Source organism: Cohnella pontilimi, assembly GCF_005049045.1.
In the GTDB taxonomy this organism is placed as follows: domain Bacteria; phylum Bacillota; class Bacilli; order Paenibacillales; family Paenibacillaceae; genus Cohnella; species Cohnella pontilimi.
This window is the reverse complement of sequence record NZ_SUPK01000007.1, coordinates 115,107-172,777: the sequence shown is the minus strand read 5'-3', so window position 1 is coordinate 172,777 and position 57,671 is coordinate 115,107. Positions and strand designations below refer to the sequence as shown.

The window sequence follows — 57,671 nt, the reverse complement described above, 5'->3', positions numbered from 1 at the left end:
CCACCACTTGCAATCCTTAGTCACTCTGGCTGACTAACACGTGCCTCACCCGCCACCACTCGCAATCCTTAGTCACTCTGACTGACTAATACGCGCAGCACCCGCCACCAGTCGCTATCCTTAGTCACTCTAACTGACTTACACGCGCCGCAGTCGCCACCACTCACAATCCTTAGTCACTCTTGCTGACTAACACGCGCCACACCCGCCACCACTCGCAATCCTTAGTCACTCTGGCTGACTAACACGTGCAGCACAGGACATCTCCCACAGGCAGCAACAAAAAACGCCCGGCACTCGGCGGCATGACCGAATGTCGGGCGATTTTTTTCATATCGGTTTGATGATTACAGACCCTGCATTTCCTTCAAACAAGCTGCGCATACATAGCGCTCCTTGAATTCTCCGACGCTTTCCATCGAAGTACAAAATACGCAGCGGGGGCGATATCTTTCCAGTATGATATGGTCGCCTTGGACCAAAATTTCTACAGGATCCCCTTCATTCATCTGATAACGTTTACGAAGCGATTTTGGCAGAACGATGCGCCCCAATTGATCGACTTTCCGTACTACACCTGCAGGTTTCAACTTGCAGTTCCTCCCATTCCTCGCGTATCTAGCTGGTCAACCGTGTACCTTAGCCACTCTATAGCGTTCGATAGAGCGGCTTCATATTCCTTTTTTCGAGCTTTTTTGCTTAATATCGTACAATGATTTCGACAAAATCAGCGCTCCAAGGCCGGGTCCAGTCCCTGAAACCCGGTTTGTCGAAGCGCTTCGTACACCACGATCGCAGCCGTATTCGCCAGATTAAGCGAGCGGACCTTGTCCGTCATCGGCAGCCTCATGCAAGTGTCCAAGTTTGCGTCCAACAGCTCCTGCGGAAGCCCCTTCGTTTCTTTGCCGAATACGAAGAAGTCTCCGTCCCGGAACTGAAAGTCGGAATACGGCTTTCGGCTTCTCGTGCTCGTAAAGAAGAACCGGCCTCCCGGATGCGCGGCCTGCACTTCTTCGAACGAATCGTAATAGGTGATGTTGACGGCATACCAGTAATCCAGTCCGGCCCGCTTGAGATAACGGTCGTCGGTTGAGAAACCGAGCGGCCGAACCAGATGCAGATGGGTGCCCGTCGCCGCACAGGTGCGGGCAATGTTGCCCGTGTTGGCTGGAATTTCCGGATGAACGAGCACGATGTGAAAAGGCATGTTGCTCCACCGCCATTTTTAGCCGTTACGTTGTTTAAAATCTTTCATGAATGCAACAAGTGCGCGAACGCTGTCGACCGGTACCGCGTTGTAAATCGAAGCCCGCAAGCCGCCAACATCGCGATGGCCTTTCAAACCGACGAAGCCGGCCTCCTCTGACTGTTGCACGAACCGCTTCTCCAGCTCCTCATCCGCCAACCGGAACGTCACGTTCATAATCGAACGGCTTCCCGGCTGCGCGCAGCCCCGGTAATACCCGCCGCTGCCGTCGATCGCCTCGTACAACAACTCCGCTTTTTCCCGGTTCACCCGTTCCATCGCCGCGGCCCCGCCGCTTTTCTTGATCCATTTGAGCGTCAGGTTCACCATGTAAATGGCAAATGTAGGCGGCGTGTTGTACAGCGAGTCGCTCTTGGCGTGCGTTGCATATTGCAGCATGGTCGGCACCGGCATGGAAGGCTTCCCGATCAGTTCCTCTTTGAGGATCACAATAGTGACGCCCGAAGGACCGAGGTTTTTTTGGGCGCCGGCATAGATCAAGCCGAATTGGGAAACGTTCAGAGGACGGCACAGAATGTCGCTCGACATATCCACCACAAGCGGTACGGAGTCGAGCTTCGGATACTCTGCCCACTGCGTGCCCCCGATCGTCTCATTGCTGGTCAAATGCAAATAAGCGGCGTTCTCCGGAATGTTCAGTTCCGCCACGGACGGAACACGCATGAACGCATCCGCTTCCGAGGAAGCGGCGATCGCCGTTTCTCCGAACATTTTCGCTTCCTTGATCGCTTTCGATGCCCAGTTCCCGGTGTGAACGTAAGCGCCGACCTTGCCCGGAGACAGCAGGTTCATCGGAACCATCGCAAACTGCGTGCTCGCTCCGCCCTGAAGGAATAGCACCTTGTACCCGTCCGGAATGTTGAGCAGCTCACGAAGGAGCGCTTCCGTCTCGAAATGGACGCTTTCATAGGATTTACCGCGGTGCGACATTTCCATAATGGACATGCCCGTCCCGTCAAACTCCACGAATTGCTCCTGCGCTTGCTGCAGTACTTCCAGCGGTAGCGCGGCGGGTCCGGCGTTAAAATTGTAAGCGCGGTTGGCCATCACATTCCCACCTTGTTTAAAATCAGGATAGGCCTATCATAACAAAGGGGAATGGGCGGGGCAACAGAAAAAGGCGTATCTGTCGAAAAAAGGCCCCTAGTTCCGAACGAAAGGTGAATATTGGATGGAAAATTTTCGTCTTTTCATCGGATTGTCGCTTTCTGATGAGGTCACGAGCCGGTTGGCGGCGATTATGGAGCAAATGTCGGGGCGGCTTCCTTTTCGGCGTTGGACCCATCCCGCGGATCTGCATGTGACGCTGCATTTCCTCGGCGACACGCCGATCGAGCGGCTCGATGCGATTCGCGAAGCAACCGCCGTAACGGCGGCCGAGACGCCGCCGATTACGCTTGCGCTGACCGAGCCGGGCACCTTCGGCCCTGCCGGCGCGCCGCGCATTTTGTGGTGCGGCCTTGCAGAGCAAGGCGCACCGGGTGCACTCGCCGCGCTGCATGCGGCGCTGGCCCCAAGGCTCGCCGCCGCCGGTTGCGCACTGGAAGCGCGGCCGTACCGCGCGCACGTGACGCTTGCGCGGCAAGGCGGTGCCGGCTGCGGCCGCGAAGCGATCGCGTCGGCGTGGCATGAGGCGTCGGCCGACGCCGGTTCCCTTGCGTGGACAGCCCTCCGCGTCACGCTGTTCCGCTCGCACCTCGGCCGCAGGCCCAGCTACGAGCGGCTCGATCAGTTCCTGCTGGCCGGCCCTGCCGGACCATGAGATCGGCAGCTAGAATGTACAGCATCGGGAGTCAATTGCTGCAATTGGATTTCGCCCAATTCGAATGGTCTGTCGTAGTTGGTGTGGCTTCTAAGTGGAAAATGCCCAATTGCAGGGCGCCTTCTCACTGAGCTTACTGAAAACATGCAGTTGGGTGAAATCCAATTAGAAAGCACCACGCGGCACGCATGAGAGATTTAGTAAGGCAGAATCAGACTGCAGCGTCGGAAGTTCATGCTTCCGAATAATCTAAGCCCAAATTATCCATATTGAACAAGGTGAACCCGTTCCATAAGGAGGCCTCGATTAGCGATGTCCGAACAAAACAAAACGACGCAAGCCGAAAACGCGATTGGAGCCCTGCAGCACGCGGTGGACCAAGCCGAATCCCATCCGTCCGACAATAAAATCGAAGAAGCGGAGCAAGCTTTCCGCCATGCCGAGATCGCCGTCCGACAGGCGAAATCGAGCGACAGCAACGAAGCCGACGAGCTCGATCACGAGCTGCATAAGCAGAGTGCTCAGCTCAACGACTCGAACCAGTAAATCGGAAAAAGGGAGCCCCGGCTCCCTTTTCCTTATCCTTTCAAAAGAAACTCGTTGCCGTCCTCGTCCTCGAACCGAGCGTACGTCCCCCAAGGCATGGGGTTCGGCTCCTCCAGAAACTTCACGCCCGCATCCTTCATACGTCGGAATGTGCCGTCGATATCGTCGCATAGAAACACGATGGACGGTTTCATCTCCTCCGCTCCGGCCATCATCGCTTTCGGGTAGATCACGAGACAAGACTGCGCTCCCGGAGGCGCCACCTCGAGCCAGCTCGCTTCCGGCGTCATCGGCGTTTCCCTTCTTAGCTCAAAGCCGGCTTTCTCCGTCCAAAAAGTTTTCGCTTTTTGCTGGTCGTCCACATACACCGCTACCGTGCCAATTTGCGTAATCACGATTCATCTCTCCTCGTCATAGGACAGTGTGCGTTTGTCGAATCCTATCTTACCATTTTGATATAAGGAAAAAAACGAAGCGCCCTGCCGAACCATACGGCGGAGCGCTTCCTCTTTGAGGTGTACACATGCTGTTGAACAAAGGAGAATGTGATTGAAATCACAATAAAAGAAAACGATCTGTGACAAATCGAAAAGGACCCGCCGACGAGGCGAGTCCGATGATGTTGCGATGAGTCCAATTAGCAGTCGAAATACAGGCTGTATTCGTGCGGGTGAACGCGGATGGCGACGGCTTTCGCTTCGCTGCGCTTCAGCGCCACATAATTGTCGATGAAGTCTTTGCTGAACACACCGCTTTCGGTCAAGAAGTCGCAGTCCGCTTCCAGGGCGTCGAGCGCCTCGTCCAATGTGCCCGGAACGCTGCGGATTTCTTTCTTCTCTTCGTCAGACAGCTCATAAATGTTCTTATCGAACGGTCCGTAGCCGAGTGCGGTCGGATCGATTTTGCGCTTGATGCCGTCCAGACCGGCGAGCAGCATCGCGGCGAATGCCAGGTACGGGTTGGCCGTCGAGTCCGGCGTACGGAACTCGATGCGGCAGCCTTTCGGCGTAACTGCTGCGACCGGAATGCGCACCGCTGCGGAACGGTTGCCTTTGGAGAACACCAGATTAACCGGTGCCTCGTAACCCGGCACAAGACGTTTGAACGAGTTCGTGGAAGGGTTCGTAATCGCGAGCAAAGCCGGCGCATGGTGCAAAATGCCCCCGATATAATACAGCGCCATTTGGCTGAGGTTCCCGTATCCGCCTTTCTCGTAGAACAGCGGCTCGCCTTCGTTGAAGATCGATTGGTGAACGTGCATCCCGCTGCCGTTGTCGCCGAAGAGCGGCTTCGGCATGAAGGTGGCGACTTTGCCGTATTGACGGGCCACATTGTGAATGATGTATTTGTACTTCATCAGGTTGTCCGCGGTTTTCGTCAGCGTATCGAAACGAAAGTTGATTTCCGCTTGGCCGGCCGTCGCCACTTCGTGGTGATGGCGCTCGACGCGCAGGCCGGATTCTTGCATCAAGCGAACCATTTCGCTGCGAATATCCTGCTGGGTGTCGGTCGGAGCTACCGGTACGTAGCCGCCTTTGACGCGGACTTTGAAGCCGAGGTTGCCGCCTTCTTCTTTGCGGTTCGAGTTCCATGCCGCTTCTTCGGAGTCGACGGAGAACGAGGAGGAGTTCATCGTGCTCTCGTAGCGGACGTCGTCGAAAATGAAAAATTCCGATTCCGGAGCGAAGAAAGCAGCCGTACCCACACCGGATTTTTGCATGTATTCTTCCGCCTTCTGGGCGATCGAACGCGGGTCGCGTTCGTAACGTTGTCCATCCGGCGTATAAATGTCGGACATGACGATCAGTGTCGGGTGGGCGGTGAAAGGATCCATATAGGCGGATTCCGGATCGGGCATCATGACCATGTCGGATTCTTCAATGCCGCGGAATCCCGGAAGGGAAGAACCGTCGAACGCCACCCCGTTTACGAAAGTCTCTTCATCCACTTCGGTCGCCGGCAGTGTAATATGGTGAGCTTGGCCGAGCAGGCTGATAAAGCGGAAATCGACGAACTCAACGTTCTTTTCTTTGATCAATTTCATTACATTTTCGACTGCCATTTGTGCATTTCCTCCTCTAAATCCGAACATTAGGTGCGATATATCATGTGAATGTTCCAATTTCGCACCAACTTATTGTTGTTATTATAGAACCGGGGTCAAGGAGCGTCAATAGCTATGTCAGGTATTTTTTTCGCTCATGTAAGCAATTCTCACATTAACACAAACAATGTGTCGGAAAATGCAAAAACGGCGGGCTGGAAGCCTGCCGTCCTGCGTATATGACACCCTGTTATTTCTGCCAGGTCACGAACGCTTCCGCCGGCTGTTTGCCTGTGGAGAACTGCTTGCCGCACAGCGGTGCAAGCTGTTCCAGCTCCTTCAGCAGCCGGGCGAACTGGTCGGGGAACAGCGATTGCACGCCGTCGCCGGTAGCTGAATTGTCCGGATCGGTGTGCATCTCGATAATCAGGCCGTTGGCACCTGCCGCTACCGAGGCTTTGGCCATGCTCTCCACCAGCTCGCGGCGGCCTGTCGCATGACTCGGATCCGCGATTACGGGCAAATGGGACAACTGTTGAACCGCGGGGACGGCGGCCAGGTCGAACGTGTTGCGCGTGTAGGTTTCGAACGTGCGGATGCCGCGTTCGCACAGCATGACGTTCGGGTTGCCTCCGGCCAGAATGTATTCCGCCGCATTCAGCCATTCGTCGTACGTGGCGCTCATGCCTCGTTTCAAGAGCACCGGCGTCCGGATGGTGCCGAGCTTGCGCAGCAAATCAAAGTTTTGCATGTTTCGGGTTCCGATCTGCAATATATCCGCATACTCCGCACACACGTCGACGTACTCCGGCGTCATCACTTCTGTGATCGTCAGAAGCCCGTATTTTTCCCCGGCATCTTTCATCCATTTCAGACCTTCCACACCGATCCCTTGGAAGCTGTACGGACCTGTCCGCGGCTTAAACGCCCCTCCGCGCAGCACCTGACCCCCGGCCGCCTTCACCAAACGCGCGATCTCGTCGATCTGCTCCGGCGTCTCGACCGCACAAGGCCCCCCCATCACGACAAGATTATCGCCGCCGATGCGCACCCCTTTGATGTCGATAATCGTGTCGTCCGGGTGAAAATCCCGGCTCGCCAGCTTGTAAGATTTCGAGATTCTAACGACATTCTCGACGCCCTGCATGGACCGCAAATGTTCCGCCAAATGAGGGTCCGCTTTGCCGATAATGCCGATGACCGTGCGATCTACGCCTCGTGACAGATGCGCCTGAACGCCTTGTTTTTCAATGTGCCCCACGATTTCCCGTATCCGCTCTTCGGATAAGTGGGGGGATGTAATGACGATCATGAGTTCACGCTCCTGAAGTCTATAATTACTTTTACACTTGTACGCTTTGACGCTTATACGCTTTTAAGCATTAAAGCAAATATAACGAAAGGAAGGTCTTGTGTCAAGCCGAATTCTCACCGATTACACCGGTTTAAATCCGCTTTCGCACAAGACCTTCGCCTCATTCGGCTCTGCCCTCTTCCAAACGGCCGCGTCTGAGTCTCCGTTTCTCGCGGCGTTTCTCTTGGTATTTCTCCAAAGAAATTTTGATCGGAAAATAGAGCAAAGCTCCGAGAATCGTGCCGTTTATCATGCCGCCGACGATCAGCTTAAGCGAAGCGGACAACACGCGATTGACCCAATCGTACAGGAAGGGGATGTGCAGCGTGAAGTGGTGCGGCAAGATCCAGCCGCCTACCATCGCGTTGAGAAACGCCATGGGGATATAAATGATTTTGCCGAACACAAATCCGATCAACGCTGCCGGCAAGTTCCCTTTAAGCACATAAACCAAGGGGAAAATGAGCAGAAAAGCGAATCCGAACGTCGGCAGCGTGAACATCTCCACGGCGATACCGATCGCGAACCCCATTGCCACCCGGGATGCTCCGCCTTTGGTGCGCATCAGCAGCGTATATTTATATCGAATCCAGCGCCGTATTCCGGCCAGACGTTGCTTCATTCGGACTCCTTTCGCGGCATGGTGACGCATCGCTGCCGGTTCTATGTCGTTTTCTCTCGAACGGTAGGCAGCAGCTTGTTAAAATTGACGGTGCGGCGGACCGGCCAAGTTTCCGGATTTTGCGGATCGTACTGCTCCAGGTAATGAATGACCTCTTTGGTAATCGGCGTCGGCGTGGAAGCGCCGGAAGTAACGGCGACCTTGCGGACGCCCTGCAGCCATTCCTGTTTGATTTCGGATACATCGGATACCCGGTAAGCGGGCACGTCAGCGATTTCCTCCGACACTTGCGCCAGCCGGTTCGAATTGTTGCTGCGCGGATCGCCGACCACGATGCACAGATCGGCCTCCTTAGCTTGCTCCGCCACCGCTTCCTGCCGCACTTGCGTCGCCAGGCAAATTTCGTTATGAATCTCGGCTCTCGGGAAAGCCTCGAGCAACTTCGCCATCAAATGCTTAATGTCCCATTGGGACATCGTCGTTTGGTTCGTGATAATGATCCTGTCCGCCGAAAGAGACAGCTTCGGGATATCTTCCTCGCGTTCGATCAGATGCACGTGCCCCGGCGCAATGCCGATGGCGCCTTCCGGCTCGGGATGTCCTTTTTTCCCGATATAGATGACCTCGTACCCGTCGGCGACCTTCTCCCGAATCAGATCGTGGGTCTTGGTCACGTCCGGACATGTCGCGTCGACCAGCGTCAGGCCTTTATCGCGCGCGCGCTTTCGAACTTCGGGAGATACGCCGTGAGCGGTAAAAATGACCGTGCCCTTATCGATCTGATCCAGAATTTCCAGCCGGTCATGCCCGTCCAGCGTAATGATGCCTTCCTTCTCGAAAGCATCAGTTACGTGGCTGTTATGAACGATCATGCCCAAAATATAGATCGGGCGCGGAAGATCCAGGTTGCGGGCCGTCTGAAGCGCCAGCACCATCGCATCCACCACGCCGTAGCAGTAACCCCGGGGGGAGATTTTCAAAACTTCCATGGCAAACGCCTGCTTTCTGTTGGTTACAAATTAATTTTATTATAGCCTATTCCCTCTGAAGCGAAAAGTCGACAAGCATAGGCGCGTTAGAGCAGTACCTTGTTACAATACGTAAAAACCGCACCAAGGTTTCATTTATGAAACCTCAGGTGCGGCAACAGGCTGCGAACGTACGGGTAGCCAAAACGTAAACTTGCTTCCCCGGCCCGGCATCGATTCTACTTCCAGCCGGCCTTTATGCATATCCGATATCCATTTGGCGATCGACAGCCCCAGCCCCGTTCCGGAGGTCTGCCCCCGCGAGCGGTCCGCTCTGTAAAAACGTTCGAAAATATGCGGCACGTCTTCGGGATTCATGCCGATGCCCGTATCTTCCACCGTGAGTCCGACCATATCCCCCAGACGGGAAGCATACAGTCGCACCTCGCCGGCCGGCGTATACTTGAAGCCGTTCTCGATGAGGATGAACAGAAGCTGAAGCAAATAATCGCGGCTGCCGAGCACCCAAACCTTGTCTAGCGCTTCGAGCGGCCCGATGATCCATTCCGCCTTGCGGGGCAGGAATTGCGCACGTCGGGCGGCTTCTTCCGCCACTTGCCGCAGCGGCAGCGGCTCCATGTCCATACGGTATCCGGTATCCGCACGGGCCAGAGACAACAAGTCGTTCACCAAGGCGCTCATCCTGCGCGCCTCGTCGGAAATATCGCGAACAGCCTCCACCGACATCTGATGACAGTCATCCGGCGACACGGCGGATTCGCGACGGCCCTCCGCTTCCCCATCGGGCAGCCAAATTTTTTGCAGCAGATCTACATTGCCCCGTATGGTAGTGAGCGGAGTGCGCAGCTCATGCGAAGCGTCGGACACGAACCGGCGTTGTGCGGCATTGGACTCTTCCAGTTCTTTATAAGCCTTTTCGATTCGGGCGAGCATACCGTTCAGCGTGTCCGTCAAGCGGCCGATCTCGTCGTTCGGTTTTTCCCGAGGAATACGGAGCCCGAGCTCCATGCCGCTTTGGATTTGCTCGGCCGCTGCCGTCACTCGTCCGATCGGACGAAGCGCCTTCCGGGACAGGAACATGCCGAGCAGAAACGCTGTTAGCAAGCCGAGCAGACCGGTCATCCATAAAATCGTTTGCAGCTGCAATAGCAGTTGCTGCTCCCTACCGGTATACATGGCCACCTGCAACAGGCCTAGCAGCGTATGATTCGCAATGAGAGGCCTTTCGATCACCAAAAAAGAGGCTCCTCCCGCTTTGTACGAGAAATATCGATCCTGCGGCTCTACCTGATTGTACTTAGGCACGGGGAAAGTAATGTCCAGCCGATAGAGATTAGGTGTTTTTTCGATAGATCTGCCGTTCCGATCTTGAGCGAAGTTCACCAATTGGATACCGTAAATGCTCGCGTCGAAACCTTGAGGAAGATTCGCGTTTAAATTAATTCCGTTCGACGACATCAAGGCGTTCACATCCACCCGGTAGGCCACCTGGTTCAAATCATTGCGTAAAGATGACATCGTAATCTTATAAACAACGCCGTAAATCGCGACTCCGAACGCGACGAGCGCGGCTGCGAGCAAGCCCGAGTACCATAACGTGAGCCGAAGCCGGATGGACATTTCAGCTGTCCCCTTTCAGCACGTAACCGGCTCCCCGAACCGTTTGAATGATTCTTCTCTCGCCGTGCTCCTCCAGCTTTTGCCGAAGCATCGCGACGTAAACCTCCAGTACGTTGGATTCCCCGCTGAAATCGAATCCCCAGATGCGCTCCATGATCTGGTCCCTCGACAGCACCCTTTTCGGGTTCTCCATAAAGAGACGAAGCAGATCGAATTCTTTGGCCGTAAGCTCGATTCGCCGCTCTCCCCGGCTCGTTTCCCGCGAATCCACGTCCATGACGAGATCCTCGAACCGCAGCCTGCCGCTTTCCTCCGGCTTCTCCGGCCTGCGCCTCAGAAGCGCGCGAACCCGGGCCATCAGTTCTTCCAGCGCAAAGGGCTTCACCAAATAATCGTCGGCGCCCATGTCCAGCCCTCTCACCCGGTCCTGCACATCATCGCGGGCCGTCAGCATCAAGACCGGCGATACGATGCCGGCTTCCCGCAGCCTGCGGCAAACTTCCCAGCCGTCCACATGCGGCATCATGACGTCCAGAATGACCAGATCGGCCTGCCGCGCCATGAGCTGTTTCAACCCTTCGGCACCATCGTGCGCCGTCGTCACTTCATATCCTTCGAACGCCAGGCTTCTCCGCAATAAGGAAATGATTTTCTCATCGTCGTCGATGACCATGATATGGGGTCTCACTGAAGAGCCGCCCTCCCGTTGTACGCTTTCTTTCATTTTAACGGATTTACAAAAAGAGCGGGAGAAGCCCGTTACCGGGCAACCCCGCTTCCCTGCAAATGTGTGTCCGTTCCTTACGGCTGTTCGCCGGTCTGGAATTTGTTCTTGTCGCCGATTTCTACGCCGACTTTGATTTTCTCTCCGTTGCGGACGACGTCCAGCGTCACCTTGTCGCCTACATTTTTCTTTTGAATGGCGGTGACCAGCTCTTCGTTGTTTTTGTAGTCCGTGCCGTCCATGGCGGTGATGATGTCGTAGGCTCTCAAGTCCGCTTTATAAGCGGGAGATCCGTAAATGACGTCTCGCACGATCGAACCGCTGGTCACATCAACACCCAATTTTTTCGCCAGATCCGGGGTCATGGAATACAGGCTTGCACCAATGAACGGAACCGGTTTTTTCGGAATTTGCGTGTTGTTCTTCAAATTGTTCAGCACTTCCGAGATCGTGCTCGTCGGAATGGCGAAGCCGATGCCCTGCGCCTGCGCGCTTACGGCGGTGTTGATGCCGATCACTTGGCCTTGCAGATTCAGCAGCGGACCGCCGGAGTTACCCGGGTTGATGGAAGCGTCGGTCTGCAAAAGATGCTGATAATTACGCGTTCCCTGCTGATCCGGGATGCTGATTTCACGTTCGTTGGAGCTCAGAATGCCGACGGTGACCGTATGGTCGAAGCCGTACGGGTTGCCGATCGCCACGACCCAATCCCCCATATTCACGGAATTCGAATCTCCGAGCTTCAGTGTCGGGAAATTGGTGCCTTCAATTTTCAGCACCGCCAAATCGAGATCGTAGCTGGAGCCGAGCAGCTTCGCTTTGAACGGCTTGCTGTGACCGACGACGGTGACCTCGATTTCGGAAGCATTGCCGACAACGTGCTGGTTCGTCAAAATATAACCGGTCGAGTCGAAGATGAAGCCGGAGCCCATACCGCTTGGCTGCAGAGTATCGCCGCCGCCTCCGTTGCCGCCTTCTTCGCCGTAAGTTCCGTCGCCGAAAAATTGCCGGAATAAATCGTCCATCGTGCCGCCCTGGTTGCTGCTGGAGTTCGTGTAAGTCTCGATCTTCACGACTGCCGGAGATGCTTGTTCGAAAATTTTGGCGATATTGTTCGGCCGAACGACATCCGCCGAATTGCTGACCGGCTTAGACGACGTTTCTACCGCTTGCGGTGCAGATGTACCGCCCAATGCCGGAACGGAAAACCAGTTATTGCGATCGGCCGCGAACATCAAGCCGCCGACAGCGACAACGCCAACCATAAACGCCGCAAACAGCGAGCGAAAACTGCGTCGAGGCGGCGTTTGCCAAGAACCTCCGCGGCCGCTGCCGGACACGGTGAACGGCCGGTATTCCCGAGCTGTCGGTACGACCTCCGCTTGCGTGTCTTTCATAGATTCCGGATTCGTCTCCGTGCGATAGGGCATGTTTCCTCCGAAGGGTCCGAACGTGTAGGGCTCGGATTCTCTGCGCACTCCCGCGTAAGGATCGTCTCTTTCGGTCCGCTGCGAGTGTTCGTCTTCCCGCTCTTCCGGACGGTTCTGGCCGCCGTATGTGAAACCGTGCCAATCGTCCGGTCTCTTGTTTTGATCGTCCATGTTTGGTTCCTCCTTGGTGTATATTTGGTCTACACCGTTTATCTTTCTGTCTCTATCTTGGACTTCGTTCCTTAAAACTATCTTAAACGGAAATAAATGCGAAGTAAAAAAAAGGCGATAAAACCCTTCCCGCATCATTATCCTTTTTCAGCCCCGGAAAAACGCCGGCAAACAAAAAATCGTCAGAGTTTATGATCCGACGATTAACTCTCATCCCCCAAAAGTGACGTAAAGCTTCGAAGCTTATTCCGATTACTTTTGGGGGAGCCCCCGAAAAAATTAAAATATTTATTTAGGATATATCTGTTCGATTTCATGTAATCGTTGCTTGGCTTTGTCGATCCACTCCGGCTCGATGTCGGCGTCAGCATTGACCGGGTCGGTGAACTGATCGAGCATGGCGCCGAACGTTCGGGGCTGCGCTTCCCGGTCCAACCCTTCATTGTACACGTGCTTCAATACGAACGGCCGGCCGAATCGAATTTTCGCATCCGTCTCGTCGGCTTCGCTGTCCACGTGGCCAGTCGTCACGTCAAAAGGCAGCCGGAGCCATACTTTCTGCGCTTCGTCCAATGCGCTGTCGAAGGACCCGCTGTCGTAATCCCAATTGCCCGACAGCGTAAAGCCGAGACTCGCAATGGCGCTGCGAACTTTATCGAATTCTTGTTCCTGCGACGTAAGAGAAGAAGAGATCGGGTACATGGGCAGTTCTCCCTTTTTACCCTATAGCCTAACCGGTTTGGCTTCCGGTTATGCCTGCTTGGCCCATCCCTTGCGGTGAGCGTAAATGGCCAGCTGCGTGCGGTCCTCCATTTCGCATTTCATGAGCAGATTGCTCACGTGGGTTTTCACTGTTTTGACGCTGATATGAAGCTCATCCCCGATTTCCTTGTTCGACTTGCCTTCCGCGATCAGCAGCAGCACTTCCCGTTCCCGCTCCGTCAAGCCTTCGTCCTCGTGCTGCACGGAACGTTTGCGCAGGCCGCGGGTGAGCGCTTGGGAGACGTCGCTGCTCATAACCGGCATGTTCTTCAAAGCTCCCTGCATCGCATAAAGGAGTTCATCGGCCGAGACGGTCTTCAGCACATAGCTGACCGCTCCCGCTTCGATCGCTTCGACGATTTTATCGTCCTCCAGAAAGCTGGTCAGGATAATAATCCGAAGCTCGGGAAAACGCTCCAGCAGCATTTTCGTCGTTTCGACCCCGTTCATGTCCGGCATCATGAGGTCCATCAGCACAAGATGGGGCATTTTGCCGTTATAACCGCCCTCCGTAAGCTTCCGGACCGCATCTTGCCCGCCGGAGGCTTCGCCGATCACATCAAATCGGGAATCCAGCATCAAATACGTTTTCAAGCCCATCCGTACCATTTCGTGATCATCGACAATCAATACGTTCCAAACGTTCGATTCCCCACTCGACACCGTCATTCGCTCCTCTATTTTTCGGATCCCGAATTCTGCTCTTCAAATTTGGGAAACCAGACCCGTACCCGGGTTCCCGCTCCTTGCTTCGTCACGATTTCCACGTCTCCGCCGAGCTTCAGCGCGCGTTCTCTCATCGTGGACAAGCCGTATGCGCCTTCCCGCACTTGATCCGCCTGGAATCCCGTTCCATTATCCTCGATCTGCAGCGTCACTTGCCGGTCGGTTTCTCCCAGCAGCAGCCGGACGGCGCTGGCTTCCGAATGTTTGACCACATTGGCCATCGCCTCTTGAATGACGAGGAACAGCTGATGCTCCTTCGCTTCGGATAGCCGGCCGAGCAGCTGAATATCCAGCGTTCCCTGCAGCCCGTTATGCCGGCAGTAGTCCGGGAACCAGCGCTCCAACGCTTCCGCGAGTGTGCGGCCTTGAAGCTCCAGCGGGCGAAGCTGCGCGATCAAGCCCCGCATTTGACGCTGCGCCGAAGAAGACATGGCGATCAATTGCTCCATCACCTTATGCGCATGTATTTCGTCTTTCTCCAGCAGCTTGGGCAAAGAAGAGGCCGACATATGAAGCGCGAACAGCTGCTGACTGACGGTATCGTGCAGGTCGCGGGCCAGTCTGCGCCGTTCCTCCAGCACCGCCGCCTCTTTGGAGGACGCTTCCTCCATGACGTCGCGTTCTCCTATCTGCTGCAGCAATTTCAATCGATTCTCCAGTTGGGACAGCATCTCGTTAAATTCGTTGTATACCCCCGTGAAAGCATCCGGTCCGAGACCCGGCAGCCGGGCTTTCCAATTGCCGGCTTTGGCTTGTTTCAGCGCGAGCTGCAGCTGATCCAGCCGGCGCTGTGTCCGATGACCGAAAATGTACGCAACCGCCATTTGTACGATCACGAACACGACGGTCCAACCGATCCACGATTCCGGAAGCGGCGGAGCCTCGGACAAGGCGACCCAGCCGAAATACAGAACAAGCATCATGACCAAGGCGGACACGCCGGCGTATATGGCATTTTCCCATTTGCTGTTGCGGACGAATCGCATCATTCGCTTCTCTACCCTACTTTCGTCACCCGGACATCGCCGATGAACGAGCTGGCGATCAGCACGATGCGTTTGTCCGTATCGGAATAACTCGGCGTTTCCACCGTCATCTGGTTAAAAAATCCGCCGCGCTTGTGATCCAGCACTTTCACGTCGCCGATCAGCGAACTGGATACCACTTGAATGCCCACGCCGAGATCATTAGGCACGAATACTTTAACGTCCCCGATAAAGCCGGATACGTAAATGCGTGTTTCGCCAAGCGGGATTTGCGCCTTCGTCAGGTCCAGCGTCGTGTCCCCGATGAAATGGGAGATCGACATCGGCCGCAGCTCCCAGTAATCCTGCCCGATATACACATCTCCGATAAAACGGCTGTGAGCCTGACGGTTGGGGTCAAAGGAATGATCCCACCATTGCCCATGTCCATGATGCCGTCTGCGTTCTTCGCGGGCTTGCTGCTTTTGCCGCCAGCGCTCTTCCTTTTCCCGGAGGCGCTCCTGCCACCGTTCTTCCTTTTCTCGGCGCCGCTCTTCCGACCAATGCGCATGCCCCTGGGAGGTGTCTTGATAGCCGCCCTTAGGCTCGGTGTTCGAGAAAGGAGCATTCGGATCGTCCGACAAGGGCGGAGCGGGAGGCGGCCCTTGACGTTCCAACGGCGGTTCGGGCGGCACCGGCGGCACCGAAGGAGGAGTCACCGGATTCCATCCGTTGGCCGTCCAATCGCCGCGGTGTCTGTGCCGCTTGGATCTGTTCCCGCACGCCATCATGTTGAGGCCGAACAGGATGAGGGCCACGGGACCGATCAACCTGAACATGTCTCCGAGATCCCAGGTGAACCAGCCCAAATTACGGCCCAGAAAAATGACGCCGATCATGATCACGAGCGGGTTCCACCAAAAGCCTCCCGCTCTTTGGATGAGCAGTCCTTGCAGACCGAACAGAATAATGAACACCGGCCAGAAATTCGAAAACAAATCCCCGATATTAAAAGTGGTAACGCCGGTCTGATTAAGCAAAAAAACGACGCCCATCGCGACCAGCACAATCCCCCAAAACAGCCGGTGCAAAATAGACTGATGCATAAGTCTTTTCCTCCGATTTGCCGCAAATTATCGAATCATGACTCTAGTATAAAGCCAACCTTGGGGCGTCCGACAGCGGCGCGGGTTGGAAAAGTTCCTCGGTCTCAGGACTGAGCCGTCAGGAGGCGAGGATTGGACTGCAGCTGATCCGTACTATAGGCCAAGAAGGATTCAGCGTCGATGAGAAAACAGTCCGCATGGCCGATTCGGCCGGCTTTCATGATCCCTTCGGCCAGCAGCGGCGCTTCAAGAACGGAGAAATTGCGAGGCGTCCCCCAGTCGTGCAGCATGGTGCTCCGGACGATCGACCGGCCCTGCTCGTCCGTCATCGTGCAAGTGACCGGCTTGGGCTGCAAATGATAAGGAACGCCGACCACCTCTTCCACCGTGTGGAACGTGGTATTGGATTCGAGCGTGACGCCGAGCAGCAAAATGGCACCCCGCCGGCGGCATAAACGGTAATACGGGCTGCCGAATCCGCAGGTCGTCCAGCAGTCTTCGTGCCCCCGGGTCAAATCGAAGGCGTTACGGCCGATGGCTGCCACTGAATGCGTCGGGGACAACGAGCGAACGGCATCCTCACGCAAACGCATCGTTTCCGGAATGACGCCTGTCCAACATTGTGAAGCTTTCACATCAAAAAAGGGCGGCTGTTCCGCACTGTCGGCGCTCGTTCCGGTGAGCGTAGGAACAAGCAGCGTTCCCTCGGCGGGATCAACGGCTTTGAGCAAGGCGTCGATCACCGTATCCGCTCCGCCTTCGACATAGCCGATGCGGGAAAGAGAACTGTGTACGAGTAATTCCATGCCCGACTGTACGCCCAGCTGCCGCAGATCGTGCAATATCGTTTCCTTGCTGACCCGATTGTTCGCAGACATTGCGATTCCCCCTTGTCTAAACGATATCCTCCTATTTTTTCTTCGGCCGGACTGCAATTCCCTTTTACGCGCAACGACAAAAATAAAACAGAGCAGACGTCCGCTGAGGATGTCTGCCCTGTCCAAAGCATGAAAGTGTTCAAGTCCAGGCTGTGATCATGATGGAGATAATGCCGATCAACATCACAATCAAACCGATATCAAAAAGGATCAGCATGCTCATCAGCCATTTGTTCATCTTGGCCGCACTCCCGTCGTCAGGGATATTTTGCACATCTATCATCATTTATCCTTATGCCGACGGTTTGAAAAATAATAAAAGAGGGACCGTCGGGTCCCTCTTCAGAAGGCGGGTACGTTACCAGTTCCAATTAACGATTGTTGGTGCGATTGGCGTTGTGCTGCGCAGCCCCGGTTCCACAGGCGCCTTGGTTGTTGTTCGTGCCGGCTCCGGAGGCAAATTCCGTTTGGAAAGCACTGTTGTTATTGTTCGTTCCCGCTTTGACCTTACGGTTTTTCGCCATGATAACCTCACCTCCCGCTATATAGCTTGAGCGGGCGGGAGGGCGTTTATGTATGCGGAAACTCTTCCCGGACCTGTTGCTTCGCTCTGGCTTTGCTCCTATGAATCCGGGCTTTCACCGTACCGACGGGCACGGACAAGGCGGCTGCAATTTCATCGTCCCGGAAGCCGTAGTAAAACTTGTACAGCAGCAGCGTACGCGCCTGCGGATCCAAGCGTCCAAGCAAGTCCGACAATTCGGCTAACAGCTCGGGTTCGGAGTTCGACCCCAGGCCGGATAAATCCCGAACGTAATCGTCATCAATCGTTTCTACCTTTTTGCTGCGATTCGCGTTAGAGGCCAGATTGGAGGCGATCGCCTTGGCCCACGGAATCAGCTTGTCCGAATCGCGAAGCGTCGAGCCATGTTCCAAAATACGAACCCATGCTTCCTGCACGACATCTACGGCGTCGTTCTTGTTGTACAACTTGTATCGCGCGACCTTCAGCATTTGTCGGTAAAGCTCCGACAAAAGTTCTTCTTCCGAGCTGAAGGCTTGAGGATCCGCGTTGCCGAGGAATTTCATGACACGGTTCACTCCTCAACCATGGCAAAGATAGGTAAGTTCATTCTAGCACAAGTGCGAGGAAAAGAGAATATTTCCCAATATATCGGTTTTCTCGACATAAAAAAGAGACTGCGCAAAGGCAGTCCCTTTGTCCTTATTTAGTCGACACGTTTCGAGACGATCTCACCTGTTGCTCGGGCAATGAAGTCGGCCAGCGGCTGTGCGCCGAGGTCGCCTTCTCCGCGCCGGCGGACGGATACCGTTCCGTTCTCCGCTTCCTGTTCCCCCACGATGAGCATATAAGGAATTTTCTCCAGCTGCGCTTCACGGATTTTGTAACCCATCTTCTCATTCCGCAGATCGGATTCCACCCGGATACCAGCGGCCTGCAGCTTCTCTTCGACTTCACGCACGTAACCTTCATAGGCGGTGCTGACCGGAATGACTTTCGCCTGAACCGGCGACAGCCACAGCGGCAGCGCGCCGGCGAAGTTCTCGAGGAGGAATGCCGTCATGCGCTCCATCGTGCTGATAATACCGCGGTGAATGACGACCGGGCGGTGCTTCTTGCCGTCGTCTCCCACGTATTCGAGCTCGAAGCGTTCCGGCAGCAGAACGTCCAGCTGCGCGGTGGACAGCGTTTCTTCCTTGCCCAGCGCGGTTTTGATCTGAACGTCAAGCTTCGGTCCGTAAAACGCGGCTTCGCCTTCGGCTTCAAAGAACGGAAGCCCAAGTTCCTCCACAACTTCACGCAGCATGCGCTGGGTCGTTTCCCACATATTGTCGTCCGGCCAGTATTTCTCTTTGTCCTGCGGATCCCGGTAAGACAGCCGGAAGCGATATTCCTTGATCCCGAAGTCTTCATATACTTGCCGGATCAGATTCACGACGCGCGTAAACTCTTCCTTGATCTGGTCCATCCGGCAGAAAATATGCGCGTCGTTCAGCGTCATCGCACGCACACGGTGCAGGCCCGTCAGCGCACCGGACATTTCGTAACGGTGCATCGTGCCCAGCTCAGCGACGCGCAGCGGCAGATCGCGGTAACTGCGCATATCGCTCTTGTACACCATCATGTGGTGAGGACAGTTCATCGGGCGCAGCACCAATTCTTCGTTATCCAGTTCCATCGGCGGGAACATATCGTCTTTGTAATGCTCCCAGTGACCGGAAGTCTTATACAGGTCGACATTCGCCAGCACCGGCGTATAAACGTGCTGGTAGCCGAGGCGCTCTTCCAAATCCACGATATAACGCTCGAGTGTGCGGCGGAGCTTGGCACCGTAGGGCAGCCACAGCGGCAAGCCTTGGCCGACTTCGCGCGAGAACGTGAACATTTTCAGCTCGCGGCCCAATTTGCGGTGATCGCGTTTTTTGGCTTCCTCGAGAAAATGCAAGTGCTCATCCAACTGGGCTTTTTTCGCAAACGCCGTACCATAAATCCGTTGGAGCATTTTGTTTTTGCTGTCTCCGCGCCAGTACGCGCCTGCAACGCTCAGCAGCTTGAACGCCTTGATTTTGCCGGTAGACGGCACGTGCGGTCCGCGGCAAAGGTCGAAAAACTCCCCTTGCTCATAAATGGTGATGACCGACTCCGCGGGTAGATCCCGGATCAGTTCCAGCTTAAGCGGATCCCCGATTTTTTCATAAATGGCGAGCGCTTCTTCGCGGCTGACAACCTTGCGAACGATGGCAAGATCTTCCTTGACGATCTTCTCCATCTCCTGCTCGATCTTGCCCAAATCCTCCGGCGTAATGGATTGCTCCAGGTCGATGTCATAGTAGAAGCCGTCTTCGATGACCGGACCAATCCCCAGTTTGACTTTGTCGCCGCCATACAGCCGTTTGATCGCCTGGGCCATCAGGTGCGCCGTGCTGTGACGCATAACCTCGAGGCCGTCGGCTTGATCGAGTGTCAAAATTTCGAGCGACACATTGTCTTCAATCGGCGTGTTCAGATCCACAGCTTTGCCGTTGATCTTGCCGGCCACCGCATTTTTCTTCAAGCCAGGGCTGATCGAGCCCGCGACGTCTTCCACGGTTACGCCGGCATCATACTCCCGGATTGCCCCATCAGGCAGCTTTACTTGCACCATACCGCATTCCTCCTTGGTATTTCGCGCGTAAACATCCGGAAAACAAAAAGACACCGTCTCATAAGGGACGATGCCTCGTATTGGCCCGTGGTTCCACCCTGATTCGGTCTGCCGGATTTCCGTCCGTGAATGGACGGTCCGCGTAGACCCTCGGTGCATTCGGTAACGGGAATGATCCGTTGCGGCTTACGCTGCGTCCGGCCTGTGGCCGTCCGGTTCAACCGCTCAGCTCCGAAGGGGTAATCCGATCGCCGGTTTCGTGAGGAAATTTCAGCCGGTGTTTCCTCTCTCTGGTCCGTCCGGGAAGAAGGGATCATGTCTTCATCTTCGCTGTTCATGATTCCGATGTTGCGCGATAAAGATACTCTGCATTATAACAACCCCCGTTCGGCTGCGTCAAGGCCGTGTACCGCCGGTTTTACAAAAGATTGTGCGGGTACAATTCCGCCCGGTCTCCGAAAATGCAAATCAACGTCCGGATGACCTGGGATTCGGGTTCCGGCGTGTGAATGTACAGTTGTCCCGGAGAGGCGGCCAAAAGGCGGCTCACCAGCACGCTTTCCTCTTCTTCCGCCGCATCCTGCCCGCCCGGACGGTCTTGTTCCAGCGGACGCATGTCCTCATCCAGCAGGCGAAAGGCATGTCCGCCGCCATGGAGCACATGAACCGCGGGAATCCGGGTTTCCTGCCATTCGACCATCGATTTGAGCAAGGCCATGAAATCCTCGTATTGACGCTCCGCCAACCGTTCCTCCATCGCCGTTTCCGCCGCTTCCAGCACTTCCGCGCGATACTCGCCCAACCGGAAACGGATGAATCCGTCTAAATGAAGGCGGTCATGTTCTTCTAGATAGGCAGCAAAGCGGGCGGTCAGTTTGCGCAGCCTTCTCTCCCGTCCTTTGCCGGGCCAATGATCGCCGATCTGCTGCACACCGTCCAACAAAGCGACCGTTTCCGCGATGAGGGCATCCGATTCCACCGCGTCTTCGATTCCGAATTTCGTCGTGAAAAACCGCCGCAGCAGCTGAGGCTCATGTTCGGTCAGCGTGAAGTCGGCGAGCACCCTGCCCACCTGTTCGCAAGAACGTTTTTTCGCAGCTGGCCCCGGTCCAAGCGGAAAATGACAGCGGATAAACCCGTCGTCTCCCGACAATTCCCACTGCATCGCATCGACCGCTTGTTCCGGTCCCATCACCGCCCGATTCAGCATCGCCGCGAGCCGCTCCAGCGAACCCGGATCGTGTCTGCGCTCCACCAAAAACTCCATCCGTTTCAAGCGCTCACCCCCCGTCTAGACAGCTTGTTACTAACTATATGGTGACCCAAAAGGGGATATACGATGGGCGAGGTCGTATGGTATATTTTATAAAGTGAGCCACCGAAGGGATGTTCTTATGTCCTCACCCATGGAAAATCACCAAAAGCGATGGAATCGCCGTTTGCTTCACACCTTTTGGGTCGTATGGGTTGTTTCCATCGTTATCGAATGCTTATACATGCTGTTCGTCACGGCAGTACCTCCGGACGAATTCGTCGGTCCCTACCTTCTGCGGCCGACGGCACTGCTGCTGCTCGTCGTCCTGCTGGCCGATGCCGGTATCCGTATGCTCCCCAAACACCACGACTACTTGCTCATTACCGCATCGGCACTGTTCACGCTCATCGTGACCGCCGTCCATTCCACCCTGGACTATCTCCTTTTCTTTCTTTTCTTTCCGGTCATGGTCAGCATATTGTATTTTCGTTACTCCATCCTCGTGTACGCCATTTCGACAGCGGCATTCGATTTGTACACCCTTTATTTCATTAACCCAAATATCCATAGCCGCATAAGCACGATCGAAATCGTGACGATGACCGTCATTTTGGGCGTGTACAGCGGGATCGCTTTCTTCGTGCTGGCCCGAGGCCGCGAGCTCTTGCAAAACTTGATTTCCTCATACGAATCCAATCAGGCTTTGCAGCTGCGGAACATGGAAATGTTCAAGCTGGCCAAAACCGACTATTTAACGGAGACCTACAATCACATGGCTTATCACGAGCTGGTGGACAAGCTGGTTGAGGAAGCGGAGAAAGGCCGGCTTCTTTTGCATCTCGCCGTGTTCGACATCGACAATTTCAAATCGATTAACGATACATACGGCCACCGTGCGGGGGACCAGGTGCTGCGCAAAGTGGCGGAAGTCGCGCGGTCCAAGGTCGGATCTCACGATTTCGTGGCACGCTACGGCGGGGAGGAATTCGTGATTTTGTTCACGGACCTCGATTTTCTTGCCGCCTACGACACGATGGAGCAGATCCGCCGCTCCATCGCTTCCACCCCGCATGAATCGCTGAGCGGGCGCTCGGTTACGGTCAGCGCGGGCATTAACCGCTACGTGAACGGGATGGGCAAGGAGAAATTTTTCCAAGGGGCAGATGCCGCCTTGTACGATGCGAAGCACTCCGGCAAAAACAGAACCAGTGTATCCGCGTGACAAAATAAAAAGCCTCCGCTCCCGAGAGTTGGGAACGGAGGCTTTCGTCTTTTAATTTTGCATAACAAAATCTTTTTCCACGGAGTCGGAAGCCCCGAACACTTTCAGGGTCCGGTATTTCGTGTCGCGCTGAGCCGGGATTTTGCCCGCTTCGCGGATGATTTGCAGCGTTGAATTGATGGTTACTTTGTGCGTCGTGCCGGCGGCGGAAACGACATTTTCCTCGATCATCGTGCTTCCGAAATCATTGCATCCGTAAGACAAGGTCAGCTTGCCAATCTCAGGACCCATCGTCACCCAGGATGATTGGAAATTGTCGATGTTGTCGAGGGCAATTCGGCTGATCGCGAGCGTCTTCAAGTATTCTTCCGGCGTCGCTTTCTCGCGTTTCATGTTCGTGTTGTCCGGTTGGAAAGTCCAAGGAATAAACGCAAGGAAACCGGGGGAAGGATATCCGTTATTCAAGCATTCGTCCTGCGCGTCGCGTACCCGCAGCAGATGAAGCGCCCGCTCCTCCATCGATTCGCCGAACCCGATGACCATGGTAGCCGTTGTGTTCATACCGATTTTGTGCGCCGTCGTCATGACGTCCATCCAGTCCCGCCACGAACCTTTCAGCTTGCTGATTTTGCTGCGCGTACGGTCGTCGAGAATTTCGGCTCCTCCGCCCGGAAGCGAGTCCAGGCCCGCTTCGTGCAGCTGCCGGACGACATGCTCAAGCGGAATATTGCCGGCGACCACCTGCATTTTCCGGATCTCGGCCGGAGAGAAAGAGTGCATCGTAATCTCGGGGAAACGCTGCTTGATTTCCCGCAGCAGATTCAAGTAATAGTCGAACGGCAAATCCGGGTTCGTCCCGCCCTGCATCAAAATCTCGGTGCCGCCGACGTCGATCGTTTCCTGAATTTTTTTGAAAATGACTTCATCGGGCAGCACGTAGCCTTCCTTCGACCCCGGCGCACGATAAAATGCGCAAAAACGGCAATATACGTCGCAAATATTCGTATAGTTAATGTTGCGCCCAACTACGAACGTCGTAATCGGCTCGGGATGCTTACGCATCATGATCCGGTTCGCGGTGTCGCCCATTTTCTCGATTTCGTCCGATTCGAACAAGGTGATGATGTCTTCCATGCCCAGTCTTTGGCCGTCAAGCGCACCTTGTAAAATGCGGTCCACTCTATTCATGAGGACCCTCCTTTGTTTGTAGCAACCGTTCGGTTTCGTGTCCTTCTTGCTCATCGTAACATAAATAGGCCGCGGCAGTCATCCATCCGGATGACTCCGCGGCAATCCAGCTCTTACCTGCGGCTGCGAACCGCACGGGTGAAGCGTTCCAAGGCTTCGATCAAAATCGAACGAGGGCAGGCGATGTTGACGCGCAGGTAACCGGCTCCCGGTTTGCCGTACACCGAGCCTTCGTTGAACGCGACGCGCGCTTCGTCGTACATCAGCTTTTTCAGATCTGCCGGATCTTTGGAAATGGCGCTGCAATCCATCCAGACCAAATAGGTGGCCTCCGGCCGGATGACTTTGATTTCCGGCAACTTTTCCGCGAGAAACTGGGTCATGTAGTCGAGATTGCCTTCCAAATAATCCAGCAGCTGCTCCAGCCATTCGTCTCCGTAAGTATAAGCACTGACGATGGCGGTTAGGCCGAAGTAGGATTCCATATGCACGGAAAACGTTTTGAGCGCTTGGTTGTAACGACGGCGAAGCTCCGCGTTCGGGATAATGACGCACGCCGACTGCAAGCCCGCAAGGTTGAACGTTTTGCTGGTCGCGATACAGGTGAGAGAAATCTGTGCGAATTCCTCCTTGATCGAAGCGAACGGGGTATGCTTGTGCCCCCGGAGTACAAGGTCATGATGGATCTCGTCGGCGACCACAAGCACGCCGTGACGAACGCAAATGTCGCCGATGCGCGTTAACTCCTCCCGGGTCCAGACACGTCCGCCGGGATTGTGGGGGGAGCAGAGAAGCAGCAGCTTGGCGCCGTCTGCCGCTTGTTGTTCCAACAGGTCGAAATCGACCTCGTAACGTCCTTCGCGCAGCACCAGCGTATTTTCGACGACCTCACGGCCATGCATTTTAATGACATCGTAGAACGGATAATACACCGGCGCCTGCAAAATCACTTTGTCTCCCGGCTCCGTGAAGGTGTAAATACTCATACTCAACGCCGTCACCACGCCGGGGCTGGATTGGCTGATCCAGTCGTGCTGGATCTCCCAACCATGACGCCGTTTCAGCCAGCCGCTCACCGCCTCCGCATACTCAGGCGTACGGAATGTATAACCGTAAACGCCGAGCTGCGCACGCCGGACGATTTCGTCCACCACTTCCTTGGGCGGGGCGAAATCCATATCCGCTACCCACAACGGGAGAACGTCCTCGTGGCCGAACAGCTTTTCCGACTGGTCCCATTTGTAGGACGCCGTCCCTTTACGGTCCGGAGCATGATCGAAATCGTATTTCATTTGCGGTTACCCTCCGATCTCATTCAGCGCGTTATCTATTGCTTGACTAAGATCCGCAATCAAGTCGTCGATGTGCTCAATCCCCACCGAGAAGCGCAGCAGCCGGTCGTCCACACCCACGGCTTCGCGGATTTCCGGCGGGATGTCGGCATGCGTCTGCACCGCCGGGTACGTCATGAGCGACTCGACGCCGCCCAGGCTCTCCGCGAACGCAATGAGCCGGATATGCCGCAGGATCGGCTCAATCGTGCGGGCGTCCTTCATTTTGAAGGCGAAAATGCCGGTATTCCCCGACGATTGACGGTTCTGGATGTCATGTCCCGGATGGTCGGGAAGGGCCGGGTGGAACACTTCGGCGACCGCCGGATGTTCCTTCAGCCACTTCGCCATACGTACGGAGTTCTCCTGATGGCGTTCCATCCGCAGCGCCAGCGTTTTCATGCCGCGCATGAGCAGCCAGGAGTCCTGGGGGCCGAGTACGGCTCCGATGGAGTTGTGCAGGAAAGCGACTTGCTTCGACAGCTCTTCGCCTTTGGTGACGATGAGTCCCGCGAGCACGTCGTTGTGGCCACCTAAATACTTGGTCGCGCTGTGAACGACAATATCGGCTCCCAGCTCGATCGGCCGTTGAAAATAGGGCGTGAGCAGCGTGTTGTCCACGATCACGAGGCAGCCTTTGCGTTTGGCCCAGGCCGAAACTTTCGCAATGTCGGTAATCATCATGAGCGGATTGGTCGGCGTTTCGATCAGCACCGCTTTCGTATTCGGCTTCCATTGGGATTCCAAGGCGTCCAAATCGTTCGTGTCGATATAAGACGCGGTCACGCCGAATCGAGACATGATCTGCTCCAGCATTCGGTACGTGCCGCCATACAGATCCAAGGAGACGAGCAAATGATCTCCCTGGCTGAACAGGGCAAAGATCGTCTGAAGCGCCGCCATGCCGGAGCTGCAGGCGAAGCCGGCATCGCCGCTTTCCAGGTCTGCCGCCGCTTGTTCGAGCACCGACCGGGTCGGGCTTTTGGTTCGGGAGTAGTCGAAGCCGGTGCTCTGGCCGAGCTTCGGATGGCGGAATGCGGTGGCGTGATGCACGGGGAAGCTGATGCCCCCCGTCTCAGGATCGTGCAGCGATCCGATTTGGGCCAATCGGCTCTCGATGTTCATATCAGCGGAGTCCTCCTATAGCAGCGCATGCTTCTGTGCTTTGCCCAGATCGTATGGTGTCTCTTGGTACACGTAATAGTTCAGCCAGTTCGAAAACAACAGGTTCGCATGCGCACGCCAGGTCGATCTCGGAAAACGGGTCGGGTCATTGTTAGGGTAGTAGTTTTTCGGAACGTCGATCCGTAACCCTTTCGCTTTGTCCCTGTCGTATTCCCATTTCAGCGTCAGCGGGTCGTATTCGGCGTGTCCGGTGACGAAAATTTGCTTTCCTTGCCGCGAAGAAGCGATATAAACGCCGGCCTCCTCCGATTCCGACAACACTTCCAGGCCTTCCGCCTTGTCGATGTCCTCCCGACGCACCTCGGTGTGACGGGACTGGGGCACGTAGAATTCCTCGTCGAAGCCCCTCATAAGCTTCGTATTCGGCTTGGTGACCACATGGGGGAAAACGCCGAATATCTTCTCCTCCAGCGGATATTTCGGAATGCCGAAATGATGGTATAACCCCGCCTGCGCGCCCCAGCAAATGTGCAGCGTGGACGTCACGTTGTCGACGGTCCAGTCCATAATCGTCTTCAATTCGTCCCAATAAGTGACTTCCTCGAACGGAAGCTGCTCGACGGGCGCTCCGGTGATGATCATGCCGTCAAAGCGCTCTTCCTCGACTTCGTCGAATGTCTTATAGAACGCCTCCAAGTGCTCGGAAGACGTATTTTTGGAAGTATGGGTTTTCGGATGCAGCAGCACCGCTTCCACCTGAAGCGGCGTATTGCCGATCAGCCGGAGCAGCTGCGTTTCCGTCGTTTCTTTGGTCGGCATCAGATTCAGGATCGCAATGCGGAGCGGGCGAATATCCTGATGATAAGCGACGCTTTCATCCATCACGAAAATGTTTTCTTCCGCCAACACTTCTTTGGCGGGCAGATTGTCGGGTACCTTGATCGGCATTCCGTCATCTCCTTCGCGTTATTCCAAATGAAAAACGACCCTGACGAGGCAGGGTCGTTGAAAATAAATATTCAGCGCGCCCCTCTCATCTGTCCGAGACGCTCGCGCGTCCCTGCAAGAATTAGCACCGTACGTGTAACGTTCCACGCCGGTTGCCGGGCTTCATCGGGCTAGTCCCTCCGCCTGCTCTTGATAAGATGGCAAAACTCATTCAGTTATCGTTTGAACTTAATGTACCCGAAATCAAAATGTCCGTCAAGAGGCGGGCTGCGGGGTGCAAGTCCTTGTGATCGTACATAAATGAAGCGCATTTCGGGCTTGATAAAAAGAACAGGCCGGGCTTATACTTATCACGTTAACCGGGTGTTTCGACACCGAAATACGGAGTTCGAGGGGGGAGCCGGACATGGAAGGAGATCATCCGAGGCCTAGTTGTCGCCGCATGATCGCCATAGAGGAAAGAGTTTCCGATCGGGGCAAAGACGCCATCGTCCGGCTTCGCCGGGCTGGCTGATCCTTTGCACGAGCCGATTGGTGCCTTTCTGTAAGTAAGAAACCGGTACCTGTTGCGGTAACGGCTTATGAAGGAGGGACAGCCATGAAAATCCGTTTGGTTCACAACGGCGTATTTGAGCCGGTGGAGGACGTCAGCCAAGCGTTGACACCGCCGCCCGAAGGCTTTTATTGGATTGACGCGGACGTCGACGACCTGGAAGTGCTGCAGCCGCTGTTCAACCTGCACGATCTGGCGGTCGAAGACTGCCTGACCGAAGAGGAACAGCGTCCGAAGCTCGAAATCTATGAAAACCAATATTTTCTTGTGATCAACAGCATTCGTTTCGACGACGAGGAGATTTTCCTTCGCGCATTGAATCTCTTTCTGGGACGCCATTATCTCATTACGGTTACGCGTCAAAAAATCAACGAACTGCGCAGCATCAAACCGATTTTGCTGGAGCAGGAAGTGAACCGGGCGGACCGGTTCCTATACCATCTGGTCGACATCGTGGTCGACAACTATTTCGACGTCGGCGACCGGATCGAGGCGAGGATCGAAGGCCTCGAAGAAGACATTATCATGCACACGAACAAATCGCACTTGTCCCAAATTGTCAGCCTGCGAAGCGAGATTTTGTGGCTGAAGAAAGTGCTCGGCCCGCAGCGCGACGTCATTGCCACATTGAATAAGAAGGATCTCCGGCTCATCGACGACCAGCTGCAAAAATATTTTGGCGACATTCACGAAAACGCCGTAAAAATTTCTGAGACGTTCGAAACATACCGAGATCTCATGGGCAACTTGCGGGAGGCTTACCAATCCAGCGTCGCCAACCGGGCGAACGAAATCATGCGCGTGTTCACCGCGTTGACCACGATTTTCATGCCGCTCACCTTCATTACCGGCGTGTACGGAATGAATTTCTCCTATATCCCGGGATTGGATTTCCGATACGGCGCAGAGGTTCTTTTGCTGATCATGGTTCTGCTCGGTTTCGGCATGTTCTACTACTTCCGCAAGAAGGATTGGCTATGAAATTTACGGGGGCTCCCCCAAAAGTAATCGGAATAAGCTGCAAAGCGTCACGTCACTTTTGGGGGAAAAATCAGGGCTGTCTTAAACGGTCGATAACCGTTGAAGGCAGCCCTTTTTGGCTTAAATCGCGGTTTGACGCTCTCTGCGGAATCGAATGCGCATCATCCGCAGCTTCTCGTAGTGGCGTTCTACTTCCTTGTCTCCTGCGGCTGTTTCGCCGTAAAGCTTGTGCAGAAGCGGCTTCAAATAGCGGTCGCCCAGCTGCGCCATTGCCTCGGAAGCCTGCGTCCACTCCTCGTTCGAAACCGTCGTCAACTCCCGGTCGATGATCGGCAAGACGTCGTAACCTTCGTCATCCAACCGCTCGATCCGCTCCACCAGCTGCCGGCGAGTGCATTGCAGCAAGCTCTCCATTTCAGCCAGAGATTGGCCATCCCGAATCGCGCTCAGCAGCGCTCTCTTGTCGCGCACCGAAGCCAGCGTTTTGCCGTATTTCTCCTGCTTCTGACGGAACGTCCACTCCGTAAACCGTTCAGGATCAACCGCTTGCGCGACCCAATCCAGCGGAAAGGCGTGATCTCTCGGCACCTCGTGGAAGATCTCGGACAAATCCTTGCCGTATTTCTCGGTTTTCATTTTCGCAAAGCCCGGAATGTGCCCAAGCTCCGCCGCGGTTGCCGGGCGGTACACCGCCAGCATCTGAAGCTCACGGTTGGTCGCCACCAAATACGCGGACCGGCCTTCCTCCGAAGCCTTGGCCCGGCGCCATAAGCGAAGGCGGTTCAGCAGTTCCGGATCCGCTTCCTGCAAATCGGCATAACACTGCAGGATGACGGCGTGCTGCGGCTTGCGCTCCCAAGCCGGCTCATCCAGCATGCCGTCGATCAGCGGCCGGAACCCTTCCCGCATCTTGCCCGCGGCTCCATGCCGGAACGCGGCGAGCAGCTCTTCCCAGCTAATGCCCTCATACCAAATTTCGTCTTCGCCTGCCGCCTCGGCTTCGTGGTTCCGCCACCCCGCCGTCCACGTTCCCTGATGCTCTCCGATGAACACCTGTCCGCGGGCCTCCCCGCGTGCATCCACCCGATCCAGCCGGTTCAAAAACACGATTTGCATGCCGCTTCCTCCTCCGCCCGCTCTTTGCGGGCTTCCAAAATGAGTCCGGCCGCCCCCGCCGCTGGGAAATGCAAAAAAGCACCTTCCGCGCGTACGGCGGAGAGGTGCTTCCTCAATCCAACAGCCTTGAACGATTCCAGATTAACAAATATTCCGTATTTTGACAAGGGGAACGGCGGTGCATAGCGGCAAACCGAAAGGTTTCCTTGGGCAAGCAGGCTCTTTCACGTATAATGGAATACATTAGCGCGTTTAGGAGGATCCGTTCCATGAATATGAAAGATTTCGATTATTTGTCCGACAGCACCGAGCAAACCTCGACCCGCTTCGTGACCTTTGTAACGCCCAAACTTTACCGGTTTGACCTCGCCATCTTAACGACCAACCGGTTTTACGGCAAAAAGCTCGTGATCGACATGCAGTCCGGAAGAAGCGGCGTTCTCGGACCCGACGATCTGGAGGAGGAAGGCGTGCTGGAGTCGGTATTCCGCATCGGCGAAGAGGAAGCCGCCGAACTGGCGCAATTTCTCGTCTTGGTGCTGGGCGCCGTGCATTTCACCGACTAAGGTAGAGCAAATCAGGATAACCTATTCCCATTCCTTTTGGAGGGAGGTTGTCCAAGCATGAACGAGTATGACCGCGACCCGCCAACCGACGATTTGTCGACCGTCGAGTCCCAGAGAAACGACCTGACCGCAGAGGAGTTCCCCGACGGTCCTTACGGGTCGCCTATAAATGCGGAAAAACTGGGCAAAAGCACGCCGTGGCGCGAGGAACAGCATCCGCCGAACACGTATACTTACGAAAATCGCGAGCTGCATGCCGGCATGGATCGGGGCTATCCCGGAGATCACAACACTCATGACGCCGGAAGAGGCGACGATATACTCGATGATGAAGGCTGATGAGCGCCGCGCGCTCATCGGCTTTCTTTTATCCGATCCAACGCAGCGCGTCTTTAAACTCCACTTTCTCGCAAATCGCGGTCACGCGATCGCGGTCCACGATCCAGGTGCAATGAGACAATTCCACGTTAAGCGGAGCTTCGCAGTTGATAGTGGCGAGACTCCTCGATAAATGAAGCATGTCCAGATCGGCTTCGATTTTTTTGCGAACGGCTGCCGGGAGATTTTCCATGTTGGACAGAATACCATCGATCGACGCGAACTCCTGGATCAGCTTTAGAGCCGTCTTCTCGCCGATCCCCCGCACGCCCGGATAATTGTCGCTCGTATCGCCCATGAGTCCTTTCAGGTCGATGATTTGCGCCGCCGTCAAATTCCTCTCCTCCAGCAGAAATGCCGGCGTGTATACGGCATAGTTGCCCGCGCCTTTCTTCATAATCATGACGGAAATCCGCTCGTCCACGAGCTGAAGCAAGTCATGATCGCCCGTCAGGATGAACACTTCCGATTGTTGGGCGAAGCGGCGGGCCAGCGTTCCGATGCAATCGTCCGCTTCATATCCTTCCGCGCTCACATTCAAAATGCCGAAGCTTTCGGTGACCGTTTTGATCAGCTCGAACTGCGGGATCAGATCGTCCGGCGCTTCCGGCCGGTTGCCTTTGTACTCGGGAAAATGCTCTGCCCGAAACGAGCCGCCCGCCAAATCCCAGCAGCATACGAGATGGGTCGGTTTGATGCGGCGCACCGCATCTCCCAATATTCGGAGAAAGCCATGAACCGCATTGACCGGCACGCCCTCCCGGTTTTTCTTGACCGCGCCGCCCCATGAAGTGGCGAAGAACGCCCGAAAAAGCAGCGCCATCCCGTCCACCATCAATACCGAAGGCGTCTCGCCGTTCGATTGATTGACCATTCGCGAGCATCTCCTTTCTATGATGAGAAAATTACGAGTTTACTAGATTTATCGGCAAAGGGATCCACGTTAAGCAATTTTTAAGTAGCCTGCTTCCACCCTGGTGGCGAGAGTGCGCGATTGATAGTCAGTCTGAGTGACTAACAGCCGCCAGGATGACGGTCGTGCGAATCACAACCTTCCTTCACTTCACCGGCTCGGCGCTGCGAAGGAAGCCGCCGATGCGCTCGGCCGCTTCGCGAAGCCGCTCCTCCGGCTCGACGAGCGCGAGCCGCACATACCCTTCCCCGCGCGCGCCGAAGGCATCGCCGGGAATGCTCGCGACGCCCGACCGGGCCAGCATTTCGCGGGCGAAGCTGCGCGAAGACCAGCCTGCCGGCACCGGCGCCCACACAAACATCGTCGCCCGCGGCGACGGCACATCCCAACCCGCGCGGCGCAACCCGTCCACCAGGACGTTGCGCCGCCTCTCATACAGCGCCGCTACCGGACGCGGCTCGCGCATGTCCATATCCAGTGCGGCCGCTCCCGCCTCCTGAACGGCTTGGAACACACCGAAATCGATGTTGTTTTTCAGAGCCCGCAGCGATTCAAGCGCCCGCTGGTTGCCGACCGCAAAGCCGAGCCGGGTACCCGCCATATGAAACGATTTCGACAGGGAATGGAACTCGACGGCCACTTCGAACGCGCCCGGCACCTCCAGCACGCTCGGCGGCCGGTATCCGTCGAACGCCATCTCGCTGTAGGCGTTATCGTGCACGAGCAGCACGCCCCGCCGGCGTGCCTCGGCTACAGCCCGCTCGAAAAACGCGAGATCGGCGACGGCAGACAGCGGATTGCTCGGATAATTCAAAATCATGAATTTGATTCGTGCCCATACCGCTTCCGGAATCGCGTCTAAATCCGGCAAATACCCGTTTTCCTTCATGAGCGGCAAAGGAACAGCCTCAACACCGGCCACTGCCAGCCCGGCTCCGTATATCGGATAACCCGGATCCGGCAGCAGCGCCGCATCCCCCGGATCGCTGACAGCCAGCGGCAAATGGCCGAGTCCGTCCTGCGTCCCCATGAGTGAGAGCACTCCCCGGGCCGGGTCCAGCTCTACGCCGAAACGATGCTCGAACCAGCGGGCCACGGTGGTCCTGAAGTTCTCTGAACCCTCCGTCCCCGGGTACGCGTACACATCAGGACGCCGCACCGCCTCGGCCAACACGTTCCGTACCTCTTCCGCCGGCGGCTGATCCGGGCTTCCGATATCCAGGGCAATTACGTCTGTGCCTGCCCGGCGAGCCTCCTCTTTCCAGCCGGCAACCTCCGCGAAAATGGCGGAGCCAAGCCGGTCCAGCCGCCGGGATCTCCATTTGTTTTCCTCCATGACGCCGTTCCCGTTCCTCCCTCACCTTACACCGGCTGCTGCAGCATGCCCGTCTCGCTGATTTTCCATATCATATAAAACAAGGCCGCGATGAGCCCGCCGTACGCCAGCCCCATCCTGATCCGCACGCGCAGCGGTACGTCATAATATTTTTCCGGATTATACACCGATCCTTCCATCCGCACCCTGAACTTGACTTCGTTCGTTTCACCCGGATCGCTGACCTTGGTCAATACGACCCTGTCGATCAGACAAGCCTGCGGCAGGCCCAATTCGCCCTTGAACGACAGCGGCTCCCACCAAAACTCCACCACATGCTCGCCGTCCAGCCGGCAATAAGCGGTAAAAGGCAGCTCCCTGCGATGAGATTCCCCGGCCAAATACCAGGAAGGGAGCCCCGGATCGACGGCGGCGTGATATTCCCCTTCTACGATATAAGGTTCGGCTTTGCGTCGGTTGCGGAAAAACATTTTATACATCTGCCAGATGAACAGCAACCAAATGTAAATAAAAATAATTCCGCCGAAACGCCAAATGATGAATGGCCCCGCAATCCCGCCGATCAGCCACAGCCACCTGCTCACCGCGGTCACGATTCGTCCGCCGTCCAGTGGATGTATGGGCATCAGATTGAGCAGATTGATCATAAAACCCGCATTCGCGAGCGCGTACCATATGGGCTGACCGGTCCAATCCCCTATGGCGTAACACAAGAAGGCACCCGCAGATCCGAGCACGGGACCCCCAATGGCGATATAGGCTTCCGTTTCGGCATCCTTCGGGTTTCTTTTCATGGATATGAACGCGCCCAGGAACGGAATGAACATCGGCGCGGTTACCGGCAGTCCTCTGCGGCGCGCGGCGAGTACGTGTCCCATCTCGTGAATGAAAATGAGCAGCACAAAGCCGACCGCGAACGTCCAAGGAAAGAGCAACGCGTAGGCGCCGACGCTGAGAATCATCGTCCAAAGCGGTTTTCCGGCCTTCAGCAGAAACAACAATGCGGTCTTGAACTTGGTCAAAAGGACGAGGATTCCGGCACCCGCAGCCCAACCGCCGTTACCCCTTCGTTTTTTCTCCACCGTTTCTTCCCCATTCTGCAGCGACACCGGCATCCCTCCAAGGGTGATCTTACCAAACGCGGCTGTATTCGTCTTCCTTAAATCCGACTGTGACACGCTCTCCGTCGGTGACGACCGGACGCTTGATGAGCCGGCCGTTGCTGGCGAGCACTGCGATTTTCTCGTCGTCGGACATACCGGGCAACTTGTCCTTCAAGCCCAGTTTCCGGTACACTTCGCCCGAGACGTTAAACCATTTGGAAATCGGGAGCCCGCTAAGGCCGATCCACTTTTTCAATTCTTTGGCGGATGGGGCTTCTTCCCACAAATTATGCAAGATCAGCTCATAGCCGCTCGCATGCAGCCGCTTTACGGCCATCCGGCATGTTGAGCACGGCGGGTAGTGGTATACCGTCAATTTTCGATCCTTCATAAAACCTTCTTCTGCTCCTCTCATGTTGAACCGAAGGCGCCATCTTATTCCGGAGCAGCCAGCGTCTGCAGCGTATGTTCCAATTTTCTCAAATCTTCCGGCAATGCCGCCTCCAGCCGAAGGGCGCGGCCGGTGACCGGATGCGTGAAGCCCAAACTGATTGCATGCAGCGCCTGCCTGTCGATTACATTCGCCAGCTTGGCGGCCAAAGCCGACTTACGCCGCTCCTCATCCGAATAATAATCGTCGCCAATGAGCGGGCACCCGATGTGGAGCATGTGCACCCGGATTTGATGCGTGCGTCCCGTCCCCAGCCGGATGTCCAGTGCGGATGCCCCGCAAGGATAAACGCCGGCCACCTCATAAAACGTGAGCGACGGAGCCCCGTCCTCCCGCACGACACGCCGGTGCGGATCCTCCGAGGAACGGTCGATCGGCGCATAAACCTCTCCGGCGCGATCCGGCGGGTGACCGTATACGTAAGCGCGGTAACGTTTTTCTACGGTTCCTTCGATCATTTGCTGCGAGAGCTGCTGGTGAGCGTAAGGATGTTTGGCGACCACGATCACACCGGACGTGAACTCGTCCAGCCGGTGCACCGGATGAAACCGGCATCTTTCGCCCCGCTCGCGCCAGTAATGCACGATCCCATTCGCCAGCGTGCCGGTATAATGACCCGTCGTCGGATGAACGATTTGGCCGGCCGGCTTGTTTACGACGAGCAAATGCTCATCTTCAAATATAATATCCAGCTCCATCGGCTCGGGCAAAATATCGGTCGACTCTTCCCGCTCGATTCTCAGCTCGATCCGGTCCCCCGCGGCCACGATATTTCCTGTACGTGCCCGCTGCCCGTTGACCATGATGCCATGCTCCGTCGTTTTGAGCCGCACCACCTGCCGGCGGGATATGCCAAAACGCCGCTGAAGCACCTGGCGAAGCTGCAGACCTTCATCCGCCGCATCCGCCACATGCACCAACGGACTATAATAACGTTCGTCGATCTCGTTGTTCACTCCTTCGCGGCCCTCCGGAAAACCGCGGCTCCGCGTTCATATTCCACATCGGCCACACCGAGACGGGTGTTAGCGGCGCGAGCCGCCGAGAAGAAAAAGTCCGACAGCCGGTTCAAATATTTCCGCACCTCCGGAGGGCACGGCCGGTCCGCCGCCAGCGTTACGACCCGCCGTTCGGCCCGCCGGCATACGGTCCGGCAAACGTGCAGAAGAGCCGCCGGCTCGCTGCCGCCGGGCAGAATAAACCGCTGGATCGGCGGGGTTTCCTGCTCGCTGCCGTCAATCCAGGATTCCAGCCGTGCCGTCATCTCGGCCGTTACTTTTAATTTCTCGGGTTCGGGATCGGCGTACGACAAATCGGACCCGCAATCGAACAATTCATGTTGTATAAGGACGAGTTTTTCCGTCATATCGCCCCACACGTTGACATCCTGCGCGGCCATCCATGCCGCGGCCTGACCGACGAACGCGTTTAACTCATCCACGGTGCCGTAGGCTTCGACACGCAGGTCGTCCTTCGAGACGCGCCCGCCGCCGATGACCGATGTTTTCCCTTCATCCCCGGTCCGGGTATAAATGTTCATGCTTCCGTTTCCCCCGTTTCCTTAATTCCACTATAGCATAACCGCGCATAGGGGAAAAAAAGAAAAAGGTCCGGCGATCGTCACCGGGCCTTCTTACGACCAATCATATATTCATTGATTTTGACATCCAACTGCCGGCTGATGCGAATGACCGTGTCGGCCGTAAACGAACATTCCCGCAGGAAAGTTTCGGCCATCACTTGCCGAAGCCGGTCGATTTCGTCCGCCAAGCCGACGGATGCCGCCGCCCGCTCGGGAGACGCCGGATTCGGATGGGCGTCGACCCTCAATAAAGGCGAAAACTCGCTATGATTTGCCGCGTCCATGCCGTCTCCCCCTCCCGAACCGGTCACAAAACAAAGCTAATTATAGCAGATACTAAAATAAATAAACACACTGTTTTACAAGTAATCAACCGATTATCCGATTTTTTGTAAAAAGTTGCCGATTCGATCCAGCGCTTCGGTCAACTGTGATACCGAGGTGGCGTAGCAGCAACGCAGGAAGCCCTCCCCGCCTTTGCCGAACACATGCCCCGGAACCGCGGCCACTTTGGCTTCCAGCACCAGTCGTTGGGCGAACTCCTCGGACGTCATGCCGGTCGACTGAATCGAAGGAAACGCATAAAAAGCACCCTGCGGTTCGTGACAAGCCAGGCCGATCTCGCGAAAGCCTTGCACGACGAGCCTTCTGCGCTGGTTATACGATTCGATCATCCGGTCCTTCTCTTCCAATCCGTTCGGAGTGAGCGACTCCAGCGCGGCGACCTGGGCCATGATCGGAGCGCACATAACGGTGTATTGATGAATTTTGAGCATGGCGCCGATGAGATCGGGGTGACCGCAAGCATACCCCATCCGCCAGCCGGTCATAGCGAACGCCTTGGAAAAACCGCTGACTAGAAGGGTCCGGTCCTTCATGCCCGGAAGCGACGCAAAGCTGACATGCTTCGTCCCGTAAGAGAGCTCGGCATAAATTTCGTCCGAAATGACGATCAGATCGTGCTCCTCCACCACCTTGGCGATCGGCAGCATCTCTTCGTACGTCATGACCGCGCCTGTCGGGTTGCTCGGATAACAAAGCACGAGCAGCTTGGACCGGGGAGTGATCGCGGCGCGAAGACTCTCGGCCGTCAGCTTGAAGTTGTCCTTGGCGAACGTCTCGATTCCGACCGGGATGCCGCCGCCGAGCGACGTGATCGGGGAGTAGGAAATGTAACAAGGCTCGGGAACGAGAATTTCATCGCCCGGTTCTACAAGAGCTCGGAGCGCCAAATCGATCCCTTCGCTTCCGCCCACCGTCACGATAATTTCTTTTGCCGGATCGTAATCCAGCTGAAACTGGTCGTTCAAATATTGCCCGATCGCTTCCCTCAGTTCCGGCATGCCGGCGTTGGGCGTATATTGCGTTTTGCCCTTTTCGAGAGAGTAGACTGCTGCATCGCGCACCCGCCATGGCGTGACGAAATCCGGTTCGCCTACGCCAAGCGAAATGATATCTTTATCCTTGCTATTGCTAACCAAGTCGAAAAAGCGCCGGATTCCGGATGGGGGAATCGCGCGGGCATGCGAGGCCAAATAATCCTGCATGCTTTGCCTCCGCCTTTGCTGCGTGACGGTCTGGGTAACGTCCTCATTTTTGATCATGATGACACCGATCCTTTGCGCTCATCTGACGAATCACGGAGATACCAGCAGCCTGCCGTCGTCTTCGAATTCTTCGAAAATAATGCCGTCCTGCTTATATTTTTTCAAAATGAAAAACGTTTTTGTAGCAATAACCGATTCAATCGTGGACAGCTTGTTGGAGACGAACGAGGCGACTTCCTTCAAGTTTTTGCCTTCGATCTCGACCAGCAGGTCGTACGCTCCCGACATCAAGTAGACCGATTTCACCTCGGGATATAAATAAATACGCTCGGCGATGCTTTCGAATCCGCGGCCCCGCTCGGGCGTACATTCCACTTCGATCAGCGCCGTTACTTTCTCGTCGTCAACCTTGCTCCAATTAATGACGGCCGCATATTTCACGATCACGTGATCGTCTTCCATTTCCTTGATGGCCGCGGCTACTTCCGCTTCTTGGACGCCAAGCATGGTCGCAATGGTGGACGCCGGCAAACGCGCGTCTTCCTTGATCAGGTCCAGGATGTTTAACTTCAACTGGTTCATGATGATCCCTCTTTACCGTAAAGTGGGTCGCCCGCACACACAATGGTTCGACCTGTATATCACGCCTGAATTACTCTCCATATTACATCAAATACAGGCTGGGTGAAAAGGAAAAAAGGTTCATTTCAGGCGATCACGGAATAGGAAAAAGGTGGGTTAGGAAACCAAAAAAGCCGCCCACCCGGAAAATTCGGAGAGCGGCGCATGCTTTGCGACCATCTTTGGCTAGAGAATACAACAAACGCGTTCGGTTCGTCAACCAGTTTTGCCAAACTTTGGGCATGATTTCCTCGTTGCCGTCACGCTTAGCGGATTGCAAGACTATGCCGCGTGCTTGTTGCAACCCATCGCCTGGTGTCAGGTACCAACAGGACTGCTCCACATGCCGACCGCCGATTTCAGGTACCCATAAACCGATGCCGTCGGTTTAAGTCCCGCCACTCGATGCCAGCAAGGCCGTTAAGCGGTTGCCATCGGCTTAAGTCCCGCGTCTACCCTCAAAATATCCCCATACTCAAGTAACGCTCGCCGGTATCGGGCGCGATGCATACGACTCGCTTGCCCGGACCGAGGCGGCGGGCGACTTGAAGCGCGGCCCAGACGGAGGCGCCGGATGATGGGCCGACGAGGATGCCTTCACGCGCGGCGAGCTGCCGGGTCGTCTCGAGCGCGTCGTCGTCCGCCACCTGAATAATTTCGTCGTAGACGGAAGTATTCAGGATCGGCGGGACGAACCCGGGGCTGGTGCCGACCAGCTTGTGCGGCCCGGGACGCCCGCCGCTCAGTACGGGGGAACCGGCCGGCTCCACGACGGCGATGTGCAGATCGGGCAGCCGCTCGCGCAGCGTCTCGCCGGTTCCCGTGATGGTGCCGCCCGTCCCGGCTGTCGCGACGAACGCGTCCAGCCGGCCTTCCGTCTGCCGCAATATTTCCAGAGCCGTCGTCCGGCGGTGAAAATCCGGATTCGCGGCGTTCTCGAATTGATTCGGCATGTAGCTGCCGGGATTCCGCTCGAGCAGCTCGCACGCCTTGGCGATCGCCCCCGGCATCCGTTCCGCCGCCGGAGTCAGCACCACTTCCGCGCCGTAAGCCCGCAGCAAGGAGATGCGCTCTTTCGTCATGTTATCCGGCATCACCAGGATGAGCCGGTATCCTTTTGCCGCGGCGATCATAGCCAGCCCGATGCCCGTGTTGCCGCTCGTCGGCTCCACGATGACCGTTCCTGGCCGGATCAATCCCCGCTCTTCCGCGTCTTCGATCAACCCGAGCGCGGCCCGGTCTTTCACGCTTCCGCTCGGGTTTTGCTTTTCCAGCTTCACCAGCACCTCGGCCATATCCAGACCGGCAAGGCGCCGCAAACGAACTGCCGGCGTTTCTCCTACCAACTCCGTCACGGAACGGACAATCCGGCTCATAGGTTTTCCGTCCCGCTGAGCCGCCGCGCCAAATCCAACCGTCCTTGCTCGGCGAGGGACTGCTGCACCGTAAAACAGGAAGGGCACACATACAACGTGATGGAGAAAGGAGCTTCGAGCACCGCTTTCCCCAGCGCTTCCGGCGTCCGGGGGCGGAAGAATGCCGCCGGTACGGCCAACTCTCCCGCCTCGAGCATGTATTCCCGGCACTGCGGGCATTCCGGCACCGTCTCCTGCTCGTCCAACACACGCTCCACCGTTTCCTCGAACCGCAGCAGCGCTTCGTTGCTCCCGCCCAGCCTCAAGTCTTCAGCCTCAGTTCCCGTAAACTGCGCAGCTGGTTCCTCGTCCTCATCCTCGGAATCGTCGATTCCAAAGGTAAGCGTCCGGTAACCGCCGATTTCATTTTCGCAAACCGGGCAATATTTTTCCGGCTCTTCGCCTTCTTCATGCGGAATTTCACTTTGACACCACGGACATACGACAACAGCCATTGGTCCGCACCTCCTTCATTCGTGTGTAGGAAGCCGGACTTCAGCCCTGCTTCGTCATGTACCAAACGCCAAGCGCGATAAATAATATCGCCAAGGCGAGCAGCGATCCCCACAAGTATTTCATCCGATCATTCCTCCGGTTTAACTCAGCGCGGCGCCGATAATATAGGACAGCGAAATGGAAATGATCATGGCAAGCAATCCGACGGCGCGGTTGTCTTTGGCGATTTCATCATCGATCCGGAACACGGGGGTCACAAATTCGAACAAAAAATAAGCGGCCAACAGCAGCAAAAAACCGCCGCCTGCCCAGAGCAGGCTCTCGTAAATCGACTGATGCGCCTGGATGGAGAACCGGAAAATGTTGCAGATACCGAAAATTTTCCCGCCCGTCGCCATAGCCGCCGAGACGTTGCCTCGCCGGATTTCTTCCCACCCGTCGTATTTCGTGATCCATTCGAAAATGGAAAGAAATACGATCAGCGCCAAAATGCCCACCGAGAAGTAGGCCAAGACGGCAGCGACAGGTATGTCCATCAATGAATCGACAACGCCCTCCATCGCCATCCTCCCGTCAGTGAAGCTCTGCTACCGTGACGCCGGCTCCGCCTTCGCCGTAGTTGCCGAGGCGATAGCTTTTCACGTGCTTGTGCCGCCTAAGAAATTCCTGGACGCCTGTGCGCAGAGCGCCGGTTCCCTTGCCGTGAATCAAGTACACCTGCCCGAGATTGGCCAAGAATGCTTCGTCCAAAAATCGGTCAACCTCTATAATAGCCTCATCCAACGTCGCCCCGCGCAAATCCAGCTCGCTGCTCACATTCTCGTCGCGCGTCCGTTTGACCGCGGTTGCGGCTTTCACAGGCGCTTTGGCAGGGGCGGATTTGCGAACCGGCTCAAGATCAGCCAGCGCCACTTTCATCTTCATGATGCCGAGCTGCACGACAGCTTCCGAGCTGCCGGACAATTCGACAACGTGGCCGAGCTGCGCGCCTAATGACAGTACCCGGACTTCGTCGCCCGGCTCGATTTTCGCCTCTTTACCGCCTGCGTTGGCACGTGCCTGACGTTTCACTGGTGCCGGCACCGCGTCTTCCAGCCGGCGCCGGGCCTCGATGAGCTTATGCTCCTTGATTGAGGCGGCTTCTTCCATGGCCATTCGGCGAAGATCCGCGATGATCTCCTCGGCTTCCCGGCGAGCATTGGCGACGGAGCGGCGCGCTTCTTCGCGGGCTTCCTCCATCAGCTTCACCTTCTGCTCTTGGAAACGGTGCCGCTCGTCTTCGATTTGCCGGCGAAGCTTCTCGACTTCCTCGCGCAGCCGCTCGGCGGTTACCCGCTCCGATTCGGCCCGGCGCCGGTCCCGTTCGAGCGAGGCGATCATCGTATCGACCTTGAGCTCGTCCTCGCTTACTTCTCCCCGGGCATGCTCGATGATTTCGCGCGGCAACCCGAGCCGTTCTGCAATGGCGAAAGCGTTGCTTCGCCCCGGAACGCCGATCAGCAGCCGATAGGTGGGGCGAAGAGATGACGGGTCGAACTCCATGCTCGCGTTGATCAGGCCTTCCCGGTTGTACGCATAAGCCTTCAACTCACTGTAGTGCGTGGTCGCCACGATGCGGCAGCCGATGCGGTGCAAATGCTCCAATATCGCAATGGCCAAAGCCGAGCCTTCGGCCGGATCGGTCCCCGCGCCAAGCTCGTCGAGCAGCACGAGGCTTTTGTCGGTGACCTGGCCCAGCATGGAGATCAGGTTCGTCATGTGGCTCGAAAACGTACTCAAATTTTGCTCAATGCTCTGCTCATCCCCGATATCCGCATAAATACCGTCGAAGACACACAGCTCGCTGCCTTCGTCGGCGGGCACGAACAATCCCGACATAGCCATCAGACTGAGCAGGCCGATCGTTTTGAGCGACACCGTCTTCCCGCCCGTATTCGGTCCGGTAACAATAATCGCGGAATAATCGCGCCCGAGTTCGATGTCGATCGGTACGACCTTTTTCGGATCAATCAGCGGGTGGCGGCCTCTTCGCAGATCTGCGCGGCCTTCGTCGTTCATTTTCGGCAGCGTTCCGAAATAGCTCTGGGCGAAAACCGCCTTGCCGAAAATAAAGTCGAGCAGCCCGACGATTTCCGCATCGCCGGTCAGCAAATCCGCGCGTTCACCCGTTTGTTCGCTCAAACGCCGCAGAATGCGTTCGATTTCCTTTTGCTCGCGCAGCTTGTATTCCCGAAGCTTGTTATTGAGTTGCACCACCGCTTCCGGCTCGATGAACAGCGTGGCGCCGCTTCCCGACTGATCGTGCACAATGCCGCCGAAATGCGACCGGTACTCCTGCTTCACCGGAATGACGTAACGGTCTCCGCGTATGGTGATCAAGGACTCCTGCAGCATTTTTTGCACGGAAGAAGAACGGATAAGGCTTTCCAGCTTCTCGCGGGCGCGGCCTTCTCCGATCCGAATGTCGCGGCGGACGGAGGCCAGCTCCGCGGAGGCGGAATCGAGCACTTCTCCCTGCTCGTCGATGCAGCGGCGGATCTCCTGCTCCAAAGGCTTGAAGTCCGTAAGCGGCTCCGTGAGGTCGACGAGCAAAGGCAGGTTCGCCTCTTCAGCCGCGCTTTGGATGAACCGTTTCAATTTGCGGATGCCGGCGATCAATTGGGCGATGTCCATCAGTTCCGAAGGCTGCAGCATCCCGCCCAGCTTCGCTCTCGTGAGCGAAGGGCGAACGTCGGTCATGCCTCCGAAAGGCGCGGAGCCTTTGATTGTCATGGCCCGAACCGCTTCGTCCGTTTCCTGCAAAAGCCGCGTAGATTCCCGTAAATCCCGGGTCGGGCGCAATTTTTCTGCAAGTTCCTTCCCTAAAGAAGTGGCGCAGGACGCGGTCAGCTGCCGCACAATCTTGTCGTATTCCAATGTATGAAGCGCCTTGTCGTTCACGGCGGAATTCACAACTCCTCTCGACCCTTATTATAGCCGAACCGTTCAATCTTGCGAAACCTTCCGCTCATAGGGAAAACAGATAAGGATACACTAAGGGTATCTCGTCAAAGGAGGCGAATAAGGACATGCAATTTCTCGGTCATGTCGTGCGGTTTATCGTTTCCGCCATCGTGCTGATGATTGTGGGCTGGCTTGTGCCGAGATTCAGTGTCGGCGGATTTTGGAGCGCGCTGTTTCTCGCCTTGGTGATCGCCGTGGTCGCCTGGATCATCGAAGCCGTTTTCGGGCGGCGGATCACCCCGTTCGGCCGCGGCATCGTCGGCTTCCTGTCCAGCGCGGTCGTCATTTGGCTGGCCCAGTTCATCGTCGGCGGCGTTCGCACCACAATTATCGGGGCGATTTTGGCCGCTCTGGTTATCGGGATCATCGACTTGTTCATTCCGGTCGCCAGCCCGTTCCGGGCCGGTAATGCGAACAACCGATAACGCGCCGGTCACCGCCGGCAAATCCCCGCGACGTGCGCGCGGGGTTTTTGCATTGTCAGCAAAAGCACAGGATGCCGGCGTTCACGAAACCGTCATGATTGGCGGGACGTTCGGAAGATGTAAATATGATACAATGGAACCGAAATTTTTTTCTTTTTCGGAGGGGAAACCAACCATGTATCGTAAATTGTCATCCGTTTTCATGCTCGGTGCGCTTGTTCTCGCGCTCGCCGCGTGCGGCGGCAAGGATAAGTCGGCTTCGTCCGTTGACGAACAACCCGCGAAGGCCGAAGTCGTGATCAAAGCTTCAAACTGGAAATTCGATCAGGCCGAATATATCGTGCCGAAAGACACGCCCGTCAAAATCATCCTCGAAAACACCGAGGGCGCACACGGCATTAAAGTGACCGGCACCGACATCAATCTCGGGCCGGGTAAACAATCCACCGTCGTCACGCTGAAAGCCGGCACGTATGATTTCCGCTGCAGCATCATGTGCGGAAGCGGACATGCCGGGATGGTCTCCAAACTGATCGTCCAATAACACGCCATCCGCCCGGCCGCTCGAATACGAGTTGCCGGGCGGACTGATAAGCTCCACAGTAAATTCCGTTCTATATTTGTAAGCCATTTTGATTATCGCTATCCCATATAATGACCCAACATTCTTTATAATTCAGTCTACGCATTGCCTCGTGTCTGTGGCTGCCATCAGAGATGATTAATTCCCCTTCATGATGCTGAACGATCAAAGGTGTGTAATCCCAACCCTCTTTCATCAACTGCCAAAACCTAGTAATGTGTTTAAGACCATTGTATAACGACAAATAATTCGATCAAAAGGGGCAGTTCTGCTATAGAAGTTTTTTGCCAGCCGCGTTAATGAAAGGTTTGACGCCGAGCGTCTCATTAATGGTCGGTTCCACCGCGCCGCCTCCTGTTCATGAACTGAACTGTAACTTCAAATTGCCAAATTACGAGCACGATCAGCACCATGGAATGTGCTGTAATTTCATTCTGCAGACTTGCAGTACCTCATCTGACTCATTCAAACGACAAACGGCTCTGTAGTTTCGCAAATTGCAATTAGAAAGAGCTAGAATACAAATTTCATGCTGTAATTTGGCATAATGCAACTACGGCCCATGGTACGTCACAATGAAAAAGCCGCCGCCTCAATCGAGAGGCGGCGGCCAATGTCATGGATTGTCGATCAGATCGATCCATTCGTTATATTCGTTTTGCAGCTTCGCATACTCCATGCGGAGCGCATCGTGCTCCCGCCTCAGTTCGACAAGCTCCTGCTGCGAAGCGTTGAGCTCGGCTTCGCGTACACCCAAAGCAGCCGCCTGCGCTTGCGCGGCTTCCAACTCCTTCGCCGCCAGCTCCTTCGCCTTCAGCAGCGATTCCTCGGTCTCGGCCAGTTCGGCTGCGCGCGCTTCGACAACGGCCGCCCGTTCTTCCGCGGACTGTTGTTCCTGACGAGCGGATGCCAGCTGCTCCTGCAGCTGCGACGCCGACTCGCGCGCTGCCCGCTCCTGCTCAGCCAGCTCGGCGAGGTGGCGATTCAGATCGTCGCGCTCGCGCTCCGCCCGCTCCCTCGCCACCGTCTGCGCACGCAGCTTTTCCGCCGCTTCCGTGTAAGCCGTTTGACGCTCCCGCAAAGTTTCGGCCGCCTCCCGGCGCTGCGTTTCCAACTCCCCGGACAGCCGTTCGGCTTCCGACTCGAGCTGAGAACGCAGCTTTAGCCATTCGGTCTCTTGCGTGAGCCACTGCGACTTCTCACCCGCCCGTTCGGAACGTTCTTCTCGGAGGGATTCCTCCGCGGCGGCAAGCGCCTGTTCAGACAGTTTGCGCTCTTGTTCCAGCTGAGATTGGAGTTGTTCCAGCGCAGCCTGCGCCTCTTCGCGTTCCGCCGCCAGACTCGCCCGCAGCGTATCGGATTCGGCGCGCTCGCGCTCCAGCTCTTCCGCCAGCCTTTTGCGTTCAATTTCTTCTTGCAGCAGCCGTTCGTTATCCCTCCGAAGCCGGAGCAGCTCATCGGCCATATTCACCGCGGCCAAAACCGCCAGCCGAGGCAAATCCAGCCTCGTATCGCTGCCGGAAACCTTGATCATCTGTTCGTTCACAACGGCCGCGACCCGTTTCATGTAATCCGGGCTGGAGTGGCCTTTGAGCGAGTATTGCGTCCCGTATATGTCAACCGTCACGCGCGTCGTATATTCATCATTCACGGCGTGTTCCTCCCATTGCTTCCATTGTTTCGAATGTTTCGAGAACAAAGCAGCGAATGCATCTTAGGCACCCGCCGGCGTCTAGATGTATTCGCTGCGCCAAAGACCGTTTCCTGCCTATTTTCGGAGTTCCGCACCGAAAGATTGTTCCAATTCTGTCAAAACCTTGGCGTACGATTCCGTCACTTCTTCATCCGTCAGCGTACGCTCCGGATGCCGGTAAACCAAAGCCAATGCGACGCTTTTCTTGCCTGCCCCGAGACGCTCGCCGGTGTACACGTCGAACACGGATACGTCTTCCAGCAGTTCGCCTGCCGCGCCCCGGATCGCCTCCGTCAACGCGCCGCCTGCGACCGCATGATCCACGACAACCGCCAGATCCCGTTCCACGGAAGGGAATCTCGGCAGCGTACGATATTCGATTCTCCGGTTCGCCTGTTCGTAAACCGGTGTCAATTCGATTTCCGCCACGAACGTGTCCGGCAAATCGAACGCGCGCTGCAGATCGGGATGGAGCTGTCCGACGTAGCCGATCGTTTCCGGTCCTCGCGCGCCTTGCAGCTTAACGGCAGCCGTACGCCCCGGGTGGAACCCTTGCGGCCGCGCCGCTTCGAACGTAATCGCCGGCGACAGGCCGAGCCGATCGAAAGCCGCCTCCAGCAACCCTTTGGCGTCGTAGAAATCGGCCGGCTCCGCCTTGCGGTTCCACCCGGCGCTCCGCACATGGCCCGTCAACAACAAAGCCAGCCGCGGCTTTTCCCTCGGCAGCCGCGTGAGCACGGGTTCATCCGAATGATACACGCTGCCGATTTCGAACAGCGCCAAGTCGTTGTTTTTCCGCGACAAGTTGTAGGACGCCGCTTCCAGCAAGCTCGGCAGCATGACCGTCCGCAGCACGCTGCGCTCTTCGCTCATCGGCATCGCCAGCTCGATCGGCCGGGCTGTCTCGCTCAATTCCGGGAACATTTTCGCACTTTCGCGCGACGTAACCGAATAGCAGATCGCCTCTTGTACACCGGCGTGGGTCATGACCCGCCGGAGCTCCCGCCGGATCGCCTGCGCCTGCGTGAGGGCACCCGTCGTCGTCGGCCCTTCGATCGGCGTCGTCGGAATTTCGTCATACCCGTACAATCTCGCCACTTCCTCCACGAGATCGACATCCCGGGTTATGTCGCCGCGGCGGGACGGCACGGTGACCCGCCATTTGCCTTCCTCCTGCGATTCCATCTCAAATCCGAGACGGGACAGCAAAGTCGACACCTCTAGCGTGGACAGTTCGGTTCCCAGCATCCCGTTGATCCGGGACAACGCCAGGTCGATGACGACCGGTGCGGGTGTCGAGACGACGACTTCGGCCACGCCTTCCGCTACCGTTCCTCCGCAATACCGCGCCATGAGAGCTGCCGCCCTGTCGAGCGCAGCGGTCACTCTGCCGGGATCGACCTCCTTCTCGAACCGGCTCGACGCCTCCGAACGGAGCCCGAGCTGGCGCGAGGTCCGGCGAACCGAGCCTCCGTCGAACTTGGCTGATTCGAGGATAATATCGGTCGTTTCCGTCGTGACTTCCGAGTTCAGGCCGCCCATCACGCCTGCCAATCCGATTGCCTTTTCGGCGTCCGCTATGACCAGCATGTGGGGGTCCAGCTTGCGCTCCACACCGTCCAGCGACACGAGCGTTTCGCCTTCCCGAGCCAGCCGCACTTCGATGCGCCCGCCTGCCACCTTGCCCGCGTCGAACGCGTGCATGGGCTGCCCGTACTCCAGCATCACATAGTTGGTGATATCGACGATATTGCTGATCGGCCGAATTCCTGCGGCAATCAGCCGGTTCTGCATCCAAAGCGGCGCCGGACCGATTTTCACGCCTTTGATATACCGTGCGGAATACTGAGAGCATAGCTCAGCCGCTTCGACCGCCACTTTGACATGATCCGACGCCTTATCCGTTGTGGAGAATAACTCCCGTTCCGGATTCGGCAATCGAACCGGGCGCCCCGTAAGGGCCGAAACCTCGTATGCCACACCCAGCATGCTGAGGCAGTCCGAGCGGTTCGGCGTGAGATCCAGCTCGAGGACCGCGTCGTCCAACGCCAGCAGCTCGAGTATATCGTCTCCGATCCGGCTCTCTTCCGGCAGCGGCCAAATGCCTTCCTGGAGCTCTTTGGGAAGCAGCTTGTCGTTAATGCCCAGCTCCCGCGCCGAGCAGATCATGCCTTGCGACTCTACGCCTCTCAGTTTCGCACGCTTGATTTCGAGTCCTCCGGGCAGCTTCGCCCCCACCAGCGCCACCGGCACTTTCTGTCCGGCCGCGACGTTCGGCGCGCCGCACACGATCTGCAAATCCGTCTCCTGACCCGCGTCCACCGTGCATACGCTCAGTTTGTCCGCGTCCGGATGCTTTTCGCGGGATTTCACGTAGCCGACGACGACCTTGGACACCCCGAGATTCCGGGAAGGAACGTTGTCGATTTCGATGCCCCCGCGCGTCAGTTTTTCAGCCAGCTCCTGCGGCGAAATGCCGCTTAAATCGATATACTCGGATAACCATCGGTAAGAAACGTTCATGGGCTGCTCCCCTCTTTTTTCGAAAATGGTACCGAAAACGGTCCTGCGTCACATTCGCGCAAATTGCTTCAAAAACCGGACGTCGTTCGCGTAAAAATGGCGGATGTCGTCGATCTCGTATTTCAGCAGCGCGATCCGTTCCACACCCATTCCGAACGCAAAACCGGTCACTTCCGCCGGGTCGTAGCCGCCGTGCTCCAACACTTTCGGATGAACCATGCCGCAGCCGAGAATTTCGATCCAACCCGTCTGCTTGCACATCCGGCATCCTTGTCCGCCGCAGCGCACGCAAGTGACGTCAACCTCGGCGCTCGGCTCAGTGAACGGGAAAAAGCTCGGGCGAAGCCGGATTTGCATCTGCGGACCGTACATTTCCCGCACGAATTGCAGCAGCGTGCCTTTGAGATCGCTCATCCGGATGTTCGGCCCGATGACAAGCCCTTCGATTTGATGGAACATGAAAGAGTGCGTCGCATCGTCGTCGTCGCGGCGGTACACTTTACCCGGGCAAATGACTTTCACCGGCGTTCGGCCGTTCATCTCTTTCATCGTGCGGATTTGCACGGGAGAAGTGTGCGTGCGAAGCAAGATTTCATCCGTGATGTAGAATGAATCCTGCATGTCGCGAGCCGGGTGGTTTTTGGGCAGGTTCAGCGCTTCGAAGTTGAAGTAGTCGGTTTCTACTTCAGGCCCTTCCGCGATGGAGTAACCCATGCCGATAAAAATGTCTTCGATCTCCTGCGCCACCTTGTTCAACGGGTGAACGGCACCGACGGCCGGCACCTTACCCGGCAGCGTCACGTCGATCGTTTCCGCCTGCAGGCGGCGGGTCGTCTCCGCTCTGTCGAACAGTTCCTGCTTCTGAGCGATGACCTCTTCGATGGCCGCACGGACTTCGTTGGCCACTTGGCCGATGATCGGACGTTCCTCCGCGGTCAAGCCGCCCATTCCACGCAATATCTCCGTCAGCTGTCCTTTTTTGCCGAGGTAATGAACCCTCAGATCATTGAGGGCCGCCGCGTCGTCCACGGTTTGCAGCCGGTCGAGCGCCTCCCTGCGGAGCGCCTCCAATCGGTCCTTCATACGTCTTCTCTCCTTTGATCGCTTTTAACAATGCCCTTGGGACCCCAAAAAAGTAATCGGAATAAGCTGCTGGTTTTCGGGGGCTCCCCCTGACTATCTCCCCAAAAAGTGACGAACAGCTTCGATTCCTAATCCGATTACTTTTTGGGGACCCCTTTGGATGCCGCGTCACTTTTGGGGGATCTAGCTAACTTCACTTTTTTGGGAAAATAAAAGGTCCTTCCTCCCCGTAAGGGACGAAAGGACCGTGGTACCACCCTTGTTGGAACACCGACTACCGCCATACAGGCGACGAATCGCGCATTCCCGCTTCCTGCGGCATAACGGGCCGCTGCCGGTACCCTCTAATGATGCCGGCTGCCTCGAATGGCAAGGCCGTACGTTCAAGGGACAACTCCGGAGTGAAATTCGGCAGCCTGATTTCTTAGGAACGCTCGCAGTCTTCGGCGTTCCCTCCCTGCAAGAAGGCGCTGCTTACTTGTCTCCATCATCGCATTTCCAGATTTACAGACATTATAGGATAATCATACGCAGATAGCAAACGGTACGGTGTCTACTCCGGCAAAAACAAACCATTCTCCTTCTCTTCCACTTGTAAAAACAGCGGCCTTTCCTGACCGTGAGGCGTATCCGGATAATGCGTGCTGATCCAGAGCCGGCCTTCAAAATCTCGGAACAAGCTCGAATGCCCGGCATTTCGGTCCATGAATAGCTTCTCGTCGTGCGTCCATGGCCCTTCGATCCGACCGGAAGCCGAACGCGCAATCGCCACCGTGTAGCCGCCGAGACCGGATTCGCTGTAATTCGGCACCGAGTAGCTGGACCACAGCAGCAGAAGTTCACCGTTACGGGCTTTGTACAGGAACGGGGCATCGGTCAAATACCCCGTTTTTTCGATTCGCGGATCTCCGAACAGCCGAATCCATGGCCTATCGGCCGCATTCAAAATCGTCACCGGCTCCCCAACGGATGCTTTGAGATCCTTCGTCAGCCGAAGCGCTTTGATTTTTCCTTCGTACAATTCCGTCCATTCGTGGCAGAACACGATCCAGCGCTGCCCTTCCTCGTCCTCATAATAAGTGCCGTCCAGACATTCGCTGCCGGCAATCGTAACCGGCCCGTCGCTATGCGGACGATACGGACCCGCCGGATGATCCGCGATCAGGATTCCGGTTCCACGGTTCTCCCCAATGCCTCCCTTAAACGAAGCGAACATATAAAACTTACCGTCGATCTCGAAAACTTCAGGTGCCCAATAATGCCGAACGCCCCAAAACCCGCGAGGCGGCTGATAGGCAACGTATGGGCCAGTCCAAACCGCCAAATCTTCGCTCACATATACTTCGAAGATCGGGTCCTTGTCTCCGGCGCCGTCCGCGAACGTCGTGCCGAACAAATAATATTTCCGCTCCGCCGCGTGCGGGAATATGAACGGATCACGGATATGAATCTCGCTGGCATCCACCGTTTTAATCGTTCGAAAGCCCGTTTCCATTTCCAGCCGAACCCCTTTGTCCGCCCTATGCCAAATTGATAGCCCTGATCTTGGCCATATCAATCTTCGGCGTGCGGTCCTCATAGAGCAGCCCGTTCACTTCTTGCTGCACGTCGGTTACCTGGGTATAGCAATAGCCGCAAATATAGTCGGTATCTTTAATCGCCTGCGTGATGCTGCGGAACCGCTCGAGGAACGCTTCCTCCGAGTCTACTTGGTTTCCGTACCCCCACCCGCTCTCCGACTTGAAGGCGATGCCTCCGAATTCGCTGAGGATGATCGGCTGGCCGCGGTATTCGTAGCCTTGCGCCATCGCATATTTCGCGTTCATGTGTGAAATTTCGTTGCTCGTGATCGCGTCCTTATGGGTGTAACGACTGAAGAACTTGGCGCCGGACTCCTCGTAATCGTGGAGCGTAATGATGTCGGAGATCGTATGCTCCCAACCGTCGTTGCAGACGACGGGACGGTTCGGGTCGATCGACTTGGTCAAATAGTAGATGGCTTCCGTAAATTGCTGCTGTTTCCGGTCAGTGAAGATGTTGGCGACTCCCCAAGATTCATTGAACGGCACCCACGTAACGATGCAAGGATGGTTATAATACTGCTGCACAATATCGAGCCATTCCCGTGTGAACCGTTCGACGGCCTGATCATTGAACTCATACGCCGCTGCCATCTCGGACCATACCAGCACGCCTTTCACATCGCACCAATAGAGGAAGCGGTCGTCTTCGATTTTTTGATGCTTACGCACGCCGTTATAGCCCATGGCCAAAATTTTGTCGATGTCCTCAATGATGGCTTCCTCAGAAGGAGGCGTCAGATGGCTCTCCGTCCAGTAGCCTTGGTCCAGGATCAGCCGCTGATAGATGGGCATGTTGTTCAGCAGCACTTTGCCTTTCTGGATCGACACTTTGCGCAAGCCGAAATACGATTGAACCCGATCCACCACTTGATCCCCGTCGCTCAGAATGAATTCGACCTCATACAGCTTCGGGTTTCGCGGACTCCAGGTCTCGACTCTCCACTCGCGGGTTTCACTGATGAGCTCCACGCCCGCCGACAGGGCCGAGCGATCCGCCAAAATGCCGGTCTCCTTGATGAGCTTGCCATCCATCGTGATTCTCGTGGTGAGACGAAGCAGGTCTTTCCCTCCATCGGCTTGTGTTCCGGATAAGTTTCCGCCGACACGGTAATCGAACCTAACGGAGTTCGTATCGAAATCGGGGGTGATCTTCACCGACTCCAAGTATTGCGGACTCACATACTCCAGCCACACAGTCTGCCAGATGCCCGTCGTTTGGACATACCAACAGCCGAAGTTTTCTTTTCGCCATCGCTGCTTGCCTCTCGGCTGCGTGCAATCGTCGCTGTCTTCCGCTTTCACGACAAGCAGGTTCTCCCCGCCCGCCACAAGCTGTTCCGTAACATCAAAGGAAAATGCGGAATAACCGCCTTCGTGCCGCCCCACGTAATTTCCGTTCACCCACACTTTGGCCACATAATCCACGGCTTGAAAATGCAAGATTACCCGTTTACCCTGCTGTTCCGAAGGGACAGAAAATTTGCGCTGGTACCACACATAAGGATGGAATACGGTCTCACCGATGCCGCTCGCTTTCGTCTCATATACAAAAGGAACCTGTATTTTCCGATCCTCATCGAAAGCTCTATACCATTGCTCGCCTTCGCCCACATTCCCGTCGTCGAACCGAAAATCCCACTCCCCGTTCAAATTGAGCCAATGTTCCCGAACGAACTGGGGTCTCGGATAGTCTTTTCTGTAGCTGGAGAGCGCCATCGTGGGTCACCTGTCCTTTTCCATATTTTGCGGCGGAAGAACGTCAACGGCGTCAAGCGACAACCACTCGTCTCCGCCGGTGAACCGGATCGTATTACTGCCTTCCTGCAAAGCAACCGGTATGAACTCGTTCGACCATTGGCCGTTAAACCCGTTATCCAGCTTGGCATCGATCTTGAGCTTACCGTTGATTGTCACCCTGAGATTCTGCTCGACTGCGCCTTCGTTCAAATAGCGAAGAGCCAGCACATAGAGCCCCTTTTTCTCTGCCTCAATCTGAAACTCCACGTAACTGTCTCCGCCCGTCCAGCCTCCCACTGCTTTGCCTCCGGAGGCTTCGGCCATGTCGGATACTTTCATTCCGCCATAAACCGCATTTTCCGCTTCCAGCCGCTTTCGTCCGTCTTCGCCGCTTGGCAGCGGAACGGCGGTTTTCGTCGACAACGGGGAGCCGAAATCCGGCGTTCCGTCATCGTTCCACTTGAAAGGCTGCATCCGTACATTCCGGTCCCAGCCGCTCCCGGATGTTTTGGCGGCGTGATAGACAATCCAGTCTTCTTTACCGTCAGGAGACTTTACGAAAGAACAGTGACCGGGTCCGAATACGTCGTCCGTCTTTGCGAAAACCGGCAGCGGATGTTTCTTCCACGAAGCCGCATCAAGCACATTCGCGTCCGGATCCGCAGACAACATGCCCAACGTATAATCGTCCGTCCAACTGCCGCTGGCTGAGTAGATGATGTTGATTTTCTTATCAGACATGAGCACTTGCGGCCCTTCGTTGATCGTGGGCTGGCCGATCAGCTCCCAGTCGTGCTCGGGCCGCGAAATCTCCACCCTGTCGCCGCTGATTTTAGACGGACTGCTCATCGGCGCTATATACAAATGCTGGCTGACGTTGGTGTCGCCTTCCCAACCCGACCAAATGAAGTACAGGGAGCCGTCCGGCTTCTGCAGTACGGTGCCGTCGATCGCCCATTTGTTCGACGGGTCGGTGATCTGGCCGAGATCTTTGTACTCACCGAGCGCATCGTCCGTCACCGACTCGAGCACGAACATCCGGTGCGTCTCGTTCTGTCCGTTGTCCGCCGCGTAGTAGATATACCATTTTCCGTTGATCCAGTGGATTTCCGGCGCCCAAATGTCGAACGAGTTGGGACTTCCATCCGGCGGCGTCCAAACGGTGGCTGTCTCCCCTGAAGATATCTCGGAGAGTGAGCGGGACTTCCAGATTTGAATCGCGTTTCCGACCGTATGCGTGTAGTAATAAAAGCCGTCTTGCTGGATGACCCAAGGATCCGCCCCGTTCTCGACCACCGGGTTATAGAAATGGTCTGCCTTCATATCCGGAGAACCTCCGTTTCCGAATCTCACAAACGCGAAGACAGCCACAGCAGCCGCCGCAACCACCGCTCCGCCGATCATCCGCCATTTTCGCAAAAAGGCTTTGCCCCTTTCCCTACGGATACACCTTCACGTTATCGTATCGTGAGGCGCTGTCCACCGATCTGAAACCGACTTTACCGTGTAGGAACGGTTGGTCGCTGAGGTCAGTGTAGTCCAAAATCGGAGCTGCCGAATTCCCCGCGAATACCTGCAGTCGATTGCCGGAGACTCGCACCTTGAGATGAACGATTTCTCCGGGAGCTGGAGATTCATACGCCGCATCCGCGAGAAGGTTCGTATCGTAATTGTGCTTTGCCAGGTGAACACCTTCCGAATCAAGGTAAATGTAATAGCCTCTCAGGAAATCGGCCCGGTTCTGGTTTAGCTCAAAACCGTTCGACGGCTCTGTTACCCGCACCAGCATCCCGGTTTGCCCGTTCTCTTCGGGGGCGGTAAGGTCCGCTTCGAACGTGTAATCTGTCCAGCCGAATTCCCCGAATAAGATTTTGGCCGGCTGCAGAGAGGCGGCGCGCAGCTGCCCTTGTTTCACCGACCACATGCCTTCGTACCGGGTCCAGCCGAAAGAGTTCTTGTCTTCAAAATCATCCTCTTGGGTTGTAACGCCCTTGTAATCGTGCATTTCCAACGAAGCGGTTTGCATAGACCCGTCTTCTATTTCCAACGTCCAAGCTTGAAAACCCGCCTTCAGCTTGACATCGGAAATCGACGCGTATTCCCATTGCCCTGCCTTACCTGCCGGCTTTTCAAAGGAAGCCAGCGGCTTACCGGCGTCTGTGATCCGGAATTTTACGCCCTTTGGACCTGGAACGATACGAAAATGCAGGCTGTAATCTCCGTCCTTCGCAACGTTCACAAGATATCGGACCGAGTCGCCTTTTTTCATCTCTGTGCCGGGCTTCATTTCAATCAATCCAGGCAGCGGGTGATAGGCTGACTCGGAGCTGCTGCCGCCCACAAACCCGCTGAATGCGGTAAATCCGAACCGTGCTTGCGCGTTGTCGGCAACATAACCGACACGACCTCCGCCTATCGGCTCCTTCAAGTCGAGGTTGAGTTTGTTCATTTCGTCGGCGTACAGACGGATCGACGCTCCCGACTTTTCAACCCTCAGAAGATGCAGCTGACCAAAGTCATATCCGTCCGGCATTCGCGCTTTCCCGGAAGCCGCAACTACTCCGTTACGCCGGATTTCCGCCGTCATCTCCCGTGAATTCGGATCGAACAAGACGGTGCCGTAGTTCTTTTCGTCCTTGTAAGAGAAAACCGCACCGGCGCCGGACTTCGCATTGCCGTCAACGATTTGCCAGTGGAACTCCGCCGTGAAGTCGTCCTCCGTCTTCTGATCCGAGAGAAGAAAGGAAAGTCCCTTTCCGGCCGAATCCGCAAGCAGCCCTTGCTTCGTGCTGACGGACCAACTTCCTTCACCGGCCGGCTTCCACGCTTTGCCGATATCATCTCTCTCAAAATGATCGTAGAATGACGGCAGAGCCGGAGCCGGCTGCGGGAACGATGTCGGTCCCCACACCGTCAGCCGGTCGCCGATCCACGCAATCCGGTCTAGGTTCATATGCCGAAGCGGCCCCACCACTCCAGGCCCTTCCAGGTTGTGATAGACGATGTACTGGGTATCCAAATCCGGTCCGGTTACGACGGAATTGTGGCCCAGCCCGACCGTGTCCCCTTCACTGCGGATCAGCACGGGATTGTCCTCCATGCCTTTGAACCCTTGCAGCGGCGAATCGCTCACAGCGGCGTCCACCCGGTACCCCGTGCTGAATACGTGATTTCCGGTATACGTCATGTAATACTTGCCGTTTCGCTTGAAAACCGTCGGTCCTTCGGTCCAGCCTCCCATGTAGGCGCCGGTGGGTACGCCTTCTCCCGTCACCGTGACCGGGTCGTCCATTTTTGCCGCTTGGATGCCTTGAGGACCGGCGTAGTAAAAATACCATTGCCCGTCATCATCCACGAAGGTCGTTCCGTCGATCGTCCGGCCGAAGTTGTCCGTGACGACACGGAACGGTCCGGTCGGGCTGACACTCTCAAGCACATAGTGGCCTTGCCCAGCTGGCGAAGTATACATATAAAACTTGCCGTTCCAATACCGGACTTCGGGTGCGTAAGCGGCCTTCGTAATCGGATCTTCCGTGCACATCCCCTCGTATTTCCAGTCTGTCAGGTCGGAAGACTTCCACACTTTCACACCCGCGTCGGTGTCTCTTGTGCTCACGTAGAGATAATAATAGCCGTTAAATTTGAAAATGAACGGATCCCCGAGACCGTATTCGCCCCACTCGTCCGGCAGGCTGATCGGATTGGAATAAGTGCGTTTCGGCGGTTCCGGCGGTTTATGTTCCGCGGATTCCGTGCACCCCGCCGCAGCAACTAAGAGGACAGCAAGGCACATCCAACCTTTTCGAATCATTATCCGATCCCCGTTACGATTTTCCGGATCGTTTCGAGCGGAAGCTTCGGCTTCCGGTCATACGTCAGCAGCCCGTTAATCTCCTGTTCCACGTCGGTAAGCTGCGTATAACAAAATCCTTGCAGCACCGGGGACTTGTGCACGGGTTCCATAATATCCGTCAGCCGACGCATGAAATCCCCCTCGTCCGCCGCTCCGGAATAACCCCAGCCTTCCCAATCGCTCTTACGGAACGAAATACCTCCGAACTCGGTCAGCAGAATCGGCTGACCTTCATATTCGAAGCCGGGAACGAGCAGCCACCGGTTGGCCGGACGCGCGGTCAAAGCCTTTTCCTTATCCGAATAGCGTTCGTTCAGCACCTCGCGCCGCCATTCGTAATCGTGGATCGAAATGAGGTCGGTCTTCACCAATTCCCACCCGTCATTCGAAATGACCAGCCGCATCGGATCGAGCGATTTGGTCAGATGATACATCGAGAGTGCATGCTGCTGCTGCCTCTTGTCCACCAAGATGTTCGGGACGCCCCAACTCTCGTTGATCGGCACCCACGCAACGATGCACGGATGGTTGTAATCCCGTTCGACCGTCTGCAGCCATTCTCTTGTAAACCTGCCGACGTAGGTTTCCGAGAATTGATAGGCATTCGCCATCTCCCCCCACACCAGCAGGCCGAGCCGGTCTGCCCAGTACAGATACCGGGGGTCTTCGACCTTCTGATGCTTGCGAGCTCCGTTAAAGCCCATTTCCTTGGTGAGCTCGATATCCCGGCGCAAATCGTCGTCACTCGGCGCGGTAAGCAAGCCATCGGGAAAATAGCCTTGGTCCAGCACCATTCTCATGGTGTACGGCCGATTGTTGAGCAGCAATACCCCGTCCTCGATCGAAACCTTTCTCATGCCGAAATAAGACTTGACCGTATCCGTCACGACGCCGTCCACAAGAAGCGAAAGTTCCAAATCATAGAGATGCGGCTTTTCCGGCGTCCACCAGCGTCCCAATCCGTGATC

Annotated in this window: 54 protein-coding genes and 1 riboswitch (1 of these 55 only partly in view); of the genes, 8 read left to right on the top strand and 46 right to left on the bottom strand. The window is 56.1% G+C overall.

Annotated elements, in window-relative coordinates:
• Positions 1-347 precede the first annotated feature (347 nt).
• The 3 genes from E5161_RS15205 to serC form a co-directional block, all read right to left on the bottom strand.
• On the bottom strand, positions 348-590 hold the full coding sequence (locus E5161_RS15205; RefSeq protein ID WP_136778681.1) for an AbrB/MazE/SpoVT family DNA-binding domain-containing protein: 243 nt from the start codon (positions 588-590) through the stop codon (positions 348-350).
• Between the two features lie 137 nt (positions 591-727).
• The gene (trmL, locus tag E5161_RS15200; protein WP_136778680.1) at positions 728-1,207 is read right to left on the bottom strand and encodes a tRNA (uridine(34)/cytosine(34)/5-carboxymethylaminomethyluridine(34)-2'-O)-methyltransferase TrmL; all 480 of its coding nucleotides are present in this window, start codon (positions 1,205-1,207) and stop codon (positions 728-730) included.
• Positions 1,208-1,225: 18 nt separating this feature from the next.
• Positions 1,226-2,314, bottom strand: a complete 1,089-nt coding sequence (serC, locus tag E5161_RS15195) for a 3-phosphoserine/phosphohydroxythreonine transaminase (RefSeq protein ID WP_136778679.1) — start codon at positions 2,312-2,314, stop codon at positions 1,226-1,228.
• Between the two features lie 124 nt (positions 2,315-2,438).
• Between serC and thpR the strand changes: the two genes are divergently transcribed.
• Positions 2,439-3,029 (top strand): RNA 2',3'-cyclic phosphodiesterase, encoded by a 591-nt coding sequence (thpR, locus tag E5161_RS15190; RefSeq protein WP_136778678.1) that lies wholly within the window; start codon positions 2,439-2,441, stop codon positions 3,027-3,029.
• A gap of 312 nt (positions 3,030-3,341) precedes the next feature.
• Positions 3,342-3,575 carry a hypothetical protein gene (locus E5161_RS15185; RefSeq protein ID WP_136778677.1) on the top strand — a complete coding sequence of 78 codons (234 nt, stop codon included), beginning with the start codon at positions 3,342-3,344 and terminating at the stop codon, positions 3,573-3,575.
• A gap of 32 nt (positions 3,576-3,607) precedes the next feature.
• Here E5161_RS15185 and E5161_RS15180 read toward each other — a convergent pair whose 3' ends face one another.
• The 17 genes from E5161_RS15180 to E5161_RS15105 all read right to left on the bottom strand — a co-directional run bounded on the left by E5161_RS15180 (position 3,608) and on the right by E5161_RS15105 (position 21,400).
• Positions 3,608-3,970, bottom strand: coding sequence for a VOC family protein (locus tag E5161_RS15180; RefSeq protein ID WP_136778676.1), 363 nt, complete (start codon positions 3,968-3,970; stop codon positions 3,608-3,610).
• Positions 3,971-4,212: 242 nt separating this feature from the next.
• Positions 4,213-5,637 carry a type I glutamate--ammonia ligase gene (glnA, locus tag E5161_RS15175; protein ID WP_136778675.1) on the bottom strand — a complete coding sequence of 475 codons (1,425 nt, stop codon included), beginning with the start codon at positions 5,635-5,637 and terminating at the stop codon, positions 4,213-4,215.
• Positions 5,638-5,869: 232 nt separating this feature from the next.
• On the bottom strand, positions 5,870-6,931 hold the full coding sequence (aroF, locus tag E5161_RS15170) for a 3-deoxy-7-phosphoheptulonate synthase (RefSeq protein ID WP_136778674.1): 1,062 nt from the start codon (positions 6,929-6,931) through the stop codon (positions 5,870-5,872).
• 163 nt (positions 6,932-7,094) lie between these two features.
• On the bottom strand, positions 7,095-7,595 hold the full coding sequence (locus E5161_RS15165) for a DUF2062 domain-containing protein (protein WP_211246743.1): 501 nt from the start codon (positions 7,593-7,595) through the stop codon (positions 7,095-7,097).
• A gap of 41 nt (positions 7,596-7,636) precedes the next feature.
• A complete protein-coding gene (locus E5161_RS15160; protein WP_136778672.1) occupies positions 7,637-8,584 on the bottom strand; it encodes a 4-hydroxy-3-methylbut-2-enyl diphosphate reductase in 948 nt (315 codons plus the stop codon).
• A 135-nt stretch (positions 8,585-8,719) separates the two neighbouring features.
• A complete protein-coding gene (locus E5161_RS15155) occupies positions 8,720-10,204 on the bottom strand; it encodes a sensor histidine kinase (RefSeq protein ID WP_136778671.1) in 1,485 nt (494 codons plus the stop codon).
• 1 nt (position 10,205) lies between these two features.
• On the bottom strand, positions 10,206-10,892 hold the full coding sequence (locus E5161_RS15150) for a response regulator transcription factor (protein WP_281279884.1): 687 nt from the start codon (positions 10,890-10,892) through the stop codon (positions 10,206-10,208).
• A gap of 113 nt (positions 10,893-11,005) precedes the next feature.
• The gene (locus tag E5161_RS15145) at positions 11,006-12,529 is read right to left on the bottom strand and encodes a S1C family serine protease (protein WP_136778669.1); all 1,524 of its coding nucleotides are present in this window, start codon (positions 12,527-12,529) and stop codon (positions 11,006-11,008) included.
• Between the two features lie 288 nt (positions 12,530-12,817).
• A complete protein-coding gene (locus E5161_RS15140) occupies positions 12,818-13,231 on the bottom strand; it encodes a YugN family protein (RefSeq protein WP_136778668.1) in 414 nt (137 codons plus the stop codon).
• 48 nt (positions 13,232-13,279) lie between these two features.
• Positions 13,280-13,960, bottom strand: coding sequence for a response regulator (locus E5161_RS15135; RefSeq protein WP_136778667.1), 681 nt, complete (start codon positions 13,958-13,960; stop codon positions 13,280-13,282).
• 8 nt (positions 13,961-13,968) lie between these two features.
• Positions 13,969-15,006: a histidine kinase gene (locus tag E5161_RS15130; protein WP_342773871.1), complete on the bottom strand. Its 1,038-nt coding sequence runs from the start codon at positions 15,004-15,006 to the stop codon at positions 13,969-13,971.
• A gap of 8 nt (positions 15,007-15,014) precedes the next feature.
• Positions 15,015-16,088, bottom strand: a complete 1,074-nt coding sequence (gene liaF, locus E5161_RS15125; protein WP_246042290.1) for a cell wall-active antibiotics response protein LiaF — start codon at positions 16,086-16,088, stop codon at positions 15,015-15,017.
• A 104-nt stretch (positions 16,089-16,192) separates the two neighbouring features.
• Positions 16,193-16,966 (bottom strand): AAC(3) family N-acetyltransferase, encoded by a 774-nt coding sequence (locus E5161_RS15120; RefSeq protein WP_136778666.1) that lies wholly within the window; start codon positions 16,964-16,966, stop codon positions 16,193-16,195.
• Between the two features lie 371 nt (positions 16,967-17,337).
• Entirely contained in the window at positions 17,338-17,490 is a 153-nt protein-coding gene (locus tag E5161_RS20850) for a hypothetical protein (protein WP_169306708.1), read from the bottom strand.
• 46 nt (positions 17,491-17,536) lie between these two features.
• Positions 17,537-18,055 (bottom strand): RNA polymerase sigma factor, encoded by a 519-nt coding sequence (locus tag E5161_RS15115; protein ID WP_136778665.1) that lies wholly within the window; start codon positions 18,053-18,055, stop codon positions 17,537-17,539.
• A 140-nt stretch (positions 18,056-18,195) separates the two neighbouring features.
• Complete coding sequence (thrS, locus tag E5161_RS15110; protein WP_136778664.1) at positions 18,196-20,133, bottom strand: threonine--tRNA ligase; 1,938 nt, start codon at positions 20,131-20,133, stop codon at positions 18,196-18,198.
• 418 nt (positions 20,134-20,551) lie between these two features.
• Positions 20,552-21,400 (bottom strand): putative sporulation protein YtxC, encoded by an 849-nt coding sequence (locus E5161_RS15105; RefSeq protein ID WP_246042318.1) that lies wholly within the window; start codon positions 21,398-21,400, stop codon positions 20,552-20,554.
• Between the two features lie 127 nt (positions 21,401-21,527).
• On the opposite strand from E5161_RS15105, the gene E5161_RS15100 reads away from it, so the two are divergent.
• Positions 21,528-22,610 carry a GGDEF domain-containing protein gene (locus tag E5161_RS15100; protein WP_136778662.1) on the top strand — a complete coding sequence of 361 codons (1,083 nt, stop codon included), beginning with the start codon at positions 21,528-21,530 and terminating at the stop codon, positions 22,608-22,610.
• 51 nt (positions 22,611-22,661) lie between these two features.
• Here the strand turns inward: E5161_RS15100 and mqnC are convergent, their stop codons facing one another.
• From mqnC to metA, 4 genes are all read right to left on the bottom strand, one after another.
• Positions 22,662-23,798, bottom strand: coding sequence for a cyclic dehypoxanthinyl futalosine synthase (gene mqnC / locus E5161_RS15095; RefSeq protein ID WP_136778661.1), 1,137 nt, complete (start codon positions 23,796-23,798; stop codon positions 22,662-22,664).
• A 113-nt stretch (positions 23,799-23,911) separates the two neighbouring features.
• Complete coding sequence (locus E5161_RS15090; protein WP_136778660.1) at positions 23,912-25,090, bottom strand: MalY/PatB family protein; 1,179 nt, start codon at positions 25,088-25,090, stop codon at positions 23,912-23,914.
• Positions 25,091-25,096: 6 nt separating this feature from the next.
• Positions 25,097-26,254 carry an aminotransferase class I/II-fold pyridoxal phosphate-dependent enzyme gene (locus E5161_RS15085; RefSeq protein ID WP_136778659.1) on the bottom strand — a complete coding sequence of 386 codons (1,158 nt, stop codon included), beginning with the start codon at positions 26,252-26,254 and terminating at the stop codon, positions 25,097-25,099.
• A gap of 15 nt (positions 26,255-26,269) precedes the next feature.
• On the bottom strand, positions 26,270-27,202 hold the full coding sequence (gene metA, locus E5161_RS15080) for a homoserine O-acetyltransferase MetA (protein ID WP_136778658.1): 933 nt from the start codon (positions 27,200-27,202) through the stop codon (positions 26,270-26,272).
• 82 nt (positions 27,203-27,284) lie between these two features.
• Positions 27,285-27,401, bottom strand: a riboswitch (SAM riboswitch).
• A gap of 399 nt (positions 27,402-27,800) precedes the next feature.
• Here metA and corA point away from each other — a divergent pair.
• Positions 27,801-28,736: a magnesium/cobalt transporter CorA gene (gene corA, locus E5161_RS15075; protein WP_136778657.1), complete on the top strand. Its 936-nt coding sequence runs from the start codon at positions 27,801-27,803 to the stop codon at positions 28,734-28,736.
• A 120-nt stretch (positions 28,737-28,856) separates the two neighbouring features.
• Here the strand turns inward: corA and E5161_RS15070 are convergent, their stop codons facing one another.
• The gene (locus tag E5161_RS15070; protein ID WP_136778656.1) at positions 28,857-29,852 is read right to left on the bottom strand and encodes an HRDC domain-containing protein; all 996 of its coding nucleotides are present in this window, start codon (positions 29,850-29,852) and stop codon (positions 28,857-28,859) included.
• Between the two features lie 275 nt (positions 29,853-30,127).
• Between E5161_RS15070 and E5161_RS15065 the strand changes: the two genes are divergently transcribed.
• Entirely contained in the window at positions 30,128-30,418 is a 291-nt protein-coding gene (locus tag E5161_RS15065) for a DUF3055 domain-containing protein (RefSeq protein ID WP_136778798.1), read from the top strand.
• A gap of 57 nt (positions 30,419-30,475) precedes the next feature.
• Positions 30,476-30,757: a hypothetical protein gene (locus E5161_RS15060; protein ID WP_136778655.1), complete on the top strand. Its 282-nt coding sequence runs from the start codon at positions 30,476-30,478 to the stop codon at positions 30,755-30,757.
• 28 nt (positions 30,758-30,785) lie between these two features.
• On the opposite strand, the gene E5161_RS15055 is transcribed toward E5161_RS15060, so the two are convergent.
• The 13 genes from E5161_RS15055 to E5161_RS14995 form a co-directional block, all read right to left on the bottom strand.
• The gene (locus E5161_RS15055; RefSeq protein ID WP_136778654.1) at positions 30,786-31,670 is read right to left on the bottom strand and encodes a 5'-3' exonuclease; all 885 of its coding nucleotides are present in this window, start codon (positions 31,668-31,670) and stop codon (positions 30,786-30,788) included.
• Positions 31,671-31,854: 184 nt separating this feature from the next.
• Complete coding sequence (locus E5161_RS15050; RefSeq protein ID WP_136778653.1) at positions 31,855-33,045, bottom strand: aminotransferase class I/II-fold pyridoxal phosphate-dependent enzyme; 1,191 nt, start codon at positions 33,043-33,045, stop codon at positions 31,855-31,857.
• A gap of 26 nt (positions 33,046-33,071) precedes the next feature.
• Complete coding sequence (locus tag E5161_RS15045; RefSeq protein ID WP_136778652.1) at positions 33,072-34,154, bottom strand: site-2 protease family protein; 1,083 nt, start codon at positions 34,152-34,154, stop codon at positions 33,072-33,074.
• A 22-nt stretch (positions 34,155-34,176) separates the two neighbouring features.
• Positions 34,177-34,539, bottom strand: a complete 363-nt coding sequence (locus E5161_RS15040) for a Spx/MgsR family RNA polymerase-binding regulatory protein (RefSeq protein ID WP_136778651.1) — start codon at positions 34,537-34,539, stop codon at positions 34,177-34,179.
• Positions 34,540-34,583: 44 nt separating this feature from the next.
• Complete coding sequence (locus tag E5161_RS15035; RefSeq protein WP_246042289.1) at positions 34,584-35,555, bottom strand: RluA family pseudouridine synthase; 972 nt, start codon at positions 35,553-35,555, stop codon at positions 34,584-34,586.
• Complete coding sequence (locus E5161_RS15030; RefSeq protein ID WP_136778650.1) at positions 35,552-36,139, bottom strand: cob(I)yrinic acid a,c-diamide adenosyltransferase; 588 nt, start codon at positions 36,137-36,139, stop codon at positions 35,552-35,554. The genes E5161_RS15035 and E5161_RS15030 overlap by 4 nt, the downstream gene beginning before the upstream one ends.
• An 80-nt stretch (positions 36,140-36,219) precedes the next feature.
• Positions 36,220-36,465, bottom strand: coding sequence for an aspartyl-phosphate phosphatase Spo0E family protein (locus E5161_RS15025; RefSeq protein ID WP_136778649.1), 246 nt, complete (start codon positions 36,463-36,465; stop codon positions 36,220-36,222).
• A gap of 93 nt (positions 36,466-36,558) precedes the next feature.
• Positions 36,559-37,785, bottom strand: coding sequence for an aminotransferase class I/II-fold pyridoxal phosphate-dependent enzyme (locus tag E5161_RS15020; protein WP_136778648.1), 1,227 nt, complete (start codon positions 37,783-37,785; stop codon positions 36,559-36,561).
• Between the two features lie 33 nt (positions 37,786-37,818).
• Positions 37,819-38,310: an Lrp/AsnC family transcriptional regulator gene (locus tag E5161_RS15015; RefSeq protein WP_136778647.1), complete on the bottom strand. Its 492-nt coding sequence runs from the start codon at positions 38,308-38,310 to the stop codon at positions 37,819-37,821.
• Positions 38,311-38,807: 497 nt separating this feature from the next.
• A complete protein-coding gene (cysK, locus tag E5161_RS15010; protein ID WP_136778646.1) occupies positions 38,808-39,725 on the bottom strand; it encodes a cysteine synthase A in 918 nt (305 codons plus the stop codon).
• On the bottom strand, positions 39,722-40,219 hold the full coding sequence (locus E5161_RS15005) for a hypothetical protein (protein ID WP_136778645.1): 498 nt from the start codon (positions 40,217-40,219) through the stop codon (positions 39,722-39,724). Before E5161_RS15005 ends, cysK begins: the two co-directional genes overlap by 4 nt.
• Before the next feature lie 141 nt (positions 40,220-40,360).
• Positions 40,361-40,780 (bottom strand): DUF350 domain-containing protein, encoded by a 420-nt coding sequence (locus tag E5161_RS15000; RefSeq protein WP_136778644.1) that lies wholly within the window; start codon positions 40,778-40,780, stop codon positions 40,361-40,363.
• Between the two features lie 13 nt (positions 40,781-40,793).
• A complete protein-coding gene (locus E5161_RS14995) occupies positions 40,794-43,160 on the bottom strand; it encodes an endonuclease MutS2 (protein WP_136778643.1) in 2,367 nt (788 codons plus the stop codon).
• 128 nt (positions 43,161-43,288) lie between these two features.
• Here E5161_RS14995 and E5161_RS14990 point away from each other — a divergent pair, with 128 nt between their 5' ends.
• Together E5161_RS14990 and E5161_RS14985 are read left to right on the top strand one after the other, a co-directional pair.
• Entirely contained in the window at positions 43,289-43,648 is a 360-nt protein-coding gene (locus tag E5161_RS14990; protein ID WP_136778642.1) for a phage holin family protein, read from the top strand.
• 175 nt (positions 43,649-43,823) lie between these two features.
• A complete protein-coding gene (locus tag E5161_RS14985; protein ID WP_246042286.1) occupies positions 43,824-44,192 on the top strand; it encodes a cupredoxin domain-containing protein in 369 nt (122 codons plus the stop codon).
• 655 nt (positions 44,193-44,847) lie between these two features.
• On the opposite strand, the gene zapA is transcribed toward E5161_RS14985, so the two are convergent.
• The 8 genes from zapA to E5161_RS14940 all read right to left on the bottom strand — a co-directional run.
• Positions 44,848-45,882 (bottom strand): cell division protein ZapA, encoded by a 1,035-nt coding sequence (zapA, locus tag E5161_RS14975; RefSeq protein WP_136778640.1) that lies wholly within the window; start codon positions 45,880-45,882, stop codon positions 44,848-44,850.
• 117 nt (positions 45,883-45,999) lie between these two features.
• Positions 46,000-48,447 (bottom strand): phenylalanine--tRNA ligase subunit beta, encoded by a 2,448-nt coding sequence (gene pheT / locus E5161_RS14970; protein ID WP_136778639.1) that lies wholly within the window; start codon positions 48,445-48,447, stop codon positions 46,000-46,002.
• A 48-nt stretch (positions 48,448-48,495) separates the two neighbouring features.
• Positions 48,496-49,530 carry a phenylalanine--tRNA ligase subunit alpha gene (gene pheS, locus E5161_RS14965; protein ID WP_136778638.1) on the bottom strand — a complete coding sequence of 345 codons (1,035 nt, stop codon included), beginning with the start codon at positions 49,528-49,530 and terminating at the stop codon, positions 48,496-48,498.
• 553 nt (positions 49,531-50,083) lie between these two features.
• Complete coding sequence (locus E5161_RS14960; RefSeq protein ID WP_136778637.1) at positions 50,084-51,025, bottom strand: glycoside hydrolase family 43 protein; 942 nt, start codon at positions 51,023-51,025, stop codon at positions 50,084-50,086.
• Positions 51,026-51,050: 25 nt separating this feature from the next.
• Entirely contained in the window at positions 51,051-52,829 is a 1,779-nt protein-coding gene (locus tag E5161_RS14955) for a glycoside hydrolase family 2 protein (RefSeq protein ID WP_136778636.1), read from the bottom strand.
• 6 nt (positions 52,830-52,835) lie between these two features.
• The gene (locus tag E5161_RS14950; RefSeq protein ID WP_246042284.1) at positions 52,836-54,269 is read right to left on the bottom strand and encodes a family 43 glycosylhydrolase; all 1,434 of its coding nucleotides are present in this window, start codon (positions 54,267-54,269) and stop codon (positions 52,836-52,838) included.
• Between the two features lie 19 nt (positions 54,270-54,288).
• Positions 54,289-56,661, bottom strand: a complete 2,373-nt coding sequence (locus E5161_RS14945) for a family 43 glycosylhydrolase (RefSeq protein ID WP_136778635.1) — start codon at positions 56,659-56,661, stop codon at positions 54,289-54,291.
• On the bottom strand, positions 56,661-57,671 hold the 3' portion of the coding sequence (locus tag E5161_RS14940) for a glycoside hydrolase family 2 protein (RefSeq protein WP_136778634.1). It continues 750 nt past the right edge of the window; the window shows 1,011 of its 1,761 coding nt (coding positions 751-1,761); its start codon lies off the right edge, out of view; the stop codon is at positions 56,661-56,663. The genes E5161_RS14945 and E5161_RS14940 overlap by 1 nt, the downstream gene beginning before the upstream one ends.

Excerpts from the sequence above, each read along its gene's own strand:
- E5161_RS15145 (WP_136778669.1), bottom strand. The coding sequence starts at position 12,529 with ATGGACGATCAAAACAAGAGACCGGACGATTGGCACGGTTTCACATAC.
- E5161_RS15155 (WP_136778671.1), bottom strand. The coding sequence starts at position 10,204 with ATGTCCATCCGGCTTCGGCTCACGTTATGGTACTCGGGCTTGCTCGCA.
- mqnC (WP_136778661.1), bottom strand. The coding sequence starts at position 23,798 with ATGAATAGAGTGGACCGCATTTTACAAGGTGCGCTTGACGGCCAAAGA.
- E5161_RS14945 (WP_136778635.1), bottom strand. The coding sequence starts at position 56,661 with ATGATTCGAAAAGGTTGGATGTGCCTTGCTGTCCTCTTAGTTGCTGCG.
- E5161_RS15050 (WP_136778653.1), bottom strand. The coding sequence starts at position 33,045 with ATGGAGGAAAACAAATGGAGATCCCGGCGGCTGGACCGGCTTGGCTCC.
- thrS (WP_136778664.1), bottom strand. The coding sequence starts at position 20,133 with ATGGTGCAAGTAAAGCTGCCTGATGGGGCAATCCGGGAGTATGATGCC.
- E5161_RS15105 (WP_246042318.1), bottom strand. The coding sequence starts at position 21,400 with ATGGAGTTTTTGGTGGAGCGCAGACACGATCCGGGTTCGCTGGAGCGG.
- E5161_RS14990 (WP_136778642.1), top strand. The coding sequence starts at position 43,289 with ATGCAATTTCTCGGTCATGTCGTGCGGTTTATCGTTTCCGCCATCGTG.
- E5161_RS15055 (WP_136778654.1), bottom strand. The coding sequence starts at position 31,670 with ATGGTCAATCAATCGAACGGCGAGACGCCTTCGGTATTGATGGTGGAC.
- E5161_RS15085 (WP_136778659.1), bottom strand. The coding sequence starts at position 26,254 with ATGAACATCGAGAGCCGATTGGCCCAAATCGGATCGCTGCACGATCCT.
- E5161_RS15120 (WP_136778666.1), bottom strand. The coding sequence starts at position 16,966 with ATGTCTGCGAACAATCGGGTCAGCAAGGAAACGATATTGCACGATCTG.
- E5161_RS14955 (WP_136778636.1), bottom strand. The coding sequence starts at position 52,829 with ATGGCGCTCTCCAGCTACAGAAAAGACTATCCGAGACCCCAGTTCGTT.
- metA (WP_136778658.1), bottom strand. The coding sequence starts at position 27,202 with ATGCCGATCAAGGTACCCGACAATCTGCCCGCCAAAGAAGTGTTGGCG.
- E5161_RS15040 (WP_136778651.1), bottom strand. The coding sequence starts at position 34,539 with ATGAAGGATCGAAAATTGACGGTATACCACTACCCGCCGTGCTCAACA.
- E5161_RS15090 (WP_136778660.1), bottom strand. The coding sequence starts at position 25,090 with ATGAAATACGATTTCGATCATGCTCCGGACCGTAAAGGGACGGCGTCC.
- E5161_RS14985 (WP_246042286.1), top strand. The coding sequence starts at position 43,824 with ATGTATCGTAAATTGTCATCCGTTTTCATGCTCGGTGCGCTTGTTCTC.
- E5161_RS15015 (WP_136778647.1), bottom strand. The coding sequence starts at position 38,310 with ATGAACCAGTTGAAGTTAAACATCCTGGACCTGATCAAGGAAGACGCG.
- glnA (WP_136778675.1), bottom strand. The coding sequence starts at position 5,637 with ATGGCAGTCGAAAATGTAATGAAATTGATCAAAGAAAAGAACGTTGAG.
- E5161_RS15025 (WP_136778649.1), bottom strand. The coding sequence starts at position 36,465 with ATGGACGCGGCAAATCATAGCGAGTTTTCGCCTTTATTGAGGGTCGAC.
- E5161_RS15070 (WP_136778656.1), bottom strand. The coding sequence starts at position 29,852 with ATGCAAATCGTGTTTTTGAACCGGCTGGATCGGGTGGATGCACGCGGG.
- pheT (WP_136778639.1), bottom strand. The coding sequence starts at position 48,447 with ATGAACGTTTCTTACCGATGGTTATCCGAGTATATCGATTTAAGCGGC.
- E5161_RS15135 (WP_136778667.1), bottom strand. The coding sequence starts at position 13,960 with ATGACGGTGTCGAGTGGGGAATCGAACGTTTGGAACGTATTGATTGTC.
- E5161_RS15000 (WP_136778644.1), bottom strand. The coding sequence starts at position 40,780 with ATGGAGGGCGTTGTCGATTCATTGATGGACATACCTGTCGCTGCCGTC.
- E5161_RS15115 (WP_136778665.1), bottom strand. The coding sequence starts at position 18,055 with ATGAAATTCCTCGGCAACGCGGATCCTCAAGCCTTCAGCTCGGAAGAA.
- E5161_RS15060 (WP_136778655.1), top strand. The coding sequence starts at position 30,476 with ATGAACGAGTATGACCGCGACCCGCCAACCGACGATTTGTCGACCGTC.
- E5161_RS15100 (WP_136778662.1), top strand. The coding sequence starts at position 21,528 with ATGTCCTCACCCATGGAAAATCACCAAAAGCGATGGAATCGCCGTTTG.
- trmL (WP_136778680.1), bottom strand. The coding sequence starts at position 1,207 with ATGCCTTTTCACATCGTGCTCGTTCATCCGGAAATTCCAGCCAACACG.
- aroF (WP_136778674.1), bottom strand. The coding sequence starts at position 6,931 with ATGATCGTCATTACATCCCCCCACTTATCCGAAGAGCGGATACGGGAA.
- serC (WP_136778679.1), bottom strand. The coding sequence starts at position 2,314 with ATGGCCAACCGCGCTTACAATTTTAACGCCGGACCCGCCGCGCTACCG.
- E5161_RS15005 (WP_136778645.1), bottom strand. The coding sequence starts at position 40,219 with ATGGCTGTTGTCGTATGTCCGTGGTGTCAAAGTGAAATTCCGCATGAA.
- E5161_RS15140 (WP_136778668.1), bottom strand. The coding sequence starts at position 13,231 with ATGTACCCGATCTCTTCTTCTCTTACGTCGCAGGAACAAGAATTCGAT.
- corA (WP_136778657.1), top strand. The coding sequence starts at position 27,801 with ATGAAAATCCGTTTGGTTCACAACGGCGTATTTGAGCCGGTGGAGGAC.
- E5161_RS14960 (WP_136778637.1), bottom strand. The coding sequence starts at position 51,025 with ATGGAAACGGGCTTTCGAACGATTAAAACGGTGGATGCCAGCGAGATT.
- E5161_RS20850 (WP_169306708.1), bottom strand. The coding sequence starts at position 17,490 with ATGGCGAAAAACCGTAAGGTCAAAGCGGGAACGAACAATAACAACAGT.
- E5161_RS15130 (WP_342773871.1), bottom strand. The coding sequence starts at position 15,006 with ATGATGCGATTCGTCCGCAACAGCAAATGGGAAAATGCCATATACGCC.
- E5161_RS15020 (WP_136778648.1), bottom strand. The coding sequence starts at position 37,785 with ATGATCAAAAATGAGGACGTTACCCAGACCGTCACGCAGCAAAGGCGG.
- pheS (WP_136778638.1), bottom strand. The coding sequence starts at position 49,530 with ATGAAGGACCGATTGGAGGCGCTCCGCAGGGAGGCGCTCGACCGGCTG.
- cysK (WP_136778646.1), bottom strand. The coding sequence starts at position 39,725 with ATGAGCCGGATTGTCCGTTCCGTGACGGAGTTGGTAGGAGAAACGCCG.
- liaF (WP_246042290.1), bottom strand. The coding sequence starts at position 16,088 with ATGCATCAGTCTATTTTGCACCGGCTGTTTTGGGGGATTGTGCTGGTC.
- E5161_RS15160 (WP_136778672.1), bottom strand. The coding sequence starts at position 8,584 with ATGGAAGTTTTGAAAATCTCCCCCCGGGGTTACTGCTACGGCGTGGTG.
- E5161_RS15185 (WP_136778677.1), top strand. The coding sequence starts at position 3,342 with ATGTCCGAACAAAACAAAACGACGCAAGCCGAAAACGCGATTGGAGCC.
- E5161_RS15165 (WP_211246743.1), bottom strand. The coding sequence starts at position 7,595 with ATGAAGCAACGTCTGGCCGGAATACGGCGCTGGATTCGATATAAATAT.
- thpR (WP_136778678.1), top strand. The coding sequence starts at position 2,439 with ATGGAAAATTTTCGTCTTTTCATCGGATTGTCGCTTTCTGATGAGGTC.
- E5161_RS15065 (WP_136778798.1), top strand. The coding sequence starts at position 30,128 with ATGAAAGATTTCGATTATTTGTCCGACAGCACCGAGCAAACCTCGACC.
- E5161_RS15030 (WP_136778650.1), bottom strand. The coding sequence starts at position 36,139 with ATGAACATTTATACCCGGACCGGGGATGAAGGGAAAACATCGGTCATC.